The 55469-nt window shown below is 57.9% G+C and carries 57 protein-coding genes and 1 riboswitch (2 of these 58 cut by a window edge); of the genes, 31 read left to right on the forward strand and 26 right to left on the reverse strand.

Features of this window, described 5'->3' with window-relative positions; translation table 11 throughout:
• Positions 1–245, reverse strand: partial view of a flagellar protein FlhE gene (locus tag JL015_RS22700; RefSeq protein ID WP_236250261.1) — the 5' portion only. 175 nt of this gene lie to the left of the window's left edge; 245 of the gene's 420 nt are visible here — the first part of the coding sequence; its start codon is at positions 243–245; the stop codon falls past the left edge of the window.
• A gap of 351 nt (positions 246–596) precedes the next feature.
• Between JL015_RS22700 and JL015_RS22705 the strand changes: the two genes are divergently transcribed.
• Positions 597–1784 carry a glycosyltransferase family 4 protein gene (locus JL015_RS22705; protein WP_201020028.1) on the forward strand — a complete coding sequence of 396 codons (1188 nt, stop codon included), beginning with the start codon at positions 597–599 and terminating at the stop codon, positions 1782–1784.
• A gap of 27 nt (positions 1785–1811) precedes the next feature.
• On the opposite strand, the gene JL015_RS22710 is transcribed toward JL015_RS22705, so the two are convergent.
• Complete coding sequence (locus JL015_RS22710) at positions 1812–2294, reverse strand: glutathione peroxidase (RefSeq protein WP_201006571.1); 483 nt, start codon at positions 2292–2294, stop codon at positions 1812–1814.
• 122 nt (positions 2295–2416) lie between these two features.
• The gene (locus JL015_RS22715; RefSeq protein ID WP_201006570.1) at positions 2417–2902 is read right to left on the reverse strand and encodes an FKBP-type peptidyl-prolyl cis-trans isomerase; all 486 of its coding nucleotides are present in this window, start codon (positions 2900–2902) and stop codon (positions 2417–2419) included.
• 13 nt (positions 2903–2915) lie between these two features.
• On the opposite strand from JL015_RS22715, the gene JL015_RS22720 reads away from it, so the two are divergent.
• From JL015_RS22720 to JL015_RS22730, 3 genes are all read left to right on the forward strand, one after another.
• On the forward strand, positions 2916–3221 hold the full coding sequence (locus JL015_RS22720) for a DUF3565 domain-containing protein (RefSeq protein ID WP_201006606.1): 306 nt from the start codon (positions 2916–2918) through the stop codon (positions 3219–3221).
• 78 nt (positions 3222–3299) lie between these two features.
• Entirely contained in the window at positions 3300–5390 is a 2091-nt protein-coding gene (gene pta, locus JL015_RS22725; protein ID WP_201006569.1) for a phosphate acetyltransferase, read from the forward strand.
• 82 nt (positions 5391–5472) lie between these two features.
• Positions 5473–6366 (forward strand): acyltransferase, encoded by an 894-nt coding sequence (locus JL015_RS22730; protein WP_201020029.1) that lies wholly within the window; start codon positions 5473–5475, stop codon positions 6364–6366.
• A gap of 57 nt (positions 6367–6423) precedes the next feature.
• Here JL015_RS22730 and JL015_RS22735 read toward each other — a convergent pair whose 3' ends face one another.
• Positions 6424–7131, reverse strand: a complete 708-nt coding sequence (locus tag JL015_RS22735; RefSeq protein ID WP_201020030.1) for an OmpA family protein — start codon at positions 7129–7131, stop codon at positions 6424–6426.
• Between the two features lie 577 nt (positions 7132–7708).
• Between JL015_RS22735 and JL015_RS22740 the strand changes: the two genes are divergently transcribed.
• On the forward strand, positions 7709–8893 hold the full coding sequence (locus JL015_RS22740) for an HD-GYP domain-containing protein (protein WP_201020031.1): 1185 nt from the start codon (positions 7709–7711) through the stop codon (positions 8891–8893).
• A 67-nt stretch (positions 8894–8960) separates the two neighbouring features.
• Here the strand turns inward: JL015_RS22740 and JL015_RS22745 are convergent, their stop codons facing one another.
• From JL015_RS22745 to JL015_RS22765, 5 genes are all read right to left on the reverse strand, one after another.
• The gene (locus JL015_RS22745; RefSeq protein ID WP_201020032.1) at positions 8961–11693 is read right to left on the reverse strand and encodes a LuxR C-terminal-related transcriptional regulator; all 2733 of its coding nucleotides are present in this window, start codon (positions 11691–11693) and stop codon (positions 8961–8963) included.
• A gap of 274 nt (positions 11694–11967) precedes the next feature.
• A complete protein-coding gene (locus JL015_RS22750) occupies positions 11968–13332 on the reverse strand; it encodes a DUF1329 domain-containing protein (RefSeq protein ID WP_201020033.1) in 1365 nt (454 codons plus the stop codon).
• A 27-nt stretch (positions 13333–13359) separates the two neighbouring features.
• Complete coding sequence (locus JL015_RS22755) at positions 13360–15297, reverse strand: DUF1302 domain-containing protein (protein WP_201020034.1); 1938 nt, start codon at positions 15295–15297, stop codon at positions 13360–13362.
• 368 nt (positions 15298–15665) lie between these two features.
• Entirely contained in the window at positions 15666–17348 is a 1683-nt protein-coding gene (locus JL015_RS22760; protein ID WP_201020035.1) for a fatty acid--CoA ligase, read from the reverse strand.
• A gap of 116 nt (positions 17349–17464) precedes the next feature.
• Entirely contained in the window at positions 17465–18094 is a 630-nt protein-coding gene (locus JL015_RS22765) for a LysE family translocator (RefSeq protein ID WP_201006560.1), read from the reverse strand.
• 83 nt (positions 18095–18177) lie between these two features.
• Between JL015_RS22765 and JL015_RS22770 the strand changes: the two genes are divergently transcribed.
• The 3 genes from JL015_RS22770 (at position 18178) to JL015_RS22780 (ending at position 21003) form a co-directional block, all read left to right on the forward strand.
• Positions 18178–19143, forward strand: a complete 966-nt coding sequence (locus JL015_RS22770) for a 2-hydroxyacid dehydrogenase (protein WP_201020036.1) — start codon at positions 18178–18180, stop codon at positions 19141–19143.
• Between the two features lie 29 nt (positions 19144–19172).
• Entirely contained in the window at positions 19173–20171 is a 999-nt protein-coding gene (locus tag JL015_RS22775) for a class I SAM-dependent methyltransferase (protein ID WP_201020037.1), read from the forward strand.
• Positions 20172–20210: 39 nt separating this feature from the next.
• Positions 20211–20400, forward strand: a riboswitch (yybP-ykoY riboswitch).
• Positions 20401–20418: 18 nt separating this feature from the next.
• Complete coding sequence (locus JL015_RS22780) at positions 20419–21003, forward strand: TMEM165/GDT1 family protein (protein ID WP_201006554.1); 585 nt, start codon at positions 20419–20421, stop codon at positions 21001–21003.
• A gap of 56 nt (positions 21004–21059) precedes the next feature.
• Here the strand turns inward: JL015_RS22780 and JL015_RS22785 are convergent, their stop codons facing one another.
• From JL015_RS22785 to JL015_RS22800, 4 genes are all read right to left on the reverse strand, one after another.
• The gene (locus JL015_RS22785) at positions 21060–21878 is read right to left on the reverse strand and encodes a M48 family metallopeptidase (RefSeq protein ID WP_201020038.1); all 819 of its coding nucleotides are present in this window, start codon (positions 21876–21878) and stop codon (positions 21060–21062) included.
• Between the two features lie 277 nt (positions 21879–22155).
• A complete protein-coding gene (locus JL015_RS22790) occupies positions 22156–22782 on the reverse strand; it encodes an SOS response-associated peptidase (RefSeq protein WP_201020039.1) in 627 nt (208 codons plus the stop codon).
• A 29-nt stretch (positions 22783–22811) separates the two neighbouring features.
• A complete protein-coding gene (locus JL015_RS22795; protein WP_025258636.1) occupies positions 22812–23072 on the reverse strand; it encodes a putative signal transducing protein in 261 nt (86 codons plus the stop codon).
• A complete protein-coding gene (locus tag JL015_RS22800) occupies positions 23072–23254 on the reverse strand; it encodes a CPXCG motif-containing cysteine-rich protein (protein ID WP_122316370.1) in 183 nt (60 codons plus the stop codon). Before JL015_RS22800 ends, JL015_RS22795 begins: the two co-directional genes overlap by 1 nt.
• Positions 23255–23357: 103 nt before the next feature.
• On the opposite strand from JL015_RS22800, the gene JL015_RS22805 reads away from it, so the two are divergent.
• Both JL015_RS22805 and JL015_RS22810 read left to right on the forward strand, forming a co-directional pair.
• The gene (locus tag JL015_RS22805) at positions 23358–24524 is read left to right on the forward strand and encodes a 1-acyl-sn-glycerol-3-phosphate acyltransferase (protein ID WP_201020040.1); all 1167 of its coding nucleotides are present in this window, start codon (positions 23358–23360) and stop codon (positions 24522–24524) included.
• Between the two features lie 122 nt (positions 24525–24646).
• Entirely contained in the window at positions 24647–24853 is a 207-nt protein-coding gene (locus tag JL015_RS22810) for a hypothetical protein (RefSeq protein ID WP_201006546.1), read from the forward strand.
• 70 nt (positions 24854–24923) lie between these two features.
• Here the strand turns inward: JL015_RS22810 and JL015_RS22815 are convergent, their stop codons facing one another.
• Entirely contained in the window at positions 24924–25508 is a 585-nt protein-coding gene (locus tag JL015_RS22815) for a YajG family lipoprotein (RefSeq protein WP_201006544.1), read from the reverse strand.
• Positions 25509–25670: 162 nt separating this feature from the next.
• On the opposite strand from JL015_RS22815, the gene JL015_RS22820 reads away from it, so the two are divergent.
• Together JL015_RS22820 and mqo are read left to right on the forward strand one after the other, a co-directional pair.
• Positions 25671–25904 carry a hypothetical protein gene (locus JL015_RS22820; protein WP_201020041.1) on the forward strand — a complete coding sequence of 78 codons (234 nt, stop codon included), beginning with the start codon at positions 25671–25673 and terminating at the stop codon, positions 25902–25904.
• 718 nt (positions 25905–26622) lie between these two features.
• Complete coding sequence (mqo, locus tag JL015_RS22825; RefSeq protein WP_201020042.1) at positions 26623–28134, forward strand: malate dehydrogenase (quinone); 1512 nt, start codon at positions 26623–26625, stop codon at positions 28132–28134.
• A gap of 72 nt (positions 28135–28206) precedes the next feature.
• On the opposite strand, the gene JL015_RS22830 is transcribed toward mqo, so the two are convergent.
• Complete coding sequence (locus JL015_RS22830; RefSeq protein ID WP_201006538.1) at positions 28207–29103, reverse strand: homocysteine S-methyltransferase family protein; 897 nt, start codon at positions 29101–29103, stop codon at positions 28207–28209.
• A gap of 110 nt (positions 29104–29213) precedes the next feature.
• Here JL015_RS22830 and JL015_RS22835 point away from each other — a divergent pair, with 110 nt between their 5' ends.
• On the forward strand, positions 29214–30035 hold the full coding sequence (locus JL015_RS22835) for an ABC transporter substrate-binding protein (protein WP_201006536.1): 822 nt from the start codon (positions 29214–29216) through the stop codon (positions 30033–30035).
• A complete protein-coding gene (locus JL015_RS22840) occupies positions 30032–30862 on the forward strand; it encodes an amino acid ABC transporter permease (RefSeq protein WP_095067181.1) in 831 nt (276 codons plus the stop codon). The genes JL015_RS22835 and JL015_RS22840 overlap by 4 nt, the downstream gene beginning before the upstream one ends.
• Positions 30863–30934: 72 nt before the next feature.
• Here JL015_RS22840 and JL015_RS22845 read toward each other — a convergent pair whose 3' ends face one another.
• From JL015_RS22845 to JL015_RS22855, 3 genes are all read right to left on the reverse strand, one after another.
• Complete coding sequence (locus tag JL015_RS22845; RefSeq protein ID WP_201020043.1) at positions 30935–31222, reverse strand: PA4642 family protein; 288 nt, start codon at positions 31220–31222, stop codon at positions 30935–30937.
• Between the two features lie 65 nt (positions 31223–31287).
• Positions 31288–31770, reverse strand: coding sequence for a hypothetical protein (locus JL015_RS22850; protein WP_201020044.1), 483 nt, complete (start codon positions 31768–31770; stop codon positions 31288–31290).
• An 87-nt stretch (positions 31771–31857) separates the two neighbouring features.
• A complete protein-coding gene (locus tag JL015_RS22855) occupies positions 31858–32415 on the reverse strand; it encodes a hypoxanthine-guanine phosphoribosyltransferase (RefSeq protein WP_200986450.1) in 558 nt (185 codons plus the stop codon).
• Positions 32416–32623: 208 nt separating this feature from the next.
• On the opposite strand from JL015_RS22855, the gene upp reads away from it, so the two are divergent.
• Both upp and JL015_RS22865 read left to right on the forward strand, forming a co-directional pair.
• Entirely contained in the window at positions 32624–33262 is a 639-nt protein-coding gene (upp, locus tag JL015_RS22860; RefSeq protein ID WP_201006531.1) for a uracil phosphoribosyltransferase, read from the forward strand.
• A 4-nt stretch (positions 33263–33266) separates the two neighbouring features.
• Entirely contained in the window at positions 33267–34532 is a 1266-nt protein-coding gene (locus tag JL015_RS22865; RefSeq protein WP_201020045.1) for a uracil-xanthine permease family protein, read from the forward strand.
• 60 nt (positions 34533–34592) lie between these two features.
• Here JL015_RS22865 and hemH read toward each other — a convergent pair whose 3' ends face one another.
• The gene (hemH, locus tag JL015_RS22870) at positions 34593–35618 is read right to left on the reverse strand and encodes a ferrochelatase (RefSeq protein ID WP_201020046.1); all 1026 of its coding nucleotides are present in this window, start codon (positions 35616–35618) and stop codon (positions 34593–34595) included.
• Positions 35619–35631: 13 nt separating this feature from the next.
• The gene (locus tag JL015_RS22875; protein ID WP_201020047.1) at positions 35632–36534 is read right to left on the reverse strand and encodes a TIGR01777 family oxidoreductase; all 903 of its coding nucleotides are present in this window, start codon (positions 36532–36534) and stop codon (positions 35632–35634) included.
• A 301-nt stretch (positions 36535–36835) separates the two neighbouring features.
• On the opposite strand from JL015_RS22875, the gene JL015_RS22880 reads away from it, so the two are divergent.
• From JL015_RS22880 to JL015_RS22935, 12 genes are all read left to right on the forward strand, one after another.
• Positions 36836–37822 carry an NAD(P)/FAD-dependent oxidoreductase gene (locus tag JL015_RS22880; protein ID WP_122321095.1) on the forward strand — a complete coding sequence of 329 codons (987 nt, stop codon included), beginning with the start codon at positions 36836–36838 and terminating at the stop codon, positions 37820–37822.
• Positions 37819–38034: a TIGR02450 family Trp-rich protein gene (locus tag JL015_RS22885; RefSeq protein WP_201020048.1), complete on the forward strand. Its 216-nt coding sequence runs from the start codon at positions 37819–37821 to the stop codon at positions 38032–38034. Before JL015_RS22880 ends, JL015_RS22885 begins: the two co-directional genes overlap by 4 nt.
• 135 nt (positions 38035–38169) lie before the next feature.
• Entirely contained in the window at positions 38170–39132 is a 963-nt protein-coding gene (locus tag JL015_RS22890) for a YbgA family protein (RefSeq protein WP_201020049.1), read from the forward strand.
• Positions 39133–39135: 3 nt separating this feature from the next.
• Entirely contained in the window at positions 39136–40044 is a 909-nt protein-coding gene (locus JL015_RS22895; protein ID WP_201006518.1) for a MerR family transcriptional regulator, read from the forward strand.
• Positions 40045–40054: 10 nt separating this feature from the next.
• Positions 40055–41503 (forward strand): deoxyribodipyrimidine photo-lyase, encoded by a 1449-nt coding sequence (phrB, locus tag JL015_RS22900; protein WP_201020050.1) that lies wholly within the window; start codon positions 40055–40057, stop codon positions 41501–41503.
• Positions 41496–41918, forward strand: a complete 423-nt coding sequence (locus JL015_RS22905; RefSeq protein ID WP_201006514.1) for a nuclear transport factor 2 family protein — start codon at positions 41496–41498, stop codon at positions 41916–41918. Before phrB ends, JL015_RS22905 begins: the two co-directional genes overlap by 8 nt.
• Positions 41915–42703, forward strand: coding sequence for an SDR family NAD(P)-dependent oxidoreductase (locus JL015_RS22910; RefSeq protein ID WP_201006512.1), 789 nt, complete (start codon positions 41915–41917; stop codon positions 42701–42703). The genes JL015_RS22905 and JL015_RS22910 overlap by 4 nt, the downstream gene beginning before the upstream one ends.
• Positions 42700–43947: an NAD(P)/FAD-dependent oxidoreductase gene (locus tag JL015_RS22915; protein WP_201020051.1), complete on the forward strand. Its 1248-nt coding sequence runs from the start codon at positions 42700–42702 to the stop codon at positions 43945–43947. The genes JL015_RS22910 and JL015_RS22915 overlap by 4 nt, the downstream gene beginning before the upstream one ends.
• Positions 43944–44747 (forward strand): DUF1365 domain-containing protein, encoded by an 804-nt coding sequence (locus JL015_RS22920; protein ID WP_201020052.1) that lies wholly within the window; start codon positions 43944–43946, stop codon positions 44745–44747. Before JL015_RS22915 ends, JL015_RS22920 begins: the two co-directional genes overlap by 4 nt.
• A complete protein-coding gene (locus tag JL015_RS22925; RefSeq protein ID WP_201020053.1) occupies positions 44731–46002 on the forward strand; it encodes an SAM-dependent methyltransferase in 1272 nt (423 codons plus the stop codon). Before JL015_RS22920 ends, JL015_RS22925 begins: the two co-directional genes overlap by 17 nt.
• Positions 45995–46510 carry a DUF2878 domain-containing protein gene (locus JL015_RS22930; protein ID WP_201020054.1) on the forward strand — a complete coding sequence of 172 codons (516 nt, stop codon included), beginning with the start codon at positions 45995–45997 and terminating at the stop codon, positions 46508–46510. Before JL015_RS22925 ends, JL015_RS22930 begins: the two co-directional genes overlap by 8 nt.
• An 11-nt stretch (positions 46511–46521) precedes the next feature.
• Complete coding sequence (locus JL015_RS22935; protein ID WP_201020092.1) at positions 46522–46821, forward strand: YkgJ family cysteine cluster protein; 300 nt, start codon at positions 46522–46524, stop codon at positions 46819–46821.
• A gap of 111 nt (positions 46822–46932) precedes the next feature.
• On the opposite strand, the gene JL015_RS22940 is transcribed toward JL015_RS22935, so the two are convergent.
• From JL015_RS22940 to hemA, 6 genes are all read right to left on the reverse strand, one after another.
• Entirely contained in the window at positions 46933–47451 is a 519-nt protein-coding gene (locus tag JL015_RS22940; protein WP_201020055.1) for an acyloxyacyl hydrolase, read from the reverse strand.
• 117 nt (positions 47452–47568) lie between these two features.
• Complete coding sequence (gene murI / locus JL015_RS22945) at positions 47569–48384, reverse strand: glutamate racemase (protein WP_201020056.1); 816 nt, start codon at positions 48382–48384, stop codon at positions 47569–47571.
• Entirely contained in the window at positions 48377–49141 is a 765-nt protein-coding gene (locus JL015_RS22950; RefSeq protein ID WP_201020093.1) for a molybdopterin-synthase adenylyltransferase MoeB, read from the reverse strand. The genes murI and JL015_RS22950 overlap by 8 nt, the downstream gene beginning before the upstream one ends.
• Positions 49135–49971, reverse strand: coding sequence for a peptide chain release factor N(5)-glutamine methyltransferase (gene prmC, locus JL015_RS22955; RefSeq protein WP_201020057.1), 837 nt, complete (start codon positions 49969–49971; stop codon positions 49135–49137). Before prmC ends, JL015_RS22950 begins: the two co-directional genes overlap by 7 nt.
• Positions 49972–51054 (reverse strand): peptide chain release factor 1, encoded by a 1083-nt coding sequence (gene prfA / locus JL015_RS22960; protein WP_201006504.1) that lies wholly within the window; start codon positions 51052–51054, stop codon positions 49972–49974.
• Positions 51051–52328, reverse strand: a complete 1278-nt coding sequence (gene hemA, locus JL015_RS22965) for a glutamyl-tRNA reductase (RefSeq protein ID WP_201006503.1) — start codon at positions 52326–52328, stop codon at positions 51051–51053. Before hemA ends, prfA begins: the two co-directional genes overlap by 4 nt.
• A 226-nt stretch (positions 52329–52554) precedes the next feature.
• Between hemA and JL015_RS22970 the strand changes: the two genes are divergently transcribed.
• The 3 genes in view from JL015_RS22970 to ispE are tightly spaced (at most 4 nt apart) and all read left to right on the forward strand, a layout consistent with a single transcriptional unit that may run on beyond the window.
• Positions 52555–54282, forward strand: a complete 1728-nt coding sequence (locus JL015_RS22970; RefSeq protein WP_201020058.1) for a tetratricopeptide repeat protein — start codon at positions 52555–52557, stop codon at positions 54280–54282.
• A gap of 4 nt (positions 54283–54286) precedes the next feature.
• Positions 54287–54904, forward strand: coding sequence for a lipoprotein insertase outer membrane protein LolB (lolB, locus tag JL015_RS22975; protein ID WP_201020059.1), 618 nt, complete (start codon positions 54287–54289; stop codon positions 54902–54904).
• Positions 54905–54906: 2 nt separating this feature from the next.
• Positions 54907–55469: the 5' portion of a 4-(cytidine 5'-diphospho)-2-C-methyl-D-erythritol kinase gene (ispE, locus tag JL015_RS22980; RefSeq protein WP_201006499.1), read on the forward strand. It continues 286 nt past the right edge of the window; the window shows 563 of its 849 coding nt (coding positions 1–563); it begins with the start codon at positions 54907–54909; its stop codon lies beyond the right edge, outside the window.

Consider the following 55469-nt stretch of genomic DNA (forward strand, 5'->3'; position numbering starts at 1 on the left):
TCCAACCCTCGCGGCCATCCCGTCACATTCCAGTTCCAACTGACATTCTTGATCCACGCACCTTCTGGCGGGGCTCCGCGCAATGGAATATTGGCAGTATAAAGATACCCTCGTGAATGAACCGTTGGTAAATTCACCGAGGACTGATAGCTACCAGCCATGGCCATTTCTACATACCCTGAAAGCGCCAGCACAATTCCCAAGGCCGAGCGAATCCACTTCAACTTTTTATAGTCAAATTTCATTTCATGCTTCCTTATTTTTCACATCAAGAAGGCATCACCGGTATACCCGGCTTACCGCCTTCGCCTATCGAACTTGAAACTCGATAGCCTGACGTTATTCAGAAAGCACTCGACTTCAACACTCAATCAAATACATTGAACACTTACAGAAAAAACCTACGCCTTTGCCAGATCAAAACTCCGCACAATGTAGTACCTATAAAAAACAAACTTTACCTTTGTTGAAATCTCCTATTTGCTCTTAAAAGGAGACCTCATACAGCCGACTTTCTTTAACCTTCAAACTCCCCCGTCACAAATCCATCACCCAACAGCCACATAACCGACATGCAACAAGCCGAGACTGCCCTCATGAGCAAAATCCTGCATGTCACTCTTATCACTGAAACCTTCACTCCCGAGATCAATGGCGTCGCCAATACGTTGGGGCGGCTGTGTGACGGGTTGCGTTTGCGCGGGCATCAGGTCGAGCTGATTCGGCCTCGCCAGAGTGATGAGGCAGGTTTTACTGCGGCCGACGATCTGATGCTGTGCCGGGGATGGCCGATACCGGGTTATCCGGGTTTGCAATGGGGCCAGTCTTCGATGCACAAGCTGTTGCGCCGTTGGCAGCGGCGGCGCCCGGACGTGTTGTATATCGCCACCGAAGGGCCGCTGGGGCTTTCTGCATTGCGAGCGGCAAGGCGGTTGGGAATTGCGGTGATCAGTGGCTTTCATACCAATTTCCCGCAATACACGCAGCAATACGGCATGGGGTTCATCACCCGCTTGCTGACCCACTATCTGCGCTGGTTCCACAATCGCTCGCGCATGACGCTTGTCCCCAGTATCAGCCAGAAGATGGAGCTGGAGCGGCGTGGTTTCGAGCGGATCGAGTTGTTGTCTCGCGGCGTGGACAGCCAGTTGTTTCATCCTTCCAGACGCTCGCAGGCGCTTCGCGAAAGTTGGGGGTTGCAGGTGGGTGATACCGCCATCCTGCATGTCGGCAGGCTGGCACCGGAAAAGAACCTCGGCTTGCTCAAGACGTGCTTCGAGACACTGAAAGAGAGCTATCCGCGGCGCACCCTGAAACTGATTGTGGTCGGAGACGGGCCGCAACGTGCCACTCTGGAACAGCAGATACCCGATGCGATTTTCTGCGGGGCGCAGCGCGGCGAGGCGCTGGCAGCGCACTACGCATCCGGCGATCTGTTTCTTTTTCCAAGCCTGACCGAGACATTCGGTAATGTCGTGCTTGAGGCGCTGGCATCAGGGCTTGGTGTGGTCGCCTACGACGAGGCGGCTGCCGGGCAGCATATTCGTCACGGTCACAATGGCGCGCTGGCCATGCCCGGTGATGAGGAAGCGTTCATTGATGCCGCACACTGGCTGATAGAGGACAGTGAAGCCCTGCGCAGGGTACGTCTGAATGCTCGCAAGCATGCAAGTCGTCAGGGCTGGACGGCGATCATCGATCAGTTCGAGCAGCAGTTGTTCAGCGCTTGCCCGGCCAACGATGCACAGGCCAAAGGCCAGACCGTCAAATCCATTTCGGGCTGAATGCCGGGCAAACGCAGTACGATGACGTCAGGCCAGAGCCTTTTCGATTGCCTGAATAACGGCAGGATCATCCGGCGCCATGCGTGGTGAAAAACGGGCAATCACGCCACCATTGCGACCGACCAGAAACTTCTCGAAGTTCCAGGTGATATCGCCAGGAAACTCGGCCCCCTCGCCAGCCAGCAGACGGTACAGCGGGTGACGTTGCGCCCCGTTGACTTCCAGCTTCTCGCCCAGCGCAAAGGTCACGCCGTAATTGAGTTCGCAGAAGGCCTGAATGTCCTGCTCGGAGCCAGGTTCCTGTCCGGCAAACTGATTGCACGGCAGGCCCAGAATGCTGAAGCCTTTGTCCTTGTACAGCTGATAAAGGCTTTCAAGCGCCGCATATTGTGGTGTAAGCCCACACTTGGAGGCCACATTGACGACCAGAACCACTTTGTTCTTCAAAGGCGCCAGAGGCAGTTCCTGCCCGTTCAGCGCCTTCAGTGTGATGTCGTGAAAAGCACTCATGAAATCCTCCCCCCTGAAGCCCGAGCGAACCAAAAAGGCGCCGTGGCAGACCGCGTAACGAAAGTCGTCATCGCAGAACAGCCAGAGCGCCCTTGTCAGTTACCTGAGCTTAGCAGCACAAATCAGTGCTGATGACCGCCTTCGCCATGAATGTGGCCATGAGCCAGTTCTTCTTGGCTGGCATCACGGATGCTCACGATCTTGACTTCGAAATTCAGGCGCTGCCCCGCCAGCGGGTGGTTGCCATCAACGGTGACATCGTCGCCATCCAGGTCGCGAATGGTCACGATCTGCATGCTGCCGTCAGGGCCCGAAGCGTGGAACTGCATGCCGACTTCAAGTTCATCGACACCTTCGAACATGCTGCGGTTCAGGGTGCTGACCAGTTCGGCAGAGTATTCACCGTAGGCATCTTCAGGCTCGATGGCGACTTTCAGCTCGTCACCGACGTCTTTGCCGACCAGTGCCTTTTCCAGGCCCGGAATGATGTTGCCGGCGCCATGCAGGTAGACCAGCGGAGCACCGCCGGCAGAGCTGTCGATGACCTCACCAGCGTCGTTGGTCAGGGTATAGTCAATAGAGACAGCCTTGTTAGCGGCGATCGGCATGGGACAGGACCTTTTGCTTAAGATTGAAGAACGGGCAAGTTTAACCAAGCAATCGCACGAAAGCGAACGCAACTCTGACAGACGGCCCCGATTGGAAAACTCAACGGTTATTGATTTTCGACAGGATGAAGACGGCCACTGGGTCGCAGTGTTGTCCTGCGGGCATACGCAACACCTTCGCCATCAACCGCCATGGCAATCGCGTGCCTGGGTAATGGACGCGGCGCAGCGCCAACAAAAAATAGGTCAGGGCTTTCACTGTGGCTGGTGTGCGAAGTCATCAGATAACGATAGTCTTGGCACCGAGGAGTCGCGTTAGACGGCTCCCTGATTTTTTTCTGGTCGAATGGCTGTCCATTTCGCCTCGGCCATTGCACTGCTCAATAGAGAAGCCGGTATGCAGACTTTTTTCATTTCCCCCACAGATTTTGGCGTGGGTTTGACATCCATCAGCCTGGGTCTGGTTCGCACCCTTGAGCGTGCGGGCCTGAAGGTCGGCTTCTTCAAGCCGATCGCACAACCCCATCCGGGCGATCTCGGCCCTGAACGCTCGACCGAACTGGTGGCCCGCACCCACGGCCTCAAACCACCACAGCCTCTAGGCCTGGCGCATGTGGAGCGCATGCTGGGTGATGGCCAACTGGATGAGCTGCTGGAAGAAATCATCAGCCTTTACCAGCAAGCTGCCGTGGGCAAGGATGTGCTGATTGTCGAAGGCATGGTGCCCACCCGTAACGCCAGCTATGCCGCACGGGTCAACCTGCATCTGGCCAAGAGCCTGGATGCCGAAGTGATTCTGGTATCGGCCCCGGAAAACGAAGTGCTCACCGAGCTGTCGGGCCGGGTCGAATTGCAGGCCCAACTGTTCGGAGGGCCGAAAGACCCGAAAGTGCTGGGCGTGATCCTCAACAAGGTGCGTACCGAAGAGAGCATGGAAGTCTTCGCCGCTCGCCTGAAAGAGCACTCTCCGCTACTGCGCAGTGGCGATTTCCGCCTGTTGGGTTGTATTCCATTCCAGGCCGAACTCAATGCCCCGCGCACCCGCGATGTCGCCGAACTGCTCGGCGCGCAGGTGCTCAATGCCGGGGACTACGAGCAACGGCGCATGTCGAAAATCATCATCTGCGCCCGAACCGTGCTCAACACCGTGCCATTGCTCAAGCCAGGCGTTCTGGTCGTGACGCCGGGCGACCGTGACGACATCATCCTGGCAGTCAGTCTGGCGGCCATGAATGGCGTGCCGCTGGCTGGCCTGTTGCTGACCAGCGACACCGTGCCCGACCCGCGCATCATGGAACTGTGCCGAGGCGCGCTACAGGCCGGTTTGCCGGTGCTGTCGGTGAGCAGCGGCTCTTATGACACCGCCACGCGCCTGAATCAGTTGAACAAGGAAATCCCCATCGATGACCGCGAGCGAGCGGAAATCATCACTGACTTTGTCGCCGGTCACCTGGATGCCGCCTGGCTGCATCAGCGCTGCGGTACGCCACGGGAGCTGCGCCTTTCGCCTGCCGTGTTCCGTTATCAGTTGATCCAGCGCGCCCAGGCCGCCAACAAGCGCATCGTCCTGCCCGAAGGCAACGAGCCATTGACCATTCAGGCGGCGGCGATCTGTCAGGCACGCGGCATTGCACGGTGCGTCCTGCTGGCCAAGCCCGAAGAGGTTCAGGCGATTGCTCAGGCTCAAGGTATCGAATTGCCGCCGGGACTGGAGATTCTGGACCCTGACCTGATTCGCGAACGCTATGTCGCGCCGATGGTCGAGTTGCGCAAGAACAAAAGCCTCAACGCTCCCATGGCCGAGCAGCAACTGGAAGATCCCGTGGTGATCGGCACTGTGATGCTGGCGCTGGATGAGGTCGACGGGCTGGTATCGGGTGTCATTCACTCCACCGCCAATACCATTCGCCCGGCGCTGCAACTGATCAAGACCGCCCCCGGCTGCACCCTGGTTTCATCGGTGTTCTTCATGCTGTTTCCCGAGCAGGTACTGGTGTACGGCGACTGCATCATGAACCCGCATCCAAGTGCCAGCGAGCTGGCCGAAATTGCCCTGCAAAGTGCCGACTCCGCCGTCGCATTCGGTATCGCGCCACGGGTGGCGATGATCAGTTATTCCAGCGGCAATTCCGCCAGTGGCGAGGAAGTGGAAAAAGTTCGCGAAGCCACCCTGCTGGCCCGTGAAACCCAGCGCGGCCTGCTGATCGATGGCCCGTTGCAGTATGATGCCGCCGCCAACGAGGACGTCGCTCGCCAACTGGCACCGGACAGCCAGGTGGCCGGGCGTGCAACGGTATTCGTGTTCCCGGACCTGAACACCGGCAACACCACGTACAAGGCGGTACAGCGTAGCGCCGACTGCGTGAGCCTGGGCCCGATGCTGCAAGGACTGCGCAAACCGGTGAACGATCTGCCACGTGGCGCGCAAGTCGACGACATCGTCTACACCATCGCCCTGACCGCCATTCAGGCAGACACACTTTCCTGATACACATACCGATGCCATCTGTGCAGACTGCCAGGGTGCAGTCTGTACCGCATCCCATTACCCTCTGGAGTCACTATCCGTCATGGATTCCTTGCCTGCCCCATTGCGCGGCTTCATCGCCTCGCTGTTGTTGGCGCTCAACACCATTGCCTGCTGCGCAGTGCTGTTCGTGGTCACGTTTTTCAAGATATGCCTGCCCTTCAAGGCTGCCCAGCGTCTGACCGACTGGCTGATGATTCATATTCAGGAAACCTGGATCAGTTGCAACAATGCCTGGATCAGGCTGCTTGGCCACACTCGCTGGCAGTTGAGCGGCCTTGAAGGGCTGGACTATGAACACTCGTACCTGATCACCAGCAATCATCAGAGCTGGGTCGACATCATGGTCTTGCAGTACGTACTCAATCGACGCATTCGCCCGTTGAAGTTCTTTCTCAAGCAGGAGCTGATCTGGGTGCCGTTGATTGGCCTGGCCTGGTGGGCGCTGGGCTTTCCGTTCATGAAACGCTATTCCAAGGCATATCTGGCCAAACACCCGGAAAAGAAAGGCAAGGACCTGGAAACCACTCGCCGTACCTGCGCCAAATTCCGTCATAACCCGGTGGGCATTTTCAACTTTGCCGAAGGCACACGCTTTACCAAAGCCAAGCACGCCGAACAGAACTCACCGTTTCGCAACCTGCTCAAGCCCAAGGCCGGCGGGCTCGCATTCGTACTGGATGCCATGGGCGAACAGCTTGAGTCGATCATCAACGTCACCATTCATTATCCAGGCGGGCAACCGGGCTATTGGGACCTGCTGTGTGGCAACGTGAAGGAAGTGGTAGCGCACTTTGAAGAGATAAAGATTCCGCCTCAATTCATCGGCAAGAACTACGATCAGGATCAGGCCTACCGGCTGGAGTTCCAGCAGTGGATCAACGGATTGTGGGAAGAGAAGGATCGCTTGCTGGATCGGCTCAAGGGCTTGAGCTGATTTCATCGCGAATGAATTCACTCCTACGGGGGGAGCGAATTCATTCGCGAACAATGGTTACTGTTGATACTGCTCGTACTGCTGGCCTGGAATAGGCTTGAGGTTGACCTCGACACGACGGTTCTGGGCGCGTCCGTTGACATCGGCGTTGCTGGCAATCGGCTGGTCAGGACCTGCACCGCGCACCGACAGACGAGTCGCATCCACACCCTGGGACGTCAGGTAAGTGCTGACACTTTGCGCACGCTGCAAGGACAGGTCCATGTTGTGCTGGCGGCTGCCGGTGCTGTCGGTGTAACCCACGATCTCGATGTTGCTCTGGCTGTACTGCTTGAGTGAGCCCGCCAGGTTATTGAGCGGTGAGTAAAAGCTGCTGGCGATGGAGGAAGAGTCGGTAGCGAAGGTGATGTTACCCGGCATGATCAGTTTGATCTGGTCACCCTGACGCTGCACTTCAACGCCGGTATTGGCCATGCTCGCCCTCAGCGCGGCTTCCTGCTTGTCGGCGTAATAGCCATAGCCTGCCGATGCGGCACCCACCACTGCGGCGCCGATCAATGCGCCTTTGCCACGGTTGTTGTGATCGATTGCCGCACCCGCCAGGGCACCAGCCAATGCTCCCAGCCCACCGTACTTGGCTGTCTTGTTCATGCCACCCGAGTTTTGTGCCTGCCCCTGATTGCTGTCGTAAGGGTTGGGCGACGCACATCCGGACAGCATGGCCACAGCAAGAGCGGCAAGAATCAAATGGCGCGAGCTAGACATTGATGAAACTCCTGATTTAACGAACGCTAATGAGCGGATTAGAGCACGACATCCGTCAAAAATTCCTTAACGCCACCTGAACCGTTTCTGGCCGTCCGGCCTCCGATCAGGTCCTTTCGATGCGGCTCCTGAATGCTCCAAATGTAGCAGAACAGCACAATGCCCAAACGACATGCTGTAACGCACCACCCCCTCGAAAAGAATGTTATTGCATAACAAAACAATTATATAAATCGCGATACAGGCCTGTATAAAAAACAACATTTTCGTCTTTAACTTATTTTTTAAAGATCTGTTTTTGACGCCAGAAAACAAAAAATCCCAATTGGCTGATTCTATTGATAATTAAATAATCACCCGCTTATTGACGCCATATAAATGCGCATGATTTTTTCACGAAATGCCCCGTATACTGGCACAACGAGATCAGGACGATCCTTACAACCAGTAGAGGTGAGGTCATGCCGATCATCGATTATAAATTCATGCATTGTAATTTCTTAATACCTTCAGTTACTTGCCCACTGCTATTGACTGCTCTCTCTCATCCCACCGAAAAACATATCGGTGGCTGAACATGCTGAGAAAAATTCTTGTTTCCGAGCTTTCACTGGGCATGCACATCCACAAGTTCTGCCGCCCTTGGGTCAATGATCCTTTCTGGATAAACCAGGTCGAAGTCGTGCTTGACGATATTGAAGTCCTCAAGCGCATCCAGCAGTCGGACACCGAGGAAGTCTGGATCGATACTCGCCGGGGTAAATCTCCTGCCAGTCATCCGGACGCGCCAGCCAGCGCCGAAGATGACACCACTCCTGTCAGCATGGAGAAAGAACTTCTGCGTGCCCGGCTTATCTGCGGCAGGGCCAAGAATGCCGTCATGACCATGTTCAGCGAAGCCAAGATGGGCCGGGCCATGAATGTGGATGATGTCGGGCTGCTCGTGGAGGAAATATCCAATTCGATATTGCGCCACCCTCATGCCCTTATCAGCCTGTCCCGGCTGAAAACCTCGGATGAGTACACCTACATGCATTCCGTTGCGGTATGCGCCTTGATGGTTTCACTTGCCAGGCGCATGGGCATGCAGGATGAGCAGGTGCGCGAGGCCGGTGTGGCCGGGTTGATGCATGATGTCGGGAAAATGATGATTGACCCGCAGATCCTCAATAAGCCCGGCCGGTTGACCCAGGAAGAGTTCACCGCCATGAAACACCATCCCGAGGCTGGCCTGAGGATTCTGGAGGAGAGCCAGCAGGTCAATGCAATCGTTCTGGATGTCTGCCTGCATCACCACGAAAAGTTCGACGGCTCGGGCTACCCACATGGCTTGAAAGGCAATGAAATCAGCATCTTCGCCAGAATGGGCGCGGTGTGCGATGTATATGATGCCGTCACCTCTGACCGGCCTTACAAAAAAGGCTGGGGCGCCGCGCATTCAATCCGTGAAATGGCTTCATGGAAAGGCCACTTCGATGAAGTGGTATTCCAGAGTTTCGTCAAGACCGTGGGCATTTACCCCGTTGGTGCTCTTGTGCGCCTGGAAAGCGGACGCCTGGGAGTTGTAGTCGAACAGAATGAACAATTACTGTTGCCCAAAGTAAAAGTGTTCATGTCGGCGCGAACACGAAAGACATTCGCCCCGCAAATCATTGACCTGGCAAACAAGGATGACCGGGACGCTATCGTTAAAATAGAACGGGCCGAAGACTGGGAGTTGAACGATATCGATCAACTATGGGCGGGATGCAAGGCAGGGTAAGTCTGTTATTCCCTGCTTGCCGAGAGTTCAAACACCGACGCATGAAGAGTCGGTATTTAAAGGCCGTTCACCCCAATAACCCCAACACTTTCGCCCGCGCCACCGCCTGGGTTCGGCGCTCTACACCTAGCTTGCTGTTGATATGGCTGGCGTGGGTTTTGACGGTGTGCAGGGAGATGAACAACTGATCGCTGATTTCCTGATTCGAGCAGCCTTGGGCAATGAGTTGCAGCACTCCCAGTTCACGTACGCTCAAGCTGTCGTTGCCATGGGTCTGCTCGGTTACCGGCGGAGCCAGGCACAAAGGCAGCTTTTCCAGCAGGGAGTCGCGCACAAGGCAGGCAGGCCTTTGCAGCAGTTGTTCACGAAGCCACAGTGGGTGGCCGTCGATCAGGTCCTTGAACGGCAGCAATGCACCACCCTGCGCCGCAAGCAGGCTGCGATTCAGAAGCTCACCGGCCTCACTCAGCCGGGCACTGTCCAGCAGCAGACGGATGCGCTGGTTGAGCGCGATCAAGCCCAGCAACTGCGCGCCCATGGTTTGCGCATGGTGCTCCAGCTCCTGCAAACGTTGCGCGGATGCACAGGTATCGCCACGAATCTGCTCCAGAACGGCGCGCTGCAATTCCACCTGTTGCGGCAATTGTGGATGACACTCCGGAGCCGCCGTCGCCAGCCCGCCACTGTAGGTCTGAGTCAGACGCAGCAGCCAGGCTTCGGCCAGATCGATACGGCCTTGCACCAGCCACAGCTCACATTTGACCAGCGTGATCATCGCCAGGTAGTAAATCGGCGGCACATCCCAGATATGCATCAGGCGCTCGGCTTCGCCAAGTTCGGCAAAGGCTTCGGCAAAACGCCCTTCACGCCCTTCCAGACCGGCAATCACACAATGCCCGATCAGCACGCTGATATCCCGACAGGCACGGGCCTCTACCAGACCGGCGAGCAATTGCGCACGCCCTGCATCGGCCTGCATACGCAGGGTCAGAAGATAACCTTCATAAATTGTCAGGCGTGCGCGCACGGCATAAAGGCGCAATGTGGGTAAGCCTTTGAGCCGTTGCTGCCCCTGACGCACCTCGTCCAGAGCACGAAGGATCTCGCCCCTGGCTTGCAGGACTCTGGCCCGGTCGTAATGCGCCAGCGCCTCGAACAGAGGATTGGCGACTCGCTGTGCCAGCTCAAGGGCATCACGGTTCAGAGCCCTGGCGCGCAACAGATCGCTGTTGGCTATTGCCAGGTTGGCCAGAGTGGACAGGCAAAGCAGACGTTGGCCGTAGCGTTTTTCCGGCAGGCTGAGCAATGCCTCGCTGCAATAGCGCTGGGTCTTGTCGCTGTCACCGCGGCCACGAGCAATGATGCCACTGAGCGCCAGCCACTGGGCAAGCATGGATTTCTGCGCAGTGGCCGACGGCGCTGGCAGAAAGCGGCTGAGATTTTCTGCCAGTTCTTCGGCTGCATCGAGCTGACAAGCCAGCCCCAGCGCCCAGGCGTACAGCACAATCAAGCGTGGCGTGCTGGTCAGCAGACTGTCTGGCAGGTCCATTCGCCAGCGCAGCAGCATGCCGACATTCTGTTCGGCCAGAAGCTGTTCTTCGGAAAGGTTCTGCACCAGATTGGCAGCGACATCCAGATGCCCGGCACGCAACGCCTGTTCAATGGCTTCGTCCAGCAAGCCCTGTTCGTTGAACCAGCGGCAGGCATTCAGATGCAGGCGATTCTGTTGCGGGCCGGCAATCTGCCGGGCACGTAACAGGTCGGAGAACAGATGGTGATAGCGAAACCAGCGCCCCTGCTCATCCAGCGGCACCAGAAACACCTGATGCGCTTGCAGGTAACGCAGCATCTGGGCGCTGTCGTGAACCTCTCGGGAGGCATCGCATAACTCGCTGCAAAAGCGTTCAAGGCAGGCGGTTTCATAAAGAAAGGCCTGAACATCTGCCGGAAGACAGTCAATGACCTCTTCAAGCAGATACTCACTGATCAAGACTTCGCCATCACGCAGAGCCTGCGACAAAGCATGGTCATCGCCGGCTTCAGACGCGGCCAGCAGCCAGAAGCGCAAACCTGCCACCCAGCCCTCGCTACGCCGGATGAGGCTTCGCTGTGCATCGCTGTCCAGTGAGCAGCTATGTCGGTCGAGCACTGCCAGGGATTCGGCGTCGGTCAATCGCAAATCACTTTCGTTGAGTTCAAGTAATTGTCGAGACAGACGCAGGCGCGCCAGATGCCAGTTCGGACGCTGGCGGCTGGTGACCATGACCACCAGCCCGGTGGGCAAGTGGTTGAGGAAAAACTGTACGCAACGGTCAAGCACCGAGCCCTGCACCAGATGGTAATCATCCAGGACCAGAAGCAAGGGTTTGCTCAACATCAGGTGCATGGCCAGCTCATCCAGCAAGCCGTCGAGCCACTCCTCGAAGGCAAAGGGCTGATTGCGTTGACGCATTTTCAGCAAGCCCATGGCCTGCGCGCCCAATTGTGGAAAGAACTGCTGAAACCCGGCCAGCAACCGCTCAAGGAAACGGCCAGGATCGCTTTCGCGAGGGTTCAACCCCAGCCATATGCTCTGCCACTGGGCGGGCAGATTCTGGCAAAACTCCACGGCCAGCGAACTCTTGCCGAAACCGGCAGGCGCACAGATCAGCAACAGACGCCCGGACAACCCTTCGGTCAGACGTTCGCACAAGCGGGAACGAGGCAGATAACCATCGGGCAAGGGAGGCCGAAAGAATCGTCCTTCCAGTGCGGAGGTTGCGCTACCTGCGATGCCTTGCATACGGGACAGATCAGTCATGGCCAGCTCTTCTGGAGTATTGTTTCGCCATAGCAGCTGTCCGGAGACTAGCGGGTAACACCAACCTTTTGAAGGAAGCGACCGAAAAGTCCGTAACAAAATTCCTACAATTTGTGAGCCGAATACCTCTGCATAAAAAAGCCCCAATCAAGGGGCTTTGGCTATAAGTCATTGAAACTACTTGGCTGCTTGCACTTTTAGCGGCCTGTTTACGTGCAGACAGCGTCAAAAGACCCCAATCTGCACGTCATGACAGTTCATCCGATTTGTGTGATCAACGTACACCTTCCTGACGCAGGGCGTTAGGCGTGAAGTCGCTGGTGCCGGCGGTGAAACCGAAGACATACGCACTCTTCTCTTCGTTTTTCATGCCCAGTGCCACGTAACGGCCCGACTGCAGGTCGTACAGCGTTTCAATGGCATACCACGGAACCTGCTTGTCGTAGTAGTTCTCGGAATGAGCCTCGGCGACGCGCCACAGCTGACCACGACCGTCGTAGTGGTCGATGACCGCAGCCTGCCAGGTGTCTTCGTCGATGAAGAAGTCACGCTTGGCGTAGATGTGACGCTGGCCTTCTTTCAGAGTTGCCGTCACATGCCAGACACGGCGCAGTTCATAACGGGTCAGGTCCTGATTGATATGGCCAGCCTTGATGATGTCAGCGTATTTGAGGGTCGTGTCGTCGAGCTTGTGGCTGTTGGACGCGATGTACATTTCCTGCTTGCCGATCAGTTTCCAGTCGTAGCGATCCGGCGCGCCGTTGTACATGTCCAGGTTATCGGAAGTCCGCAGACCGTCCGAGGCTGTACCCGGACCGTCATAGGACACCTGCGGAGCACGGCGCACGCGACGTTGACCGGCGTTGTAGAGCCAGGCCGAACGAGGTTCCTTCACTTGGTCCAGGGTTTCATGCACCAGCAGCACACCACCGGCCAGACGCGCCGGCGCGGTCACTTCCTGCTTGAAGTAGAACAGGATGTTGCCCGGATTCTTCGGATCGAAGTCCTTCATCTTGTCGCGGAACACGAACTGGTCAGAGAAGTACACCAGGCTGTAGGAACCATTGGGTTGCGGAGTGGCCTGGGTCACGAATCGCTTCACGCTGCCGCCGCGATAACGGGTGATGTGGTTCCAGATCACCTCGACACCGCTGGACGGGATCGGGAAGGGAATTGCGGTTTCAAAGTTTTCCAGGCCATTGCCGCCGCCCACCAGCTTGGTGTTGGTGGCGTTTCTCTTGATGGCAGCAAACACGTCATCAGGCACGGTAGCACCACGATGGGTCGGGTAAACCGGGATCTTGTAGCTTTCCGGGTAACGCTTGAACAGCGCGTATTGACCCGGTGCCAGTTTGTCCTTGTACTGCTCCACGTTCTGCGCCGTGATGGTGAACAGCGGTTTTTCACTGGCATACGGGTTGGCCAGGAAACCCTTGCTGTCTACAGCCCCCGCATTCTTCGGCATGGGGCTCCAGGCCGGGATGGTGTTATTGGCGTTACCTGCCTTCTCGGCTCCCATTGGCGTCAGGCTGGTCCCCAGCTTCGCCGCTTCGGACTCAGACACCGCAGCCGTGACGCCGGTTGCCAGCAACGACAACCCCAGCGCACCTGCTTGCAACAGACCCTTTGTTATTTTCATTTTCATAGTCATCCCGAAACCTTGTCCTTAGAAGTTCATGCCAAAGCTGAGTGCCACGAAATCCCGGTCATCGACCGTGGTGTACTTCCCATCGAAGAAGTTGGTGTAGGAAAGGCTGGCGGTGTAGGTGTTCTGGTACTCGGCATCCAGCCCGAGGCTGACAGCCTTGCGACCTTCCTCGAAGTTGGCGCCTGGGCCAGGCGAGTAGCCTTTGACGTCATGGGACCAGGCCACGCTTGGCTTGAGGTTCACACCGGCGAATACGTTGTTGTAGTCCCAGATGGCACGTGTGCGATAACCCCAGGAGTTGGCGGTGGTGAAACCGTCGTTTTCACAATAACGGGTCAGGTTGTTCTGATCGGCACCGGAGAGAGTGAGGCTGTTCAAGGCCGCACATTGGCCGTTTGGCAGCGGGCCTGGACCGTAGACCGGATCGCGGCCATAGCGGATTTTTGAAGTGCTTTCCAGGCCGCCCACGTGAGTCCAGCCCACTTCACCCACCAGGGTCAGACGTTCAGCTCCCATCACCTGATCGAAGAACTGGACGAAGGAGGTTTGCAGTTGGGTGATTTCCTTGCGGCGATAACCTGGCTGGTCAGTATCGGCTTGGCCGGTGAGTAGCGAAGCGCTCGGGTTAATCGGGGAAATGCCCGAATAGAGAATGTCAGTGGTGTTGATCTGCACTGGAGCGTTTGGACGGTAGCTGATTTCACCGCTCCACGCAGTACCCGTAGGTAGCGTGGTAGAGAAGCTCAAGCCGTACAGGCGAATGTCTTCAGGGTATTCGACGTAGTAGCTGGAGTTGCCCGCCACTACCTGTGGCAGCACAGTCGGTAAAAGGTCGGCAAGCGCCCCCGCTGGAACGCCATTGCCCACAAGCGAGCCAATCAGCGCAGTACGATTAAACGACGCAGCTGACCCGCCACGACCGCTGAAGATAGGCAGGCGGCTGTGATAATTCATCATGTAAGCACCGAACTCGGTGTCCAGCGGCTCGAAGTTGTAATGCACGGCAAAACCAAACTGGCCACTGTCACGGGCATCCCGGTCAGGGCCGCGACGTACGATCGCACCTTCATCGGGAGAACCGAATAGGACGCCTCGCTGCGCCAAGACGTTGAAGAGCCCATTCCGCTGACTCGCCGACAGATTGGCAACCGCCGGTACAGCGTTAAGCCCGCTACGGCTACGCAATACCGCCAGATTGCTGTCGCAACCGTCAGCAATCACGTCTGGCTGCGAGAAGAAGGTGCCGCAGTTATCCACAACTGTCTGGTCCCACTCAAGCTGGTAGAAACCTTGCGCAGACAGGTTGTCGGTCAGGCTTTGCGACAGATAGAACATGTTGACCGGAATCAGGCCTTCCTTGATCTCGGCCCCGGGACGACGAAACGCCGATACATCGACCGGGTTGACGCTGTTGATCCCGCCCTGAATGAAAGTACTTTCACCCCAACTGATGACCTGCTTACCGAAACGCACAGTGCCCGGCTGATCGCCAATGGCGTAGTTGTGATAGACGAATGCGTCGAGCAATTGCACGCCGGAAGACTTGGCGCCTTCCTTGCGGTTGGAGTCGCTGATGTCCTTGAACTCGCGGCTTTCGTCCTTGAGTTCAAAGTCATACCAGTACTTGCCACGCACGAATACGCCGGTATCGCCGTACTTCAGTTCAAGGTCATGAATCCCCTTGAAGATCTTGGAGAAGGTTTCGCCCTTCTTGAAGTTCAAGTGACCGTCATCGGAGGTCTGGGAAAGACCGCGTCCGCCGTTGTTGGCGCCGATGAGGTTCTTGTTGGGACTTGCGGTAGACCAACTGGCACCCACCGAGAGGGATGAGTCGAAGCTGCCTTCGATTTCACCGACATTGAAAGTAACGCCGAATGCGGGGCTGGCGAGCGAGGAAGCGAGACTGACAGCCAGAGGAAGTTTCGCCCGGCGCCAGAAAGGGATTGCAGTTGTCATCGATGCGACTCCATGTGCTTTTATTTTTATGGCAGTGGGAACTTCCAGAAACGACTCAGCCATGGATTGGCTGTCAACACTCACCGGCCCCCCTGAGGGCCGCCAAACAAAATGCATCTTTACGCTCTTGCCAAGTCCCCTGTCCCGACTATATCCAGCACGCCCTGCTGCTTGATCCCTCTAAAGTGTGATTTGCAAGCATCAACGCCTCTGGAATGCCTGTTACGACAAGGCTGAGTAACAGGTTGGCAGGCAGGATGGCTTGATTCGATAATTTGGCAAGTGCTGGATTTATTGCCGACGCAGACGCATGCCGTGCTCGATGAGCACAGCATGCGGTCAGGCGGTAAGGGATTTATCCGACGTGCTTAAAGCGTCGACAGAAGAGCACTGTTACTGCTCTGCCATTCAACGATATCCAGACGCATGCGCTTTTTGTCGAGCTTGCCGACACTGGTCTTGGGAATTTCAGTAACAATCGCAATCTGGCTTGGTATTGCCCACTTGTTGATATGGCCCTGCTCGACAAATGGGCTGAGATGTTCCTTCAGTATCCGGGCATCAATGCTCTGCCCTTCGTGAACCACCAGCAATGCAAAAGGCCGTTCGCCCCACTGCGGATCGGCAATCCCCACCACTGCGACTTCACGCACGGCAGCATGTCGACTGCACAGGTCTTCGAGCTCCAGCGACGATACCCACTCGCCGCCCGTCTTGATCACGTCCTTGATGCGGTCGCGGATATCGATGAAACCCATGTCGTCCAGGGTCGCCACGTCGCCAGTGTGCAGCCAGCCTCCCGCCCATAGCTCGGCGCCTTTTTGCGGCTCGCGGAAATAACTCTCGGTCAGCCAGGGTGCGCGCAGCACCAGTTCGCCCTGGGTTTCACCATCGGCAGGCAGGAAGTTTCCGTCTTCATCGACAATGGCAGCTTCCACCAGCATGCCCGGCACACCGGCCTTGATGCGGTAGGTGATGCGATCGTCTTCGGAACCTGCGCTCAGTTCTTCGTTCATGTGCGCAACGGAAATCAGCGGCCCGGTCTCGGACATGCCATAGGCAGCGGTGAGCTGAATGCCCTTGGCCTTGGCGGCCAGATACAGGCTGCGAGTCAGAGAGCTGCCACCAATGATGATTTTCCAGCCGCCGAAATCCGTATCCTTGGCTGACTTGGAGTGCAGCAACATCTGCATGATGGTCGGTACGCAATGGGAGAACGTCACCTTCTCCTTGCGCCACAGCTCCACCAGCAACTCGGGGTCGTAGCGCCCCGGATACACCTGCTTCAAGCCGAGCATGGTTGCTGCATACGGCATGCCCCAGGCATGCACGTGAAACATCGGGGTAATCGGCATGTACACATCGCTGGAACCCAGCAAGCGTTCGTTTTCGACACTGCCCATGATCGTCGCGACGCCCAGGGTGTGCAGAACCAGTTGGCGATGAGTGAAATACACGCCTTTGGGGTTGCCCGTAGTGCCGGTGGTGTAGAAGGTTGTGGCGACCGAGTTTTCGTCGAAATCCTCGAAATCGTAGTGGGGGCTCGCCGCAGCCAGCAGCTCTTCGTATTCCCCGACCAGATTCGGCAACTCGGCGGTCTTCTCCGGCAGGTCCGTGAGCAGCAGCGTCTTGTCCACAGTGGTCAAGTGCCCGGCAATGGCCTGATAAAGACCGACGAACTCACTGTTGACCAGCACGAACCGGTCTTCGGCATGATTCATGGTGTAAACGATCTGCTCGGGCGAAAGCCGTATGTTGATGGTGTGTACCACCGCACCGATCATGGGGATCGCAAACATGCATTCCAGATAACGGTGGCTGTCCCAATCCATGACAGCCACCGTATCGCCCGCCTTCACGCCAGCTGCCGTCAGTACATTGGCCAGTCGGCGGATACGCTCGTTGAGGGTCGGGTAGGTGTAGCGGACAGTATCGCGGTAAACGATTTCGCGCGTTTTTTCGTAGCGGCTGCCGGACAACAGCAGCCCCTTTATCAACAGAGGGTACTGATAGGCGCCATCGGCTGGCGGAAGAACGCGAGTCTGTAACATATGAGTCCCTTTTCAAAGTTCACAGGCGAAGCTTGAAATATGGACTCTAGTGCTCTAGTCCGCCAGCCAAATCAGCCAAAGGGACGATTTGCCGACAAGGTAACGTGTCACGAAACTCAACGAACCTCGGTCAACGCCAGCTTCATGCCCAGCGCCACCAGCACGCCGCCCATGACCCGGTCAAACCAGTGCCCCATACGGGCAAAGCCGGCGCGCACCCGAGCCTGGCTGAACAGACAGGCCACAAGGCAGAACCAGATCGCTGTCGCAACCGCCAGGTAAACGCCATAACCACCCTGAACCAGCAAGGGCGTATGAGGGTTGATGACCACGGTGAACAGCGACAGGAAAAACAGCGTTGCCTTGGGATTCAGGCCATTGGTCACGAAGCCGCTGGCATAGGCGCCACGCGCGGTTCTTTGCTGCGCAACCGATTTGACCGGGTCATCTCCCACAACGGCTGGCTTGGCGCGAAGGGCCTTGATACCGATGTACAAGAGATAAGCGGCTGCGGCCCATTTGAGCGCATTGAACAGCACGATGGATTGAGAAACGATGATGCCGATCCCCAGCAGCGAATACCCGACATGCACGAAAATCGCCGACCCCACGCCCAATGCAGACCAGATACCGGCCTTGCGACCATGAGTGACGCTTTCACGCACCACCACCGCAAAGTCTGGCCCGGGGCTGGCGACGGCAAGCAAGTGGATCAAGGCAACGGTAAGAAATTCTGCCCAGTACATGGGGCCTCCAGAAATATTGGCGAGCATTTGCTGATAGGCTCGCAACATTACTCTTTCAACTTATTACAAAAAAGGTACAGCTGATGAGCAATCCGGGCAAAGCAGTTTTCCTCGATCACACGTCCCTGGACCTTGGGGATCTGGACCTCGGCGCATTGCGTGAAAGCTTCGGTGAACTTGTGTTGCATGACAGCACCGCGCCGGATCAGGTGATCGATCGACTCAAGGGCGCACAAGTGGCAATCAGCAACAAGATCGTGCTCGATGCCGACACGTTCGCAGCATGCCCCGACTTGAAACTGGTGCTGGTTACCGCGACCGGCACCAACAACGTGGACCTGGTTTCTGCCCGCGAACACGGTGTCACGGTCTGCAACTGCCAAGGCTATGGCACCCCGTCAGTGGCACAACACACCTTGCTGTTGCTGCTGGCTCTGGCCACTCGCCTGCCCGATTACCAGAAGGCCGTGCAACAGGGTCTCTGGCAAAAATCCTCCCAGTTCTGCCTGCTGGATTTCCCCATTGTCGAGCTTGAAGGCAAGACCCTCGGCCTGCTGGGCCATGGCGAACTGGGTGGCGCGGTGGCCAGGCTGGCAGAAGCTTTCGGCATGCGCGTCTTGCTGGGGCAGATTCCCGGCCGCCCTGCTCGCCCGAATCGTCTGCCGCTTGAAGAATTGCTGCCGCAAATCGACGCCCTGACGCTGCATTGCCCGCTCAATGAACACACCCGCAACATGATCGGCGCCCGGGAATTACAGCTGCTCAAACCTCAGGCACTGGTGGTCAACACCGCTCGCGGCGGCTTGATCGACGAGCAGGCCTTGGCCGATGCCTTGCGCAATGGTCATCTGGGCGGTGCCGCGTCAGACGTGCTGAGTGTGGAGCCGCCCGTCGCGGGCAATCCGCTGTTGGCGGATGACATTCCACGCCTGATCATTACCCCGCACAGCGCCTGGGGCGCGCGGGAGGCTCGTCAACGCATCGTCAGCCAGGTCATCGAGAACGCCCAGGCATTTTTTGCAGGGGCGCCGAAGCGGGTAGTCAGCTAGAATTCGCCCCTTTTTTCAGGAGCGAAAACATGGACCCGCGCAGTGAAGTGTTACTTCGACAGGCTGAACTCTTTCAAGGCTCGTTGCTGCTGGCCGGTTTGCCAGCCGACGACTTGCTGGGGAAGCTGCCGAACGCTCGCGGATGGTGCTGGCATGCAGGCGATCAGGCAGCACTGGATGCACGCTTCGCCGGGCGCACGCATTTCGGCGTAGATGCGCCACAGGAAGCCTTCGACGCAGCCGTGTTGTTTCTGCCCAAGGCACGCGACCTGACGGAATACCTGCTCAACGCCCTCTCCTCGCGACTGGCTGGGCGCGAGCTGTTTCTGGTGGGTGAAAAACGCGGCGGTATCGAAGCTGCCGCCAAGCAGTTGAGCCCGCTGGGCAGGGCCCGCAAACTCGACAGCGCCCGCCATTGCCAGCTCTGGCAAGTCACCGTGGAGAATGCGCCGCAGGCGGTTGAACTGCAAAGTCTGGCCAAGCCTTACCAGATAGAACTCGAAGACGGCCCGCTCACAGTCATCAGCCTGCCGGGCGTATTCAGCCATGGCCGCCTGGATCGCGGCTCGGCCCTGCTGCTGGAAAACCTCGACAAGCTCCCCAGCGGCCACTTGCTGGATTTCGGATGCGGTGCGGGCGTGTTGGGAGCTGCGGTAAAACGTCGCTATCCGCACAACGAAGTCGTGATGCTCGATGTGGATGCCTTCGCCACGGCCAGCGCAGCTCTGACACTGGCTGCCAACGGTCTTGAAGCGCAGATTCTGACCGGCGACGGGATCGATGCCGCACCCATGGGTCTGAACACGATTCTGAGCAATCCACCCTTCCATGTCGGGGTTCATACCGATTATCTGGCAACGGAAACCTTGCTGAGAAAAGCACGCCAACATCTGAAATCAGGTGGCGAACTGCGCCTGGTTGCCAACAGCTTCCTGCGCTATCAGCCCTTGATCGAAGAGCATGTCGGCGCGTGCGAAATCCGGGCTCAGGGAAATGGCTTCCGGATCTACAGCGCCAAACGTTCTTGAAAATAAGAGCTTGCCGAATGGATTTTGCGAAGGCAGAATCCGCTCCGTCCTAGGGGAGTAGTCTCCCACGAGCAACATGCTCGTCCGGCACGCATCAACATACTTGGTCCTCAGACCATGGTGCGTGCGACCCAGAATCCGCTCAGACGGATCGGTGGTTTGACAAGACCTATGACACGAACACCTTACCCGGGGCGGGGAGGTTGTACGTGTCATAGCCGTGTCGACCCGCCCCTTAGGAACCCTGATGCTGGAATCCCTGTTAATCCCCACTGCAATCGTTGCGCTTGCCGAGATTGGCGATAAAACGCAATTGCTCGCACTCATTCTCGCCGCCCGCTTTCGCAAGCCCTGGCCAATCATCGCCGGCATTGTTGCCGCGACCCTGGCCAACCACGCAGCGGCGGGCGCAGTCGGCGCATGGTTCAGCAGCTTCTTCTCCGACGCGGTATTGCACTGGATTCTTGCCGCCAGCTTCACGGCCACGGCCCTGTGGACACTGGTTCCCGACAAGATGGACGACGACGAAGCGAGCACGGCACGCAAGTTCGGCCCGTTCATGACGACCCTGATCACGTTCTTCATCGCGGAAATCGGTGACAAGACGCAAATTGCGACCGTGATGCTTGCCGCGCAGTATTCCTACCTGTGGCTGGTCATCATCGGCACCACCGTGGGCATGCTGATCGCTAACGTCCCGGTGGTACTGGCCGGTAACTTCGCTGCCGAAAAACTGCCGCTGACCCTGATCCGCCGTCTGGCCGCCAGCGCCTTCTTCGTACTGGCACTGGTCGCGGTCTACAAGGCCATGCAAGTCAGCGGCTGGGTCTGATCGTGATGAAAAGAGCGCTGCAACGAAAGCCACAGCGCTCTTGTGCCATCAGCCGCTCAGGATTTGCTGGCTTGCTGGTACAGCGGCATCACCTTGGGAATCGCAGCCTGCAAGGAGGCAATACGATTTTCCGAGGCCGGGTGAGTACTCATGAACTCCGGCTGGGAACCACCAGCGTTCTGGGTCATTTTCTGCCACAGGGTCACCGCAGCGTTCGGGTTGTACCCCGCTCGCGCCGACAGCTCCAGGCCCAGCAGGTCGGCCTCGTTTTCGTTGCTGCGGCTATTGGGCAGCGTGAGGCTGTAGTTCACAACCGTATCGGTCAGCGCCATGCCGGTTTCCCCAAGCCCCAACAAGGCTCCCGCACCTTGTTTGGCAATGGCCACGCCGTAGGCCTTCGACATCGCTTCACGCCCGTGCTCACGCAGGGCATGAGCGATTTCATGGCCCATGACCGCCGCGATTTCATCGTCGGTCAGCTTCAACTTTTCGATCAGGCCGGTATAGAAAATGATCTTGCCGCCAGGTCCGCAATTGGCATTGAGTTCATCGCTCTTGATCAGGTTCACTTCCCATTGCCACTGGGCTGCATCCGGACGCAGCTTTGGAGCCTGGGCAATCAGGCGGTCGGCAATCGCATGCACCCGCCTGGCATTGGCGCTGGTGGTATCGAGCACGCCTTTACTGCTCGCCTCGCCTACGGTTTCCTTGTAGGACTGGGCGTACATTTTATTGACTTCATCTGTCGAGAGCATGCTGAACATGTACTGCTTACGCTCGACACCCACCGAATCACCGGTGGTCGTGTTTACAGCCTGACAGCCGCCAAGCAATAAACCGCCCCCCAGAACACACAGGGCTAATGACTGACGCATGGTGTTTCTCCTTATAAGCGAGGCGGTCATCCTAGGCGGACAAGAGGCTCTGCACCAGATAGCAGCAAACAGCCATGTTTGTCAGCGTTGTAACAGGTTGGTTCCTGCAAGGACATAAAGATCATAAATCACCTTATGGGAGGCAGCTTGCTGGCGACTTCAGCGTATAAACGCAGAGTATCTGCCGGCTTTCAGGCCTTTTTCGCCAGCAAGCGGCCTCCTACAAGTTTGTGTGTGCCTCAACTGATCAGCATGACGCCTGCCCGGTGAGCCGCCGTCACAACGGCGTCAGGCACTCCGGGGCATTGAGCTTGGGATCGTTCACCAGATTGGCCAGCGGCCTCTCACGCAGGGGCATCTGCACAGAGGCAAGCAGCGTCTGCAAGGTGTGCAGTGGCGTGTCGGCAGCCAGCCAGTCTTTCTGGCCCTGAGCATCGAGAATCAGCGGACGGCGTTGGCTGGCCGCAGCCTGGGTAACCACCGCCACACTCAGATAGGTATGCCCCTGCACCGGATAGGCCTCCCAGACCGCCGCAAAGAACAGGGCCGAGCCCTCACCCGGCGTCAGCCAGAACGGGCGTTTACGGGCGGTGCCGCGCCATTCGTAGAAACCGTTGGCCGGCACCAGGCAGCGACGCTGACGAAAGGCTTCGCGAAACATCGGCTGCTCGGCCAGGGTTTCAGCACGCGCATGGGCGGGCGTGCGGGAAAGGTCGGTGAGCCACGCCGGCGTCAGCCCCCAGCGGGCACTTGCCAGTTCAAGCTCGCCTTCACCCTCGGCCGCACGCATGATCAGCACCGTATCGGCCGGAGAGATATTCCATTGCGGCTGCTGACCGGCCGGAAAACCGGGCAAGGCCGCAAAGGCAGGGTTCCAGCGAAACAGGGCATAACGTCCACACATGAGGCTAAGGCAACTCTATTCGAAGGTGTTCAACACACCAGTACATCGGGAAAACTGTCCGGCTCGTCACCGGACAACGGCAGGGCAGCATTGTACGCAGTGATCAAGGCCCGCGCGCGCTCGACCTGATCGTCATCCACCGAGATGCCCAGCAAGCCCAGTCCCGGCAACTCGCCCATACCACCCAGCAAGTCGCGCCCGACCAGGTGCGCTTCGACCCCTTCACTGGCAAGCATGCCTTGCAGCAACTCGCCCTCCATCAGGTTTTCAGGTTCGTAGATTCTCTGCATCATTCGTTCTCACTGCGAACGTCCAGACTCCAGTCCTCGCCATCGGTCCTCAGGTCGAATACGATCGGCCGACAACAGACCGGGCAGTCCTCGATGTACTGCTGATCGCCGCCGGACAAGTCCAGCACGGCCTCCACCGGTTCTCCACAGTACGGACAGTCATAACTCTGTAATTCCTGCATCGCGGCCTCCGGGGTCAGTTGTGCGTATAATTGCCCCATTCTTTTGAAGGCTGCCAGAGCAACCTGCCTTCTTTTTTACCCTATCCGTATCCAACAAGAGAGCATGATGGGCGAATTCGATGCCATCCGACCTTACAACGATGCAGAAGTCCCCGAAGTACTGGCACGTCTGCTGAGCGATAAAGCATTTCTCGCGATCCTGACCAAATTCCGCTTTCCGCGTCTGGCGAGTGCATTCGGCTGGTTCCTGCAACCGACCCTGGCACGCAAGCTGCGCCGTGAGTTCGCCGGAATCAACTCGGTCGCCACATTGCAGGACAAGGTCGAGTACTACGTCGACCACACCATCGAGCGAGCCACGGACGGTGTGACCTACACCGGCGTGGAACTGCTCAAGTCCGGCACGGCTTACCTGTTTCTGGCCAACCACCGCGATATCGTGATGGACCCTGCCTTCGTCAACTATGCCGTATATCACGCCGGCCTGCCCACGCCGCGCATTGCGATTGGCGACAACCTGCTGCAGAAGCCTTTTGTCAGCGACCTGATGCGCCTGAACAAGAGCTTCATCGTGCATCGCTCGATTATCGGGCGACGCGAGAAGATGGCGGCCTATCAACTGCTGTCGGCGTATATCAATCATTCGATCACTCAGGATGGCCAGTCGATCTGGATCGCCCAGGCCGAAGGTCGCGCCAAGGACGGTGATGACCGTACCGAGTCAGCGATCCTCAAGATGTTTCACATGAGCCGCAAGGACGAGCCTTTCAGCGAAGTGATCCGCTCGCTGAATCTCATCCCGGTGTCGATCAGCTACGAATACGACCCATGTGACCACGCCAAGGCACGCGAGTTGTACATTCGCGCCACCACCGGCAGCTACACCAAGACGCCGGGCGAGGACGATGTCAGCATCGCGCTGGGTATCACGGGCTATAAAGGCCGTGTGCATGTGAACTTCGCGCCGCCGATCACCGAGTCGTTCGAGGACACCAAACTGCTGGCCGCCGAAATGGACCGGCAGATTCTCGGTGGCTACCGGCTGTTCCCGGTGCATTACCTGGCTTATGCACAATGGGCCGATGCCGATCCGGCACTCGATGTGCCACTGGCGGCCGACGTGTTCCCGGCCGAAGAACTGGCTCGTGCCAAAGACGAGTGGGAAAGCAGGCTGGCTGACGCACCTGCCGAACACCGGCCTTATCTGGTGCAGCAATATGCAACGCCAGTGCGCAATCAGTATCGGGTCAAGGCCGGTTTGCCGCTCTGATACGACGCTTCACGACAACGGCACCTATAGGGTGCCGTTTTGTATCGTGTCACCTGAACGTCATACAGCTCGTGCACTGTATGGCTCCTCAAGGAATGACCATCCCTTTTTTGGAGCTGTTCATGCTGCACGCAAACAACCAGGATCGCCTCTACCTGATCGCCCAGAGCGATGAACAACAAGAACTGGTCGACGCACTGGCCTTCAATGTCCAGGACCGCCACTGGCTGGTCTATTGCGCTCTGGGCGGGCATCAACATCACGACCTTCCGGACATGGATCTGGAAACAGGCCTGAGCTTTCTGGACTTCTATCAGCAAGCCGCCTGAACCCGGTCGCCAGATACAGAAAAGCCCGGCTCCTTGCAAAAAGGGGCCGGGCTTTTCATTGGAGCACTACTTATTGCGCCAGGGTGCTACCGATAGTGGTGTCCTGGAACACGCGGGTCAGCGCATCACTCAACACATCGCTCACCAGCTTGGTGTTGGTTTCCTGATTCGGCGCCATGCCGAAACGCTGATCCAGCGATGCTGCATAGCGACCGCTGTAGCTACGACCGTTGTTGCGGATGTCCGCACGGAAGGTAGAGCTGATGGTTGCTTCAGTCACATACAGGCCTTCCTTTGGCGACTGATATTTCAGCTCGGCCAGAGTCAGGGTCAACTGCGGAGCATTACCGCCACTTGAGATCGGGGTAAAGCCCAGCAGGCGAACAGCGGCTTCAGCCTGAGCCTGCAACTTTGGCAGCAGGTCGGCGCCACTGACGCTGATTGCACTGGTCTCGGGATACAGACCGCCACGGGTTCCCAGTGTCGGGCCAGGACGACCGTCAACGACACGCACGACAACCTGCTGCCCCTGACCTACCGGCGCGAACTGCGCATTGAGCTTGGGTTGAGGACTCAGTTGCTGCGGGCTATGGGCACACCCGACCAGAGTCAAACTGCTTACAGCAAGCAAACCGAACAAAAGGCGACGCAACATGCTCATCTCTCCAGGGGGCCAGACACTAAATGTGCCGCAGTATAGCGATGCCAGCGAAAAATGGGACCGCTGGAGAATCGCAATGGTTCAGCAACGAGAGTGTAATCGGGGTGTAACGCCGGGCAGTCAGGATAAAGCCATCAACTCCACAGGAGATACGTCATGGGCCTTTTCCAATCCTTGTTCAACCTGCGCCACCAATTGCGCCACTATGCTCTCGTGGACAAGTCCGGTATTTGCCGCGCACTCAAGCATTGCAGCGAGCGTCCATTGAGCAGTGACTGGGTTGAAGTCAACGAACAACGTGCCAACTGGCTGAACCAGCCACTGCCCTCCAGCGCACGGGTTGCGCAGCACGGCGTACGTCCGGCGCCACACCAGTTGATCACGGCCTGACGAATACCTGATAAAAGTCACATAAACACGATCAATTTCTGTCGTTTCATCGCTATAATCTCCCCCCGATTATAAGGACGTCTCCTGATCGGGCCTCGCAGCATCGCTAATCCTTGTATTAGCTCCTCCGTAATGCCCACAGAGAGCCGCCCACACAGGTCATTTGCACACAGCCGTGCGCGATGAACGGTGCTCAATCGCTCGATTGATATCGAACCTTTTGCACCTGACAGCGCCTCACTCTGTATGCAGCTGGCCTGCCAGAGCTGCCATCGCAGCCCTTTTTGAGGTTTGGTTCACGTTTCCAAAAGAGCGTGAAAAAACGGGTTTCACTACTTCACAAGAGTGTGGCGAGCAAAATGAATAGGTACGCGTTTGTAAATGCACCATCAGCGTCTGAATCGGCCCCTTTGAACAGGACTGACCGCGACTGCGCCTCCATCACCGGAGCCTGAGGCCTGTCGTTCAGGCATGTGATGCCTTGACGATGGTCGAATGGCCGAACGGGTTGAAAAATGAGTTCATGCATCCTTGATGAAAGCTCTTATTCAGCCTGACCGGGACCTGCGCTTTAGATGCGAAAAATTGCGAAGAATCGGACAGGCGATCCTGGCCAGGACACATGGGGCACAACTTTTACCCACGCCCCGTCCCCCTGGCATCTAGCCTCAGGAACGTATGCCGTCAATTTGGTGCTGCAGATTTTGGAGACGCGTTAATGGCGCATAACGAAGCAGTCGACGTAGTATTGGTCGGAGCGGGCATCATGAGTGCCACCCTGGCCGTGCTGCTCAAGGAGCTCGACCCCGGCCTCAAGCTGGAAGTCGTTGAGCTCATGGATTCCGGCGCTGCGGAAAGTTCCAACCCATGGAACAACGCGGGTACCGGTCATGCCGGTCTCTGCGAGCTGAACTACACGCCGCCCGCGGCCGATGGCTCCATCGATATCAAGAAAGCGGTCCACATCAACGCACAGTTTGAAGTATCGAAGCAGTTCTGGGCCTATCTGGCTCGCAAAGGTACCTTCGGCTCGTCGAAATCCTTCATCAATTCGGTTCCGCACCTGAGCTTCGTTCAGGGCGAGAGCGGTATTGCCTTCCTCAAGACCCGTTTCGAAGCGATGCACAAGCATCACGCCTTCTCTTCGATGGAGTACACCGAGGACAAGGCAAAGCTGGCCGAGTGGATGCCACTGATGATGCCCGGCCGCCCGGCCGACGAACCTATTGCCGCCACTCGGGTGCTGAACGGTACGGACGTGAACTTCGGCGCGTTGACCAATCAGTTGCTCACTCACCTGAGCAGCGCTCCCGATGCCCAGGTCAAATACTGCAAGCGCGTGACCGACGTGACCCGCAAGGGCAGTGGCTGGACCGTCAGCATCAAGGACGTGAACAGCGGCAGCACTCGCCAGATCGATGCAAGATTCGTATTCCTCGGCGCGGGTGGCGCAGCATTGCCGCTGCTGCAACTGTCAGGCATCGAAGAGAGCAAGGGCTTCGGCGGCTTCCCGGTCAGCGGCCAGTGGCTGCGTTGTGACAACCCGGAAGTGGTCAAGCACCATCAGGCCAAGGTCTACAGCCAGGCTGCCGTGGGTTCACCACCCATGTCGGTTCCGCACCTGGATACCCGCGTGGTCGATGGCAAGAAATCCCTGCTGTTCGGGCCATACGCCGGTTTCACCACCAAGTTCCTCAAGCACGGCTCGTTCCTTGACCTGCCGCTGTCGGTACGCCTTGCCAACATCAAGCCGATGCTGGCCGTTGCCCGCGACAACATGGACCTGACCAAGTATCTGGTCAGCGAAGTGATGCAATCGATGGAGCAACGTCTGGAGTCCCTGCGCCGCTTCTACCCTGAGGCCAAGGCAGAAGACTGGCGTCTGGAAATCGCCGGCCAGCGCGTGCAGATCATCAAGAAAGACGCCAAGAAAGGCGGCATTCTGCAATTCGGTACCGAACTGGTGGCGGCACAGGACGGTTCCCTCGCCGCCTTGCTCGGCGCATCGCCGGGAGCATCGGTTACGGTATCGATCATGCTGGAACTGATCGAGCGCTGCTTCCCGGACAAGGCTCGTAACGAGTGGGCAGCCAAGCTCAACGAAATATTCCCGGCTCGGGAAAAGGCGCTGGAAAGCGATGCGCAGTTGTATCAGCGCGTCAGTAGCCAGAGCGACGAGAGCCTGGAGCTGGTTGAAAAGGCAAGCCAGGAACAAAGCAGCATCGCCTGATTGCCTGAGTCACAAAAAAACCCGTGAGCCTTTCAGCCACGGGTTTTTTCGTTTTTCAGAATCGTCGGGCCTTTAAAGGCTCCTGGCCAGAACGGCAATGTGCTCCGGGCCAATGCCACAGCAACCACCGATATGCGTGGCACCACGCTTTACCCAGTCCGCCGCCCACTGCTGGTAGCCTTCGGGGTCCAGATCCGAGCGCAGTTCATCCAGACCATCGTTGGCCTTGGCATCCTTGGGTTGCGGCGGGAAGGCATTGGCGTAGGCACCGATAGCGATCTCGACATTCAATGACTTGAACACCTCACGAGCCGCATCGATGGCTGCACCTATCACTTCAGGCTGGCTGCAATTGAACAGCAGCGTGGCGACACCCATTTCGGCAGCAGCACGGGCCGCATCGGCGACAGGCTCGCCAGAGCGCAAGCGCGCAACTTCGTCCGTGTCTTCGTCCTGAAGTGTGAATGACAGCCAGAACGGCTTGCCATCAGCAGGCAATCCGGCACGGATCGTCTGTGCTTCGATGATGCAGCTTTGAGTCTCGGCCAGCCACAGGTCCACATGAGGAGCCAGACCGGCAACCAGCGGCTTCAGGACTTCAGCAGCCAGTTCAGGTTTGTAGAGGTCCGGGCGATAGGAACCGAACAATGGCGGCAGGGAGCCGGCGACCTTCGCTCGTCCACCTGAAGCATCCGCCGACTCGCGGGCCAGTTGCCCGGCAAGATCAGCCAGGGCCTGGCCTTCGCGAGCAAAGCGCTCTTCACCAATATGAAAAGGCACCACTGCATAGCTATTACTGGTGATAACCTGCGCGCCACTGTCGATATAGGCGGTGTGTACGGCACGCACCGCTTCCGGCGCCTCGCTCAGGGCAAGGGCCGACCACTCGGGTTGACGGAAGGGAGCACCGCGGCGCTGAAGTTCGCGGCCCATGCCGCCGTCAAGAATTACTGTCGAGCGCTGAGTCATATGCCATCTACTTATATCTTTATGAAAAAAACTCATTAGGAATGAGCTCGGTATAACGTATTTAATACGGCGCTTTATACAAACTACAATCATTTTTTCAGGGGATAGCTTTGAAACTTAGCGCTCTGCTGGGCATTGGCCTGGTCACTCTGGCAGCATCGACTCAGACCTTCGCCGGTGCCACACTGGACCGCATTCAGAAGAACAAGGAACTGGTAAACGTCCTGATGGAAAGTTACCCGCCCTTCTCTTTCCTGAACGATAAAAACCAGCTGGACGGCTTCGACGTTGACGTCGCCAAGGCTGTCGCAGAAAAGCTGGGCGTCAAGCTGCGTCTTGAAACGCCATCCTGGGACGTGATTGCCGCTGGCCGCTGGAGTGGCCGCTACGACATCTGCGTCTGCTCGATGACCCCAAGCAAATCCCGCGCGGAAGTCTTCGATTTCCCCATCGAGTACTACGCCTCGCCTGCGGTGATTGTGGTCAATGCCAAGGATGATCGCATCCATTCGGCCAAGGACCTGAGCAACAAGAAAGTCGGCCTCACCAGTGCTTCCAGCTACGAAAGCTACCTGAACAAGAACCTGGTGATCGAAGGCGCTGAAGACAAGCCTCTGGAATACCCGTTCGAGAACGTGCAAATCGCCCCGTACGACAACGATAACGTTGCCTTCCAGGATCTGGGCCTGGGCGCCGGTGTGCGTCTGGATGCCATCCTCACCAATCTGGTCACGGCCCAGCCACGCCTGGATCAGGACAAACGCTTCAAACTCGCTGGCGCCTCGCTGTATGAAGAACCCAACTTTGTCGCCATCGAAAAAGGCGATGCCGAATGGGACGCCAAGGTTCGTCAGATCTTTGCCGAACTCAAGCAGGACGGCACTCTGAGCAAGTTGTCGCAGAAGTGGATCGGCGCTGACATCAGCAAATGACTTCCTTCCAGCCTCAACGCCCACCCGAGCAGGCCCAGAGCCTGCTCAAGCGTGTCCTCGGTTTCCGTACAAGGCTCTATCTGACCTGGGCGGCGATGTTCGCCCTGTTTGCCGGGTTCTTCCTGAGCTTCGACCTGAAGTTCTCGATCATTCTGGACAAGCTGCCGAATCTGGTGGGCCTGAGTCTGTCGCCCAACGGTTTTCTGCAGGGCGCAGCGCTGACCTTGTTCGTATGCCTGTGCTCGATTTTCGTCTCGGTGCTGCTGGGTTTTGTCGTGGCTCTGGCGCGCCTGTCCAGCAGCGCGGTGGCCTTCGGTATTGCGAGCTTCTATGCCTCGTTCTTCCGCGGCACACCGCTGCTTATCCAGATCATGCTGATTTACCTGGGCCTGCCTCAGGTGGGGATCGTACCCGGTGCAATCCTGGCCGGCATCATCGCGCTGTCCCTGAACTATGGCGCTTATCTGAGCGAGATATTCCGGGCGGGCATCATCGGCGTAGCGGCCGGTCAGCGTGAAGCGGCACTGGCACTGGCCTTGCGGCCCGCACAAATCTTCTGGCGCGTCACCCTGCCCCAGGCCATGCGCACCATCATCCCGCCCACCACCAACCAGTTCATCTCGATGCTCAAGGATTCGTCCCTGATTTCGGTGATGGGTGTCTGGGAAGTGATGTTCCTGGCACAGTCCTATGGTCGCTCCAGCTATCGCTATATCGAGATGCTGACCACGGCGGCGGTGCTTTACTGGATCATGTCCATCGGGCTGGAGCTGTTGCAGGCGCGGCTGGAACGCCACTATGGCAAGGCTTACCAGGCCAGAAAGTAGATGCTCTTTCGCGAATGAATTCGCTCCCACCATAATTTGTGTGGGAGCGAATTCATTCGCGAACAGGGATTATCAGACGCGAGCCTGGGCGATCAGCTCGATATAGTCTTCAGCGTTGCGCTGATCCTTGATCAAGGCAACGAAATCATTACCGTGCTCGTCCTTGCCATCCAGGTCGTGACCGGCTTCCTTGAAGAACACCAGAAAACGCTCGAAGTCATCGATCCGCAGGCCACGGTAGGCCTTGATCAATTTGTGCAGCGACGGCGAGGTGGCATCGTACGGCTCGAAGTTCAGGAACAGTTTGATCTGCTCGTCGCCGATCTCGTCCCCAATCAACTGCTTCTTATCTTTACGCATTGCGGGCTCCAACTGGTCGCAGACACTTTCACGGGCGGGCAGTTTACCCTTGGCGTGTGCGAGGCTCAACGCGCACGTAGCACCGCAGTATGCAGATCGGCCCATACATGGCCGTTGGCATAAACCAGGAACTGGCAATAAACCTTTTCACTGCGTAGCAAGTCCACCACGGCACGGTACTGGTTGACCGGGTAATAGAGCGTCAAGGTGCGTGATGGCTCATCGTAGGTCGGTTTTTTCAGGCTCTTGCTTTCGGCATCGAAGTGAATGAACACTTCGGAAATGGTCGCCCCCTTGTTCAGCGGCTTGCCCTTGAGACGCAGCAACATCGGCGACGTAATGGGAATCGGCTGCTGACTGGACTGGCGCTGATTGCCGAGGACTACCGAATATTCGGTTATCTGCAATAACTGTTGCTGCTCCGGCGCACCGGCGCGCAGGCTCAGATCATCGGGAGGCAGGTACTGGCCATGCATGGGTTCAGCGTGAACCGGTGTCAGGCCGCAGACCATCACCAGCGCCATGGCGCCAGAAATCGATAACTTCATTCAGAACTTCCCTGAAAAACCAACGATCATTCCTGCGTCACAGCGCAGGAATACCTCTATATGAAGGCATTCCTGCCGCAACGACAATTACATCCCTTTGACAGCATAGATCCCGGCGGCATTGCGCCAGTAACCTTTGTAGTCCATACCGTAGCCGAAGATATAACGGTCCACGCATGGCAGGCCAACGAAATCGGCCTTCAGGTCAGGGCGAGCCTTGCGGTCGTGATCCTTGTCGATCAAAACCGCCGTATGTACGGCACGAGCGCCTGCGTGTTTGCAGAAGTCGATGATCGCACCCAGGGTATGACCTTCGTCGAGGATGTCGTCGATGATCAGCACGTCACGGTCAATGAACGAGACTTCCGGCTTGGCTTTCCAGAACAGGTCGCCGCCAGTGGTTTCGTTGCGATAGCGGGTCGCGTGCAGGTAAGAGGCTTCCAGCGGGAAGTTCAGATGCGTCAGCAGTTTGCCCGAGAAGATCAGGCCGCCATTCATCACACAGAATACAACAGGGTTGCGGTCGGCCAGTTCAGCGTTGATCTGCGCTCCGACGCGAGCGATGGCAGCATCGACTTCAGCCTCGGTGTAGAGGCAATCGGCCTCGCGCATGATTTGACGGATATGCTCGAGATCAGCGGACATGAAGCTCTCCAGATGGGCAGTTTAAGAAAAGCGGGCAAAGGTACGCATCCCGTCCATTCAGGGCAAGCGATTATGGACTAACGTTGCGAGTACCGCCCGAAGGCAAGGATTCACACCTTGCGTGACGATACTGCATGCGCTGTAAGACAGTCACAGCTGAATAGATTAATCTAGGCCGTTTTTTTGCCCCCTGCTGGAGCCTTTTCTTATGCCCATTCGTGAAATCCGTCATCCGCTGATCCGCCATAAGCTCGGCCTGATGCGCCGCGCCGATATCAGCACCAAGAATTTCCGTGAGCTGGCACAGGAAGTCGGCGCACTGCTTACCTATGAAGCCACCGCAGACCTGCCGCTGGAAAGCTACGACATCGAAGGCTGGTGCGGCACCGTTCAGGTCGAGAAGATCGCGGGCAAGAAAATCACCGTCGTGCCGATCCTGCGTGCCGGCATCGGCATGCTCGACGGCGTGCTGAGCCTGATTCCGGGCGCAAAAGTCAGCGCCGTAGGCCTGGCCCGCAATGAAGAAACACTGGAAGCCCACACCTATCTGGAAAAGCTGGTTCCGGAAATCGACGAGCGTCTGGCGATGATCATAGACCCGATGCTGGCGACAGGCGGTTCGATGATCGCCACCATCGACCTGCTCAAGAAAGCCGGCTGCAAGGAAATCCGCGCCATGGTTCTGGTGGCGGCCCCCGAAGGTATCGCGGCGGTGGAGAAGGCTCACCCGGACGTGATTATCTACACCGCATCCATCGATCAACGTCTGAACGAACACGGCTACATCATTCCTGGCCTGGGTGATGCCGGTGACAAGATTTTCGGCACCAAGCAAAAGGACGCATAATTCGATGAAGCAGTCCGAATTCAACGATCCACTGTGGCGTACGGTTCTTTCCGGCGCACAAATGCTGTTCGTGGCCTTTGGCGCCCTGGTGCTGATGCCGCTCATTACCGGGCTCGATCCCAACGTGGCGCTGTTCACCGCTGGTCTGGGCACGCTGCTGTTCCAGATGGTGACAGGTCGTCAGGTGCCGGTATTCCTGGCATCGAGCTTTGCCTTCATCACTCCGATCATTCTCGCCAAAGGCCAGTTCGGCCTGGCTGCGACCATGGGTGGCGTGATGGCGGCAGGTTTTGTCTACACCTTCCTGGGCCTGGCCGTGAAAATCAAAGGCACAGGATTCATTGACCGCCTGCTGCCACCGGTGGTTATCGGCCCGGTGATCATCTCTATCGGCCTGGCCATGGCCCCCATTGCCGCCAACATGGCGATGGGCAAATCGGGTGACGGTGCCGAGCTGATCCCCTACAAGACCGCCATGCTGATTTCGATGCCAGCCTTGCTGACCACACTGATCGTGGCGGTGTTCGGCAAAGGTATTTTCCGTCTGGTGCCGATCATTTCCGGCGTACTGGTGGGCTTTGCGCTGTCGTTCTACTTTGGCGTGGTGGATACCGCGAAGATTGCCGCCGCGCCCTGGCTGGCACTGCCGCACTTCACCGCACCGGAGTTCAACTGGCAGGCCATCCTGTTCATTGTCCCGGTGGCACTGGCTCCGGCCATCGAACATATCGGCGGTGTGATCGCGGTGGGCAGCGTGACCGGACGCGACTACCTGAAAAAACCTGGCCTGCATCGCACCCTGTTTGGCGACGGGATCGCCACGACAGCAGCCGGCCTGTTCGGTGGCCCGCCCAACACCACTTATGCCGAAGTGACTGGCGCGGTGATGCTGACCAAGAACTACAACCCGGCCATCATGACCTGGGCCTCGATCTTTGCCATCGCCCTGGCCTTTATCGGCAAGTTCGGCGCACTACTGCAAAGCATTCCGGTGCCGGTCATGGGCGGGATTCTGTGCCTGCTGTTCGGTTCGATTGCTGCGGTGGGGATGAACACCCTGATTCGACACAAGGTCGATCTGTCCGAGGCGCGTAATCTGGTGATCGTCTCGGTGACCCTGGTGTTCGGTATTGGCGGAGTGCTGATCGGAACCGGCAACGGCCCCGATGACTTCGGCCTCAAGGGCATCGCCCTGTGCGCCATTACTGCCATCGCCCTGAACCTGATCCTGCCGGGCAATGACAGCTGGAAGAACAAGCAACTGCCATAACCATAACCCGCGTAGGAGCGAATTCATTCGCGAATGAGCGGAGCGCCGCCCGATTCGCTCCTACGACATCAAGGGTGCTTTTTCACACATCCGGTTCAAGGCCCTGGCCCAGTTCGGGTCGTCATTCAGGCAGGGCACCAGCACCAGCTCTTCACCGCCCGCCTCCTTGAATTGCTCCGCTCCGCGATCACCGATCTCTTCCAGTGTCTCGATGCAGTCGGCCACGAATGCCGGGCACATCACCAGCAACTTTTTCACGCCCTGAGCTGCCAGCTCATCAAGGCGCGCTTCGGTGTAGGGTTCAATCCACTTGGCACGCCCAAGACGCGACTGGAACGACACCGACCATTTACCGTCAGGAATGCCCATGCGCTGTGCAAAGGCCGCAGCTGAGCGCAGGCATTGTGCGCGATAGCAGGTGGCGACCACTTCCGGCGGCGCGGTCATGCAGCAGTTTTCATTCTTGAAACAGTGGTTGCCGGTAGGGTCGAGCTTGGTCAGGTGCCTTTCCGGCAGGCCGTGAAAACTCAGCAGCAGGTGATCGTGGGGCTGCTGCAAGTGCGGACGAACATTTTCCACCAGGGCATCGAGGTACTCGTCCTGATCGTAGAAAGGTTTCAGCAGCGAGAACTCCATTGCGAGCGATTTGGCCCGCACCACACGCTTGGCTTCTTCGATCACGGTCGTGACGGTGCTATCCGCAAACTGTGGATAAAGCGGGGCCAGAGTCACCTTCTTGATGCCCTGCCCTGCCAGGCGCGTCAGTACCGTTTCGATGGAGGGCTCGCCATAACGCATCGCCAGTTCAACCGGCCCCTGCGTCCACTCCTTTTTCATGGCCTCCTGCAAGCGCTTGCTCAGCACTACCAGCGGCGAACCGTCATCCCACCAGATGGACGCATAGGCATGGGCAGACTGCTCCGGGCGCTTGATCAGGATCAGCGAAACCAGCAGCCTGCGAACCGGCCACGGCAGGTCGATGACGTAAGGGTCCATCAGGAACTGGTTGAGATACCGGCGTACGTCCGGCACTGCTGTAGAAGCAGGCGAACCCAGATTGACCAGCAACAGCGCGTGATCGGTCATGCAAAATCCTATTTCAATGGCGGCCCGAAAATTCACTCAGGGCGGCGCGCAGATCAGTAAACCGGAAGGTAAAACCCGCCTCCAGCAAACGGGCTGGCCGGGCTCGTTGACCACCCAGCAGCAAAACAGACAGCTCACCCAGCGCCACACGCAACGCAAACCCCGGCAAAGGCATGAAGGCTGGCCGGTGAAGGACGCCCGCCAGGGTCTTGGCAAATTCGCGATTACGCACCGGCGTTGGCGCGCAGAGATTATAAGGACCTCGGGCATCACTGCGGTTCAACAGAAAATCAATCGCCGCGATTTGATCGTCGATATGAATCCAGGGCATCCATTGCCGACCATTGCCTATCGGGCCACCCAGGCCGAGCTTGAAGGGCAGCAGCAAACGCTTCACGAAACCGCCCTGCTCGGACACCACCAGCCCGGTACGCACCAGAACCACTCGAATGCCCAGGGCCTCTGCATGTTGAGCGGTTTCTTCCCAGGCGGTGCATAACTGGCTGGCGAAGTCTTCCTTGGCTGGCCGGGAGGTTTCATCCAGTTCATGCTCACCCGCATCGCCATACCAGCCGACCGCGGAACCGGAAATCATCACCTCGAGCTTTTGCTGCCGTCCCTCCAGCCAGGCCAGCAGTTGCTCGGTAAGACCAATGCGACTGCTCCACAGCAGCAACCTGCGCTTGCGAGTCCAGGGACGGTCAGCTATCGGAGCACCCGCGAGGTTGATGACGGCATCGATCGATTGCTCACCCAACTCATCCAGACGGGCAATCCCACGCACCGACGGCCCACAGAGTTCAGGCACTTGAGCGGGTCGGCGGCTCCAGACTGTCAACTGATGGCCTTGCGCAGACCAGAATCGACAGAGCGCTCGTCCTATCAAACCAGTACCGCCGGTCAGCAATATGTGCATGGCAGGTTACCTCGCGTGGCGTTCGGGGCAATTGAGTAGTCTATTTTTTATAGGTCTGGCTTATCCACAAAAGCAAAACCTTTTGCTGAACAATAGGCCACACCTGAATGAATTGGAGCTTTACTGCCCACCCCGGGCAGTTGGCCCATTGTCTACAAGCAACAGACTGACCGTCTTTGACCGAACAGGTTGCAGTTGACCAGGCAGTAAAATCGAGAACGACTGCAAGTTATACCAAAAACGGAGATTGTACAGGTTTTAACTACGGCGTAGTCTGTGCAGACAAGGTAACGAGGCCCCTATGACTGTACCTATCGCAATCATCGGTACCGGTATCGCCGGACTCTCTGCTGCCCAGGCACTCAAATCTGCCGGGCATGACGTACATCTTTTCGATAAAAGCCGCGGCAGCGGCGGAAGAATGTCCAGCAAGCGAAGTGAGGCAGGTTCTCTGGACATGGGCGCGCAGTATTTCACCGCCCGTGATCGCCGCTTCGTAGCAGCCGTCAATCAGTGGCAAGCCAAGGGCTATGTGGCCGAATGGACTCCCTCGCTCTACAACTTCCATGGTGGCAGGCTCAGCCCGTCGCCGGACGAACAGGTGCGCTGGGTCGGCACGCCAGGCATGAGCGCCATTACCCGCGCCATGCTGAGCGATCTGCCCGTGACATTCTCGTGCCGCATCACCGAAGTCTTTCGCGGCGAACATCACTGGAACCTGCAAGATGCCGAAGGCAACAGCCACGGTCCTTTCAGCCATGTGGTCATCGCCCTGCCAGCGCCTCAGGCAACGACACTGCTGGCGGCGGCACCGAAACTGGCAAGCGTGGTCACCGGCGTGAAAATGGACCCGACCTGGGCCGTGGCCCTGGCTTTCGCAACTCCCCTGCAAACTCCGATGCAAGGCTGTTTCGTACAAGACAGCCCCCTCGACTGGCTGGCCCGCAATCGCAGTAAACCCCAACGTGACGACACGCTCGACACCTGGGTTCTGCATGCCACCAGCAACTGGAGCAGACAACATCTGGACATGCCCAAAGAGGAAGTCATCGAGCATCTGCATGGCGCATTCGCCGAACTGATCAACTGCCCGATGCCAGCTCCGGTATTCAGCCAGGCGCACCGCTGGCTCTATGCACGACCTGCCGGCTCGCATGAATGGGGCGCACTCTCCGATGCTGACCTGGGCATTTATGTCTGTGGCGACTGGTGCTTGTCCGGTCGCGTCGAAGGCGCATGGCTCAGCGGCCAGGAAGCCGCACGCCGCCTGCTTGAACACCTCAAGTGAATACCATCAATCCCCGCAAGCTGCTGCTGTCGAAATGGACCGCAGCAGTCCCGCTCAACCGCGAAAAGCACTTTCTGGTGACCGAGCTGTTCAAGGATGAGGAAGGCACGGTGCTGGAGATAGAACTGCAAGCCGTGATGACTCACCGCAGCGAGCGATTGCCATGGCAGACGCTACAGAATGCGCAAGTGTGGCGCATGGGCTGGAAATGAGCCTGCGTCTGCCTTGTGAATAAGCGCCGCCTGTAAATTCTTGTACAAAGAATTTGACTTGTACAGCTACAAACCTATGATGACACAAGTTGTACAGACTTCTTGGTCTGTATAAGTCTTGCGTAGAGGTTTGTGATGTCAGCGCCTGTGATCGATAAGCCAAAACTGGGTATCAGTGCCTGCCTGCTGGGCGCTGAGGTTCGTTTCAATGGCGGTCATAAAGAATCTCGTCTTTGTACGCGGGCGCTGAGCGAGTATTTCGATTTCGTTGCGGCCTGCCCTGAAGTCGCCATCGGCATGGGGATTCCCCGTGAACCGATCCGGTTGGTGGGCGACCCCGAAAATCCCCAGGCCGTCGGCACGGTCAACAGCGACCTGAATGTCACCACGGCGCTGGCTGATTACGGGCTGCACATGGCGACCGAGCTGGGCGATATCTGTGGCTACATTTTCATGCAGAAATCACCGTCCTGCGGCCTGGAGCGGGTCAAGGTCTATCGAGAAAACGGCGCGCCCGTCGATGGCGGTGGACGCGGTATCTATGCCCAGGCCTTCTGCGCCAGACACCCCGACCTGCCTGTAGAAGAAGACGGCAGACTCAACGACGCCGTGTTACTGGAAAACTTCGTCACGCGGGTATTCGCCTACGCGGCCTGGCAGCAACTGCTCAAAGAGGGCGTGACACGTCGCGCCTTGAGCCAATTTCATTCGCGCTACAAATATCAGCTCATGGCCAGCAATCCCGAGCAGTACAAAGTGCTGGGCAACATGCTGGGCAGCATGGGCCGTAGCGATCCGAACGAGATTGCACCGCGCTATTTCAGCCAGTTGATGGCGGCACTTAAAAAATGCGCCACCCGCCGCACCCACACCAACGTCCTCCAACACCTCAGTGGCTACCTCAAACACCACCTCGACACTGAGGACAAGCAGGAAATCCAGCAATTGATCACTCAATACCATCAAGGCGTCGTGCCCTTGATCGTGCCGCTGACCCTGCTCAAGCACCACTTCCGCCAACATCCTGATCCGTATATTGCGCTGCAGGTTTACATGCAGCCGCATCCGGAAAAACTGAGCCTGCGTAATGCGATCTGAACCATGAACGATACAAACCAAGAGGCGCATGAGCCAGACAACTGGCTGCCGATCCGTGAAGTTGCACGTCAGACCGGGGTCAACGCCGTCACGTTGCGGGCCTGGGAACGACGCTACGGGTTGATCGTGCCCCACCGCACTGCCAAGGGACATCGCCTGTATACCCACGAGCATGTACAGCGGGTGATGACGATTCTGACCTGGCTCAATCGCGGTGTATCCGTCAGTCAGGTCAAAGCCTTGATCGATGAACAACAGCCGGAAAGCTTCACGCCCGGCAATGATTGGGATGCCCTGCACCAGACGCTGTTGCAGGCCATCGGTGAACTGGCCGAACGCCGGGTCGACGATGTTTTCAATCAGGCCATGTCGCTGTATCCGCCACGAACCTTGTGTGAGCAATTGTTGCTGCCGCTGCTGGCCGAGCTGGAGAAGCGCTGGCAGGGCAAGTTCGGCGCGCAGATGGAGCGTGTGTTCTTTTATTCGTGGCTACGCAGCAAGCTTGGCGCACGTATCTACCACAACAACCGGCAACTCAACGGCAAGCCGTTGCTGCTGGTGAATCAGTCCGACCTGCCGCTTGAGCCGCATCTATGGCTCGTGGCCTGGCTGGTCAGCAGCGCCGACTGCCCCGTGGAAGTATTCGACTGGCCGCTGCCAAACGGTGAGCTGGCACTGGCCACCGAATACCTGCAACCACGCGGCGTCCTGCTCTACTCCAGCAAATCGCTGAACCCGACTCAACTGCCAAGGCTACTGAGCAATATTTCCTGCCCGATCGTGTTGAGCGGACCAACGGTACAGATCCATAACGCCGATTTGCTCGTATGTGCGAACGAGGTCACAGGATTGACCCTTGCTCAGGACCCGCTCAGCGCACAGATCGAATTGAACAGGCTCGGACTCATTTAAAGGATTTCACATGCAACTGTTTTGGCTGCGTAGCGATTTGCGCGTTCACGACAATACCGCCCTGGCCGCTGCCATGGAGCGGGGTCCTGCGCTGGCTGTGTATCTGATCAGCCCGACTCAATGGCAGAACCATGACGACGCAGCCTGCAAGGTCGATTTCTGGCTACGCAATCTGGTCGAGCTGGAAAAAGCCTTGGGCGATCTGAATGTCCCTCTACTGATTCGTGATGCAGATACCTGGGACAAAGCCCCTGAAGTGTTGTTGCAGCTCTGCGCCGAGCATGGCGTCGAAGGCGTACATGCGAATGAGGAGTACGGCATCAATGAAGGCAAACGCGATCAGGCCGTACGCCATGCACTGGAAAACGCCGGTGTTCATTTCAGCAGCTATCTGGATCAACTGCTGTTCAAGCCTGGCAGCATCCTGACCAGGACCGGCGGCTACTTTCAGGTTTACAGCCAGTTCCGCAAGGTCTGCTACGCCCGCCTGCACGAAGCGATGCCACACCTCATTCGCGCACCGAAGGCCCAGCAACCGTTATCGATCAAAAGCGATGCGGTACCTGATCAGGTCGAAGGCTTTACAACGCCCTCCAAAACGCTGCGAGAACTCTGGCCTGCCGGTGAAAACGAAGCGCTCAGACGCCTGGCTGCCTTCAGCGACGATCAGATCCGCTACTACCAGAGCGAACGCGATTTCCCGGCAAAACCTGGCACCAGCCAGTTGTCGGCCTATCTGGCAGCCGGCGTGGTTTCTCCACGCCAATGCCTGCATGCAGCCCTGATGAGCAATAACGGGGAATTTGAAACCGGTAATACCGGGATCGTGACCTGGATCAACGAGTTGCTGTGGCGGGAGTTCTACAAACACATTCTTGTAGGCTACCCTCGCGTTTCACGCCATCGCGCATTCCGCCCGGAAACCGAAGCCGTCAAATGGCGTAACGCTCCAACCGAACTGGCCGCGTGGCAGGAAGCCCGCACCGGATTGCCCATCATTGATGCAGCCATGCGCCAGTTACTGGAAACCGGCTGGATGCATAACCGACTAAGGATGGTCGTTGCGATGTTCCTGACCAAGAACCTGTTGATCGACTGGCGTGAAGGCGAGCGCTTTTTCATGCGTCACCTTATCGATGGTGACCTGGCGGCCAATAACGGCGGATGGCAGTGGAGTTCGTCCACTGGCACAGACTCGGCACCCTACTTCCGTATCTTCAACCCTTTGTCGCAATCGGAAAAATTCGATCCCGAAGGGCGCTTCATCAAGCATTGGCTGCCGGAACTGGCCAGCCTCAACAAGAAAGAAGTGCATGACCCGTCCCTCGTCGGTGGCCTGTTCGGCGTAAAAGACTATCCCGCACAGATTGTCGACCTGAGCAAAAGCCGCGCACGGGCGCTGGCCGCCTTCAAGGCCCTGCCCCATCGCCAGCCAGCAGCGGGCCCGCTCCATGAGTGAATTCCTGCAACGCTTCGCCCATGACTTCGCAACGCTGAACAAGGACAACCTTGAGCGAGTGGCCGGGCTCTATAGCGACAACGTGTCATTCACAGACCCGATGCACCATATCCAGGGTCTGGCGGCCATGCAGGATTACTTCGCTCAGCTTTACAGCAATGTCAGCGCACTGCATTTCGACTTCCATCACTTCGATGAAGTCAGGCCCGGTGAAGGCTATCTGACCTGGACCATGAGTTATTCACACCCACGCCTGAACAGGGGACGGCTTATCAAAGTCGAAGGTTGTTCGCACCTGCATTGGCACGAAAAGGTTTACCGGCATAGAGACTACTTCGACGCCGGTGCATTGCTCTATGAACACCTCCCCATCATGGGAGGCTTGATTGCCTGGCTGAAAAAGAGGTTGGCATGAAGACTTCGTACGCACGTCGCATATGGCTGACGGGTGCAAGCAGCGGTATTGGTCTGGCACTGGCAAAAGAGCTGCTCGACTCAGGAAACCAGTTGGCCTTGACCGCCAGAACCCTTGAGCCCTTGCAGGACTTGTCGCAGCGTTACCCCGGCCAGGTCCTGCTGGTAACCGGCGATATCACCGATGGCGAGCAAGTCAGGCACATGGGCGATCGTATCGAACAGGAATGGGGAGCACTGGACACGGCCATCCTCAATGCCGGGACCTGTGAGTACATTGACGCACAAAGCTTCGATGCAGCACTGGTGGAGCGGGTGATTCGCACCAACCTTCTGGCCAGCAGCTTCTGCATCCAGGAAGCACTGCCCTTGTTGCGCAAAGGTACAAAACCACATCTGGCTGGCGTCGCCAGCGCGGTGACTTACCTGCCGCTGCCCCGAGCCGAAGCCTACGGCGCCTCGAAGGCCGGCCTGCGCTACATGTTCGAATCACTGCGCCTGGACCTGGCCAGCGAAAACATTGACGTCACCGTGATCAGCCCGGGTTTCGTCGAAACGCCGCTGACTGAAAAAAACGATTTTCCGATGCCCATGCGCTGGCCTGTCGACAAGGCAGCACACTACATCGCCAAAAGACTGAACAGCCCCAAACGCCCACTGGAAATCGCCTTCCCCGGCCCTTTCATTTTCAGCCTGCGCTTGCTGGCCATGTTGCCAGCCCGGGCAAGATTCGCCCTTTGCAAACACATGGCACGCCCCCCGACCTCGAATAAGGACGCTCAATGAAGATCGCCATCATTGGCAGCGGTATCTCAGGCCTGACCAGCGCCTACGTGCTCAATCGCTCCCATGACATCACGGTGTTCGAGGCGTCGGACTGGATCGGCGGCCACACGCATACCGTGGATGTGCAGGTCGCTGGCCGTGCCTATGCGATCGATACCGGCTTTATCGTCTTCAATGACTGGACCTACCCGAACTTCATCAAATTGCTAGGCCGGCTGGGCGTGGCATTCAAGCCGGCCGAAATGAGCTTTTCGGTGCATGACCCGCGCAGCGGCGTCGAATACAACGGCAATAACCTCAACAGCCTGTTCGCCCAGCGCAGCAATCTGTTGTCGCCGAAGTTCTGGGGCATGCTGAGCGATATTCTGCGCTTCAATCGCCAGTCCGTGGCCGACCTGGAAAACCAGCGCATCGCGGCCGACACGACGCTTGGCGAATACCTGAAAAACGGCCGCTACGGCCAGCGCTTCATCGACCATTACATCGTGCCCATGGGCGCGGCAATCTGGTCGATGTCACTGGCGGACATGCTGGGTTTCCCTCTGCAATTCTTCGTGCGCTTCTTCAAGAATCACGGGCTGCTTTCTGTCACTCACCGTCCCCAGTGGTGTGTGATTGAAGGTGGCTCCAGAAGCTACATCGAACCGCTGACGGCTTCGTTCAAAGACCGCATTCGCCTGTCATGCCCTGTGCATCGGGTAGAGCGTGACAGCGAGGGCGTCACCCTGCACAGCGCGGCAGGCAGTGAGCGCTTCGATAAGGTGATCTTCGCCTGCCACAGCGATCAGGCCTTGCAGTTGCTGGCCCAGCCCTCACAGCACGAACGGGACATTCTCGGCGCTCTGCGTTATGCCGAAAATGACGTGGTTCTGCACACCGACACACGACTGCTGCCCAAACGCTCACTGGCCTGGGCCAGCTGGAACTACCGCCTTGGTGGCGGAGAGCAGCAACTGGCTGCCGTCACCTACGACATGAACATCCTGCAAGGGATCGAAAGCGACACCACGTTCTGCGTCAGCCTGAATCAGACCAGCGCCATCGACCCGGATAAAATCCTCGGCCGCTATCGCTACGCCCATCCGCAATACAGCCTGGATGCCATTGCAGCCCAGGAGCGCTGGCAGGAAATCAACGGCGTTGAAAACACCTGGTACTGCGGCGCCTATTGGGCCAACGGTTTCCATGAAGACGGCGTGGTCAGCGGCCTGCGCGTGGCCCAGGCCTTTGGGGAAGCGCTGTGAACAGCGCCCTTTACAGCGGCTGGATCACTCATCGGCGTTTTGCGCCCAGAGCTCACGAATTCAACTATCGAATCGGCCTGCTCTATCTGGATCTGGACGAGCAGGACGCCGTACTCAACCTGTCACCGCTGGCCGGAGACAGACGCTTTTCACCGTTTTCCTTCAGAGAACGTGATTATTTGCCGGAACTGACCGGACGCGGCGTGCCCCTGATCGAAGCGGTACGCGAGCGAGTCGCAATAGCGCTGGGGCATATGCCGCTGGGCCGGGTCTGCCTGCTGACCCAGGCTCGCAGTTGGGGCCTGTCTTTCAACCCGGTGAGTTTTTTCTACTGCCATGAAATCGACGGAGCACTGGCCGCCATCCTGTGCGAAGTCACCAATACGCCCTGGGGCGAGCGGTATCACTATGTCCTGCCTGCCAATGGCGAAGGTCATCAGCACTTTGCCGTGGCCAAGGCGTTTCATGTGTCGCCGTTTCTGCCACGCGACCTGGAATACCGCATGAGCTTCAGCCAGCCCGCCGAGAGAATCGGTGTGCATATGGCCGACTGGCAGGGAGAGCTGAAAGTGTTCGACGCCACGCTCAACCTGAGTCGGCAGAAGCTCAATCGTCAGACACTGCATCGCTATCTGCTTGCCTATCCATGGATGACTGCCAAGACCTGCCTTGCGATCTATTGGCAGGCCATACGCCTGTTTCTCAAGCGCATCCCGATTTTCAATCATCAGACTGCTGACGGTGAATACCGTACAGGCACGCCGCAACCCAAGGATCGACGTGATGAAAAACATCAGTAGTAGTGGTTTTTCTGCCAATCTGGGTGCCCACAACCTGACAGGCAGTTTTCTGCGCCGGGGCGTGTTGCGCCAACTGAGCAAATTGCGCAACGGCCAGTTGGTGGTCAACGACGGCACTGAACGCCATGTCTTCGGCAAGGCCGGAGCGCTGATTCAGGGGGAAATCCATATCCGCGACTCTGCGGTCTGGGGCATGGTTGCCAGCAACGGTTCCATTGGTGCGGGCGAAGCCTTTATCCATGGCTACTGGACCACGCCGGACCTGACGGCAGTGGTGCGGGTGTTCGTCAGCAACCTTGATGTACTTGATGCCATGGAAGGCGGCATTGCACGCCTGACAAGGCCCATGGTCCAGGTCCTGCACTGGCTCAACCGTAATACCCGCAAAGGTTCGCAGAAAAACATCTCGGCCCATTACGACCTGGGCAATAAATTATTCGAGCAGTTTCTCGATCCGACGATGATGTATTCCGCCGCTCAATTCCTGAACGAGAACGACAGCCTCGAACAGGCCCAGTTGAACAAGCTGGAGCGCATCTGCCAGAAACTGGCCCTCAAACCCGAGGATCATCTGCTGGAAATCGGTACGGGCTGGGGCAGCATGGCGATTTATGCCGCGCAGCATTACGGCTGCCGTGTCACGACGACCACGCTGTCGAAAGAGCAGTTCGCCTACACCGAGCAGCGGCTGGTACAACTGGGCCTGCAAGACCGCGTGACCCTGCTGCTCAAGGATTATCGCGACCTCACCGGCCAGTACGACAAGCTGGTGTCCATCGAAATGATCGAAGCAGTGGGCCACAGGTTTCTGCCAACCTACTTCAAGCAGTGTTCGCATCTGCTCAAGAGCAACGGGCTGATGCTCTTGCAGGCCATCACCATTCGCGAGCAGCGCTATGAGCAGGCCAGGAAGAACGTAGACTTCATCCAGCGCTATATTTTCCCGGGCGGTGCCTTGCCATCGGTCCACAAGATGCTGGAAATCGTCGGCGGCGACACCGACATGAACCTGCTGCACATGGAAGACTTCGGCCTGCATTACGCCCGTACCCTGCACCTGTGGCACGAAAACTTCAAACAGGCCCACAGCGCCTTGCTGGACCTGGGTTACGACGAATACTTCCTGCGCCTGTGGGAATTCTATCTGTGCTATTGCGAGGGCGGCTTTCTAGAGCGGACCATCGGCACCGCGCAGTTGCTGCTGGCCAAACCCGAGGCCTTGCGCGCACCGGTGCTTGGGCTCTTCGATGCTTAAAACCGTCGCCAATGCGCTGTTGTTCCAGATCGGCTGGTTCGCCTGCGTGCTGGGCGGCAACAGCTACTGGCTGCTGATTGCAGCCGGTGTGCTGGCAATACATCTGCTGTGGACAAGTTCCTGGACGAGCGAGGGCCGATTGCTGTTGGCCGTAACCGTATTGGGCACGCTGCTCGACAGTGCATTGATGAATCTGGGGGTATTGGACTTCGGCACCGATGGCCCACTGATTCCCTTGTGGCTGGTATTACTCTGGGCAGTCCTGGCAACCACGCTCAATCACTGCCTGGCCTGGACCGCCACCCCTTGGTGGCGAGCCAGCCTGCTCGGCGCAATTGGCGGCCCGATGTCGTACTATGCAGGCTCGCAACTGGCGCAAGCCCAGCTTCCACTGGGTTTGTGGCCAAGTCTCTTGATACTGGGCGCGGTCTGGGCCGTCATCTTTCCCTTGCTTCAGCGACTGGCTACCCATCCACTTATCAACAGACCCACCGGAGCCCCCCACTGAAATCCGCGCTCATCACTCTGACACCGATTCCAAGCGAGCCGGCAGTCACTTGCTCGACCTGTGCGGCCTGCTGCTGCCAGCTGGAAGTCATGCTCATCACCGACACAGGCGTGCCCGAGCGCTATATCGATACCGATGAGTGGGGCGGCGAAGTCATGCTGCGCCTGGAGGACGGCTGGTGCGCGGCGCTGGATCGCAACACCATGATGTGTACCATCTACGAAAAACGCCCGCTTATATGCCGAGAGTTTGAGGCAGGTGCAGAAGAGTGCATGAACGAACGGCAGGGAATTGCGACAGCTTATCTCTGAGGGCGGCGGGTAGGAGCGAATTCATTCGCGAGACGGCATGGCAAACGATGGATAGGTATCGAATGTAGCGGCCTGTCGCGAATAAATTCTCCCCCGCCTGGTCGTTCACTATCAGAACGGCATCTTGTAATGCAGAGCGTAGCTTTCTATCCCGTCGTTCGGCTGTTTGATGCCAGCGTTGGAATAGTGAGTGGCGCGAATGCCGATTTCATGCCCGCCCGCAAAGCGCAGACCAAAACCGATGCGGTCTTCGAAGTTGAAAGCCGAGCCCAGCTTGTTGTCTTCAACTTGAGTATTGGAGAACACCGAAACACCAATCCCCGCCTCGATGTAAGGCTTCACACTCTGTCCTGAAAACTCGTAAACCAACACTGGCGAAAACGACAGGCTGTTATTGCTGGAGCGCTTGTCTCCATCCCAATACGTGTAGGCGCCATCCCAATAACCGGTCAGGCGACCTATATCGCTTTTCAACCAGCTTTTATCCCAATCGAACTGCACGCCCAGACGATAGGTCATCGTCGACTGGCTGGTATGACCTACCGAAAACTCAACGCCATCGGCTTGTGCCAGAGAGCTTTGCCCTGCGAGAACAGCCGATACCACGGCCGAACAAAAGAGTCGCTTCATAAGAAACATCCATTTCATATGGTAGTTGTTAGAAAGTGCTGGAAACTTGGCAGACGCACTATAGAAAGCAGCAGCAAAGCGTTGGTTCAGCCCCCAAAAGCTTTTTTCACGATTTTTTTACAAACCTAAGCTTCGCACACTGCCAGCGCTTTGCCATAGAGCTGGCAGAATTTTTTTGAAATCATTTGGATTACCACTCGTCCAGTAGGACGTTTCGCACCCGGGAGTCGTGGCAAGGAGGTCGGCTTGTGCCAAAAGACGCTGAAGCTGCCGGGCTACAGCGGCGCCAGTGTCGATCAGGCTGATGGAATCGGGAATCATCTGGCGCAGCAGCGGCTTGAGAAACGGGTAGTGAGTACAGCCTAGAATGATGGTGTCGCAGCCTTCAAGCAGCAGTGGCTCGACATAAGTCCAGAGCAATTGGCGAATGGTCGGGCTGAGGAGATCACCGGTTTCGATCAACTCCACCAATCCCGGGCAGGGTTGAGTAACGACCCGCACATCGTTGGCGAATCGGTCGAGCAAAGCGGCGAACTTGGCGCTTTGCAGAGTGCCAGTTGTCGCCAGAACTCCCACTACACCACTGCGAGTCGCGGCAGCGGCCGGTTTGACCGCAGGCTCCATACCAACGATGGACCAGTCGGGGTAGCGCTGACGTATCTGCGCAACGCCTGCCACTGTCGCGGTGTTGCAGGCCAGCACCAGCGCCTTGGCACCTTGCTCACGGAAGAAACCGGCAATCGTGAGGCAGCGCTGAATGATGAATTCCGGGCTCTTTTCGCCGTAGGGAATATGACCGCCGTCCGCGACATACAGCAGTGACTCGTTGGGCAGAAGCTGGCGAATCTCGGTGAGTACCGAAAGCCCGCCCACTCCAGAGTCGAATACCCCGACCGGCGCGCTACGGCTATAAGGCGGGCGAGCGTCAGTCATGCTTGCCTCTGGCAGCGCCACACACACCACATGCCGGATCACGCTTGACCTTCAGCTCCCGGAAACGAGTGGTCAGGGCATCAATCAACAACAGGCGGCCGACCAGAGGCTCGCCAAAACCCGCCAGCAGCTTCAAGGCTTCCAGGGCTTGCAGGCTGCCGACCAGGCCCACCAGAGGACCGACGACGCCAGCTTCACTGCAAGTCAGTTCGGCTTCGCTGCCGTGACCGTACAGGCAGTGATAGCAAGGGCTCTCGGCGCGGCGCGGGTCGAACACCGACAACTGGCCTTCGAGGCGGATCGCAGCGCCGCTGACCAGGGGCTTGCCTGCTGCGACGCAGGCCGCATTCACGGCTTCGCGGGTCGAGAAGTTATCTGAACAATCAAGTACCAGATCCACGCCTTGCACTGCTGCGCTCAGCGAGTCGGCATCCAGAGCGGCACGATAAGCGACCAGTTTCACTTCAGGGTTGATGGCCGTCAGACGTGCCATGGCTGAATCCACCTTGGCCTGCCCGATACTCTGGCTGTCATGAATGATCTGGCGTTGCAGGTTGGTCAGGTCGACGCTGTCGAAATCGGCCAGATGCAACTCACCAACCCCGGCAGCGCCCAGATACAGCGCCACTGGCGAACCAAGGCCACCAAGACCGACGATCAGCGCACGGCTGTTCTTGAGCCGCATCTGCCCATCGATATCGACGTGTTGCAGCAAGATCTGCCGACTGTAACGTAGCAGTTCCTGGTCACTCAGCACAGCAGGCATCCGAAGGTAATGCGCTCGTGCTCGCCCAGATCACGCCGGGTCTGCACCCGATCGAAACCACTGGCGGTGAGCAGGTTCCGCACTTCGGCCCCCTGGTCATAGCCATGTTCGAGCAACAACCAGCCGCCGTTGCGCAGATACGCCGGAGCCTGCTGGATAATGGCTCGCAGGTCGTCCAGGCCATCGGTGCCGGCAACCAGTGCGCTGCTCGGCTCGAAGCGAACATCACCGGCAGCCAGATGCGGATCGGCGTCAGCGATATAAGGCGGGTTACTGATGATCAGGTCGAACTGCTTCTCCTGATCCAGCGCGCTGAACCAATGGCTGTTAAGCACCACGGCGTTGTCCAGTTGCAAGCGCTGTCGGTTACGTTCTGCCAGAGCGACGGCTTCAAGCACACGGTCCACGGCCGTCACCTTCCACTGATGACGCTCACTGGCCAGCGCCAGGGCAATCGCCCCGCTGCCGGTTCCCAGGTCCAGAACCTGAGCGGGGGCAAAAGCCGGGATCAGTTCCAGCGCCGCTTCAACCAGCATTTCGGTTTCGGGACGTGGAATCAATGTATGGGGCGCGACTTCCAGGTCGAGCTTCCAGAAGCCTTGCTGGCCCAGGATATAAGCCACGGGCTCACCGGTACGCCTGCGTTGCAGGTAACCCGCAAAAGTCAGCGCCGCTTCGGTGCTGACAATGCGCTCGGGCCAGGTATGCAGGAAACTGCGCGGCTTGCCCAGGGCAGCGGCCAGCAGCAACTCGGCATCCAGTCGCGCCGTTGGTGAGTCGGGAAGTTCAGCGCTTCTTAACAAGCTGGCGATGATGGTCATTTACTCACCCAGTGCCGCAAGTTGATCAGCCTGATATTCAGCGAGTAGCGGCTCTATCACTGCATCGACCCCACCGGCCAGAACTTCATCCAGTGAATACAACGTCAGATTGACACGGTGATCCGTCACTCGCCCTTGAGGGAAGTTATAGGTGCGAATACGCTCCGAACGATCACCCGACCCCACCAGAAGCTTGCGCTCGCTGGCGATGGCATTGGCAGCGGCGCTGGTCTGCTGATCATTCAGTTTGGCAGACAACCAGGACATTGCCCGGGCTCTGTTCTTGTGTTGCGAACGTTCTTCCTGACACTCCACGACAATACCCGATGGCAAGTGGGTAATGCGAATGGCCGAGTCGGTCTTGTTGACGTGCTGCCCACCGGCACCGGAAGAGCGATAGGTGTCGATGCGCAGGTCTGCCGGGTTGATTTCGATGGCCTGCTGCTCGTCAGGCTCGGGCAATACCGCCACGGTGCAGGCCGAGGTATGGATACGCCCCTGGGACTCAGTCTCGGGCACACGCTGTACGCGGTGGGCACCGGACTCGAATTTCAGCTTGCCGTAGACATTTTCGCCTTCGACCCTGGCGATGACTTCTTTATAGCCGCCATGCTCGCCTTCGTTTTCCGACAGGATTTCCACACGCCAGCCACGACGCTCGGCATAACGCGAGTACATGCGAAACAGGTCGCCGGAGAAGATCGCCGCCTCGTCACCGCCCGTGCCCGCACGGATTTCCAGAAACACGTTACGGCCGTCGTTCGGGTCCTTGGGCAGCAGCATGCGTTGCAACTGCGCCTCAAGTTCCACCAACTGTTGTTTGGCTTCACGGACTTCTTCGACCGCCATTTCCCGCATGTCCGGGTCGCTGTCCTTGAGCAGAGCCTGCGCACCGTCCAGATCGGCCAGAACCTTGATGCGTTGTCTGTAAGCCTCGATGACAGGCTCTACTTCGGCATACTCACGGGAATAGGCGCGAAACTTGGTCTGGTCGCTGATAACTTCCGCATCGCCAAGCAGCGCGGTCAATTCTTCAAAACGGTCGCTGAGCACATCCAGCTTATTGAGCAGTGAAGCTTTCATTGCGAAGGTTTATCCGTCGAGCCCTCACCGAGGGCAAAAAGTTCCTGAGCCATGGCCAGCGCATCGACGCGGCCTTCGGCAGACAGCTTTTTAAGCTGAACGCTTGGAGCGTGCAGCAGTTTGTTGGTCAGGCCACGGGCCAGGTGAATCAATACTTCTTCTGCATTGCTGCCGTTGGCCAGCATACGCTGCGCCTTGCTCAGTTCCTCGTCGCGCAGCCGCTCGCTTTGCTGACGATAGGCACGCAGCACATCGACTGCCGCCAGCTCGCGCAGACGGGACATGAAGTCGTCGGCGCCAATACTGACCAGTTGTTCAGCCGCCAGGGCAGCACCCTGCCGGCTCTTGAGGTTTTCGGCGACCACTTCATGCAGATCATCGACGCTATACAGGTAAACGTCGTCCAACTCACCGACTTCAGGTTCGATATCGCGCGGAACAGCGATATCCACCATGAAAATCGGCTTGTGCTTGCGCAGCTTCAAAGCACTTTCAACAGCGCCCTTGCCCAGAATCGGCAACTGGCTGGCTGTAGAGCTGATCACGATATCGCTGTTGACCAGTTCTGCCGGGATATCCGAAAGCAGTACCGCATGGGCTCCAAACTCGGCGGCCAGGATGCTGGCACGCTCCAGAGTCCGGTTGGCGACCACGATACGCTTGACGCCCAGGTCACGCAGGTGCCGGGCAACCAGAGTGATGGTCTCGCCCGCGCCGATCAGCAACGCCTGACTGCGCTGCAAATCGCTGAAAATCTGTTTTGCCAGGCTGACGGCGGCAAATGCGACCGATACAGGGTTTTCACCAATGGCCGTGTCGGTACGAACCTGCTTGGCCGCACTGAACGTGGCCTGAAACAGGCGCCCGAGTAACGGACCAACGGTTCCGGCCTCACGGGCAACCGCATAGGCCGACTTCATCTGCCCGAGAATCTGCGGCTCTCCGAGTACCAGAGAGTCCAGCCCCGACGCTACGCGCATCATGTGACGCACGGCAGCATCGTCTTCATGTATGTAGGCGCTGGCGCGCAATTCATCCAGACTCAGTTGGTGATAGTCCGCCAACCACGCCAGAATGCTGTCAGCTGCGAGCTGGTCATGCTCGATATACAACTCGCTACGGTTACACGTCGAGAGAATCGCGGCTTCGCGACTGCTGGTAAGACGGCAAAGCTGCTGCAAGGCCTCGACCAACTGTTCCGGCGTAAATGCAACGCGCTCGCGAACGTCGACCGAGGCAGTCTTATGGTTAATACCTAGAGCAAGGAAGGCCATTCAGGGTCGCTGGTGGTGACGTGAAGCCAGCAATTGTCCTACTTCAATAAGCTCAGAACAACCACTGCATATTATTGTCCCACTAGAATCGCTCGTTGCAGGCCCCTCTTGAGGCCGGCGACGCCGCCAAAACCGCTGTTGCAGTAGTTTTTCCACGGGTGGTGGGTTTTGCCAACATCCTTGTGTCATGATGCTCCAAACCGCAGGTAAGCCGCCTTTCTTATATATGACTAGATCCTCCGCGTTGTTCCTTGCCCTTGTCTTTCTCGGCGGCTGCCAGTCCATGGCCCCCGTCTCACAGCAACCTGTGACTGCACAGAAAGACACTCCTCCCGCGCCTGAAGCAAAGCCGCTGGTCTATGGCTCGTTCACTCAGGAAACCCTGGTAAGCCTGTTGAGCGCCGAGCTGGCCGGCCAACGCAACCGTTTCGATATTGCGCTGGATAATTACGTCACTCAGGCGATCAAGACCCAGGACCCGGGCGTTTCCGAGCGCGCCTATCGCATAGCCGAGTATCTGGGGGCCGACCAGGCTGCTCTGGATACCGCCATGATCTGGGCACGCAACGACTCGACCAACCTGGAAGCGCAAAGGGCTGCCGCGATTCAGCTGGCACGCTCCGGACGCTATGACGACTCCATGATGTATATGGAGAAGGTCCTGCAGGGCCAGGGCGATACGCATTTCGACTTTCTGGCGCTCTCCGCAGCGGAAACCGACACTGATACCCGCAACGGCCTGCTCAAGAGCTTCGACCGGTTGCTGGGCAAGTACCCGAGCAATGGCCAGCTGATTTTCGGCAAGGCACTGCTGCTTCAGCAGAACGGTGACTCCGAGCAATCCCTGCGCCTGCTTGAAGACAACCCGCCAAAGGATGGCGAAATCGCGCCAATCCTGCTGCGTACACGCCTCTTGCAAGGCATGGGTCGCGGCAAGGAAGGGTTGCCGATCCTGGAAAAAAGCCTCAAGAAATACCCCGAAGACAAACGCCTGCGCCTGACCTACGCCCGCATGCTGGTCGAACAGAACCGCATGGAAGATGCCAAGGTGCAGTTTTCCAGCCTTCTGCAGCAATATCCCGATGACGACGAGCTGCGTTTCTCGCTGGCACTGGTCTGCCTGGAAGCCAAGGCGTGGGACGAAGCAGCCGGTTATCTGGAAGAGCTGGTGGAGCGAGGCGCACATGTCGACTCCGCTCACCTGAACCTGGGCCGCATCCACGAAGAGCGCAATGATCCGCAAAGCGCTCTTGCCGAATACGCACAGGTCGGGCCGGGCAGTGACTTCCTGTCTGCCCAGCTTCGCCAGAGTGACATTCTGATGAGCAACGGCAACGCCGCCGAAGCCTCGAAACGCCTCGCCGAAGCCCGCGATACTCAACCGGACTACGCGATCCAGCTGTATCTGATCGAAGCCGAAACCCTGACCAGCAACAATCAGCCCGATCGCGGCTGGCAAGTACTGAATCAGGCGCTCAAGCAATACCCGGACGATGTGAACCTGCTCTATACCCGCGCCATGCTGGCGGAAAAGCGTAATGATCTGGCGCAGATGGAGAAAGACCTGCGGGCGATCATCAAACGCGAGCCGGAAAACGCCATGGCCCTGAATGCTCTGGGTTATACCCTCTCGGATCGTACGACCCGCTATGCCGAGGCCAGGGAACTGATCGAAAAGGCCCACAGCCTGACTCCCGATGACCCGGCCGTGCTCGACAGCCTGGGCTGGGTCAATTACCGCATGGGGAACCTGGACGAAGCCGAACGCCTGCTGCGCATGGCACTCGAACGCTTCCCGGACCACGAAGTTGCCGCTCATCTGGGCGAAGTCCTGTGGGCCAAAGGCGAACAGCGTGAAGCCCGTAAAGTCTGGGGCAAAGCCCTTGAACAGCAACCTGACAGCCCTATTCTGCGTGGCACACTGCTGCGCCTGACCGGATCAGAGAATCTTTGACGTTATGTTTTTGCGCCATGTAATCGTATTCAGCCTTATCGCCCTGCTTGCCGGCTGCGCCGGCATGACCTCCCGAGAAGCCCTTCAGGGCAAGGGCAACTCAGCGCAATGGCGCGAGCACAAACAACAACTGAGCAGCCTCGACGGCTGGCAGATCAACGGCAAGGTCGGTATTCGGGCCCCCAGGGATTCCGGCAGCGGCACCCTGTTCTGGCTGCAACGCCAGGATTATTACGACATTCGCCTCTCCGGCCCTTTGGGACGCGGTGCGGCACGCCTGACGGGTCGTCCTGGCGGCGTAAGCCTTGAAGTGGCCAACCAGGGCCGCTACGAAGCGACAACGCCGGAAACCCTGCTGCAAGACCAGTTGGGCTGGAAACTCCCGGTTTCCCATCTCGTCTGGTGGGTGCGCGGCCTTCCCGCCCCCGACAGCAAGAGCCGTCTGACACTGGATGACGACAGCCGACTGGCCAGCCTTGAACAGGATGACTGGCAGGTGGAATACCTCAGTTACATCGAGCAGAACGGTTACTGGTTGCCTGAGCGCATCAAACTGCATGGCCAGGATCTGGATGTCACGCTGGTCATCAAGGACTGGCAGCCTCGCAAACTGGGGCAATGAACATGAGCACGCCAAGCCTGACCCTGCCCGCTCCCGCCAAACTGAACCTGATGCTGCACATTCTTGGCCGTCGTCCTGACGGCTATCACCAACTGGAAACCATTTTTCAGTTTCTCGACTACGGCGACGAACTCGGCTTCGCCGTTCGCGAGGACGGTGAAATCCGCCTGCAAACCGATGTCCCCGGCGTTCCTCACGACAGCAATCTGATCGTCAAGGCTGCCCGGGCATTACAGAAACAGTCCGGTTGCACACTGGGCATGGATATCTGGCTGGAAAAACGCCTGCCCATGGGGGGCGGCATCGGTGGCGGCAGTTCGGATGCAGCAACGACCCTGCTTGGCCTGAACCATCTGTGGAATCTTGGCTGGGATGAAGATCGCCTGGCTGCTCTGGGCCTGACGCTGGGGGCTGACGTCCCGGTTTTCGTGCGTGGACGTGCCGCATTTGCTGAGGGTGTCGGAGAAATCCTCACCCCTGTAAACCCCGAAGAACCGTGGTATTTGGTGCTTGTGCCGCAAGTATCTGTAAGTACAGCAGAAATTTTTTCAGATCCACTGTTGAC

The organism is Pseudomonas cichorii (assembly GCF_015471405.1).
Lineage (GTDB): Bacteria > Pseudomonadota > Gammaproteobacteria > Pseudomonadales > Pseudomonadaceae > Aquipseudomonas > Aquipseudomonas serbiensis.

What these genes read in the sequence shown, in the direction of transcription:
- JL015_RS22705 (WP_201020028.1), top strand. Translation starts at nt 597, where the DNA reads ATGAGCAAAATCCTGCATGTCACTCTTATCACTGAAACCTTCACTCCC.
- JL015_RS22710 (WP_201006571.1), bottom strand. Translation starts at nt 2,294, where the DNA reads ATGAGTGCTTTTCACGACATCACACTGAAGGCGCTGAACGGGCAGGAA.
- JL015_RS22715 (WP_201006570.1), bottom strand. Translation starts at nt 2,902, where the DNA reads ATGCCGATCGCCGCTAACAAGGCTGTCTCTATTGACTATACCCTGACC.
- pta (WP_201006569.1), top strand. Translation starts at nt 3,300, where the DNA reads ATGCAGACTTTTTTCATTTCCCCCACAGATTTTGGCGTGGGTTTGACA.
- JL015_RS22730 (WP_201020029.1), top strand. Translation starts at nt 5,473, where the DNA reads ATGGATTCCTTGCCTGCCCCATTGCGCGGCTTCATCGCCTCGCTGTTG.
- JL015_RS22735 (WP_201020030.1), bottom strand. Translation starts at nt 7,131, where the DNA reads ATGTCTAGCTCGCGCCATTTGATTCTTGCCGCTCTTGCTGTGGCCATG.
- JL015_RS22740 (WP_201020031.1), top strand. Translation starts at nt 7,709, where the DNA reads ATGCTGAGAAAAATTCTTGTTTCCGAGCTTTCACTGGGCATGCACATC.
- JL015_RS22745 (WP_201020032.1), bottom strand. Translation starts at nt 11,693, where the DNA reads ATGACTGATCTGTCCCGTATGCAAGGCATCGCAGGTAGCGCAACCTCC.
- JL015_RS22750 (WP_201020033.1), bottom strand. Translation starts at nt 13,332, where the DNA reads ATGAAAATAACAAAGGGTCTGTTGCAAGCAGGTGCGCTGGGGTTGTCG.
- JL015_RS22755 (WP_201020034.1), bottom strand. Translation starts at nt 15,297, where the DNA reads ATGACAACTGCAATCCCTTTCTGGCGCCGGGCGAAACTTCCTCTGGCT.
- JL015_RS22760 (WP_201020035.1), bottom strand. Translation starts at nt 17,348, where the DNA reads ATGTTACAGACTCGCGTTCTTCCGCCAGCCGATGGCGCCTATCAGTAC.
- JL015_RS22765 (WP_201006560.1), bottom strand. Translation starts at nt 18,094, where the DNA reads ATGTACTGGGCAGAATTTCTTACCGTTGCCTTGATCCACTTGCTTGCC.
- JL015_RS22770 (WP_201020036.1), top strand. Translation starts at nt 18,178, where the DNA reads ATGAGCAATCCGGGCAAAGCAGTTTTCCTCGATCACACGTCCCTGGAC.
- JL015_RS22775 (WP_201020037.1), top strand. Translation starts at nt 19,173, where the DNA reads ATGGACCCGCGCAGTGAAGTGTTACTTCGACAGGCTGAACTCTTTCAA.
- JL015_RS22780 (WP_201006554.1), top strand. Translation starts at nt 20,419, where the DNA reads ATGCTGGAATCCCTGTTAATCCCCACTGCAATCGTTGCGCTTGCCGAG.
- JL015_RS22785 (WP_201020038.1), bottom strand. Translation starts at nt 21,878, where the DNA reads ATGCGTCAGTCATTAGCCCTGTGTGTTCTGGGGGGCGGTTTATTGCTT.
- JL015_RS22790 (WP_201020039.1), bottom strand. Translation starts at nt 22,782, where the DNA reads ATGTGTGGACGTTATGCCCTGTTTCGCTGGAACCCTGCCTTTGCGGCC.
- JL015_RS22795 (WP_025258636.1), bottom strand. Translation starts at nt 23,072, where the DNA reads ATGCAGAGAATCTACGAACCTGAAAACCTGATGGAGGGCGAGTTGCTG.
- JL015_RS22800 (WP_122316370.1), bottom strand. Translation starts at nt 23,254, where the DNA reads ATGCAGGAATTACAGAGTTATGACTGTCCGTACTGTGGAGAACCGGTG.
- JL015_RS22805 (WP_201020040.1), top strand. Translation starts at nt 23,358, where the DNA reads ATGATGGGCGAATTCGATGCCATCCGACCTTACAACGATGCAGAAGTC.
- JL015_RS22810 (WP_201006546.1), top strand. Translation starts at nt 24,647, where the DNA reads ATGCTGCACGCAAACAACCAGGATCGCCTCTACCTGATCGCCCAGAGC.
- JL015_RS22815 (WP_201006544.1), bottom strand. Translation starts at nt 25,508, where the DNA reads ATGTTGCGTCGCCTTTTGTTCGGTTTGCTTGCTGTAAGCAGTTTGACT.
- JL015_RS22820 (WP_201020041.1), top strand. Translation starts at nt 25,671, where the DNA reads ATGGGCCTTTTCCAATCCTTGTTCAACCTGCGCCACCAATTGCGCCAC.
- mqo (WP_201020042.1), top strand. Translation starts at nt 26,623, where the DNA reads ATGGCGCATAACGAAGCAGTCGACGTAGTATTGGTCGGAGCGGGCATC.
- JL015_RS22830 (WP_201006538.1), bottom strand. Translation starts at nt 29,103, where the DNA reads ATGACTCAGCGCTCGACAGTAATTCTTGACGGCGGCATGGGCCGCGAA.
- JL015_RS22840 (WP_095067181.1), top strand. Translation starts at nt 30,032, where the DNA reads ATGACTTCCTTCCAGCCTCAACGCCCACCCGAGCAGGCCCAGAGCCTG.
- JL015_RS22845 (WP_201020043.1), bottom strand. Translation starts at nt 31,222, where the DNA reads ATGCGTAAAGATAAGAAGCAGTTGATTGGGGACGAGATCGGCGACGAG.
- JL015_RS22850 (WP_201020044.1), bottom strand. Translation starts at nt 31,770, where the DNA reads ATGAAGTTATCGATTTCTGGCGCCATGGCGCTGGTGATGGTCTGCGGC.
- JL015_RS22855 (WP_200986450.1), bottom strand. Translation starts at nt 32,415, where the DNA reads ATGTCCGCTGATCTCGAGCATATCCGTCAAATCATGCGCGAGGCCGAT.
- upp (WP_201006531.1), top strand. Translation starts at nt 32,624, where the DNA reads ATGCCCATTCGTGAAATCCGTCATCCGCTGATCCGCCATAAGCTCGGC.
- JL015_RS22865 (WP_201020045.1), top strand. Translation starts at nt 33,267, where the DNA reads ATGAAGCAGTCCGAATTCAACGATCCACTGTGGCGTACGGTTCTTTCC.
- hemH (WP_201020046.1), bottom strand. Translation starts at nt 35,618, where the DNA reads ATGACCGATCACGCGCTGTTGCTGGTCAATCTGGGTTCGCCTGCTTCT.
- JL015_RS22875 (WP_201020047.1), bottom strand. Translation starts at nt 36,534, where the DNA reads ATGCACATATTGCTGACCGGCGGTACTGGTTTGATAGGACGAGCGCTC.
- JL015_RS22880 (WP_122321095.1), top strand. Translation starts at nt 36,836, where the DNA reads ATGACTGTACCTATCGCAATCATCGGTACCGGTATCGCCGGACTCTCT.
- JL015_RS22890 (WP_201020049.1), top strand. Translation starts at nt 38,170, where the DNA reads ATGTCAGCGCCTGTGATCGATAAGCCAAAACTGGGTATCAGTGCCTGC.
- JL015_RS22895 (WP_201006518.1), top strand. Translation starts at nt 39,136, where the DNA reads ATGAACGATACAAACCAAGAGGCGCATGAGCCAGACAACTGGCTGCCG.
- phrB (WP_201020050.1), top strand. Translation starts at nt 40,055, where the DNA reads ATGCAACTGTTTTGGCTGCGTAGCGATTTGCGCGTTCACGACAATACC.
- JL015_RS22905 (WP_201006514.1), top strand. Translation starts at nt 41,496, where the DNA reads ATGAGTGAATTCCTGCAACGCTTCGCCCATGACTTCGCAACGCTGAAC.
- JL015_RS22910 (WP_201006512.1), top strand. Translation starts at nt 41,915, where the DNA reads ATGAAGACTTCGTACGCACGTCGCATATGGCTGACGGGTGCAAGCAGC.
- JL015_RS22915 (WP_201020051.1), top strand. Translation starts at nt 42,700, where the DNA reads ATGAAGATCGCCATCATTGGCAGCGGTATCTCAGGCCTGACCAGCGCC.
- JL015_RS22925 (WP_201020053.1), top strand. Translation starts at nt 44,731, where the DNA reads ATGAAAAACATCAGTAGTAGTGGTTTTTCTGCCAATCTGGGTGCCCAC.
- JL015_RS22930 (WP_201020054.1), top strand. Translation starts at nt 45,995, where the DNA reads ATGCTTAAAACCGTCGCCAATGCGCTGTTGTTCCAGATCGGCTGGTTC.
- JL015_RS22940 (WP_201020055.1), bottom strand. Translation starts at nt 47,451, where the DNA reads ATGAAGCGACTCTTTTGTTCGGCCGTGGTATCGGCTGTTCTCGCAGGG.
- murI (WP_201020056.1), bottom strand. Translation starts at nt 48,384, where the DNA reads ATGACTGACGCTCGCCCGCCTTATAGCCGTAGCGCGCCGGTCGGGGTA.
- prmC (WP_201020057.1), bottom strand. Translation starts at nt 49,971, where the DNA reads ATGACCATCATCGCCAGCTTGTTAAGAAGCGCTGAACTTCCCGACTCA.
- prfA (WP_201006504.1), bottom strand. Translation starts at nt 51,054, where the DNA reads ATGAAAGCTTCACTGCTCAATAAGCTGGATGTGCTCAGCGACCGTTTT.
- hemA (WP_201006503.1), bottom strand. Translation starts at nt 52,328, where the DNA reads ATGGCCTTCCTTGCTCTAGGTATTAACCATAAGACTGCCTCGGTCGAC.
- JL015_RS22970 (WP_201020058.1), top strand. Translation starts at nt 52,555, where the DNA reads ATGACTAGATCCTCCGCGTTGTTCCTTGCCCTTGTCTTTCTCGGCGGC.
- lolB (WP_201020059.1), top strand. Translation starts at nt 54,287, where the DNA reads ATGTTTTTGCGCCATGTAATCGTATTCAGCCTTATCGCCCTGCTTGCC.